The sequence below is a fragment of the Streptomyces sp. NPDC046939 genome, assembly GCF_040644575.1.
GTDB lineage: Bacteria > Actinomycetota > Actinomycetes > Streptomycetales > Streptomycetaceae > Streptomyces.
Window position 1 is genome coordinate 154,126 of sequence record NZ_JBEYWV010000011.1, and the last position, 56,320, is coordinate 210,445.

Below are 56,320 nucleotides of genomic sequence, written 5' to 3' on the forward strand. Positions count from 1 at the left end.
CGCGCAACAACCACACCCCCCACGGCGAGTGGGGCTTTTCAGGGGCGCGAGGAACGGCGCGAGCAACCACGGTCAACCGCCACCCGCAACACACCCCCACCTCCCACGGCGAGTGGGGCTCGCACCCGCACCCGCAACACACCCCCACCCCCCACGACGGAAGGCCACGCCCAGTGACCGGCACCGTCACAGCAACCCTCCTGGCCCTCTGCCCCGCCCTCCTGGTCGCAGGGTTCCTCATAGGCAGACGCTCCGCCCACCCCACAGGCCGCAGCGACGTAGGCACCCCCGTGGAACGCGCCACCTTCGAAACCCTGCACACCGCCTCCCTCGCCGCCCCGGCCCTCCGCGCGGGCCTCACGCAGGACACGGCCCGCAAATCGGCCCGCCACCTGCGGACGCTCCTCGGCACGGACGCCCTGGCCGTCACGAACCGCTCCACGGTCCTGACCTGGGACGGCACGGCAGAGCACCCGCACACCCCCCACGTCATGCCGCACGTCACCCCGGCCCTCGCCGGAGGCGGCCGCTCCGTCGCGTTCGACTGCGGCTGCGACGACCTCGACTGCCCCCTGCGCTGGGCGGTGGCGGCCCCGGTGGTCGCGGACGGCCGTGTCCTGGGCGCGGTCGTCGCCTACGCGCCCCGCGAGTCCGCCGTGCTGGCCCGCGCCACGGACGAGGTGGCCCGCTGGGTCTCGGTCCAGCTGGAACTCGCCGAACTGGACCGCTCCCGCACCCGTCTGATCGAGGCCGAGATCAAGGCGCTGCGGGCGCAGATCTCCCCGCACTTCATCTTCAACAGCCTGGCCGCGATCGCCTCGTTCGTCCGTACGGACCCGGAGCGCGCCCGCGAACTGCTCCTGGAGTTCGCGGACTTCACCCGGTACTCGTTCCGCCGCCACGGCGAGTTCACGACGCTCGCCGACGAACTGCACTCCATCGACCAGTATCTGGCCCTGGTCCGCGCCCGCTTCGGCGACCGTCTCTCCGTGACGCTGCAGATCGCCCCGGAGGTCCTCCCGGTCACGCTCCCGTTCCTGTGTCTGCAGCCCCTCGTGGAGAACGCGGTGAAGCACGGTCTGGAGGGCGCCGTGACGAACAGCCGCATCATGATCGGGGCGACGGACGCGGGCGCCGAGGCCGAGGTGGTGATCGAGGACGACGGCGTCGGCATGGACCCGGACGAGCTGCGGGCCATCCTGCGCGGCGAGGGCGGGGCCTCGCACGGCATCGGCCTGTCGAACGTCGACGAACGCCTGCGGCAGGTCTTCGGTGACGCGTACGGCCTGGTGATCGAGACGGGCGTCGGCGCGGGCACGAAGATCACGATCCGCATCCCGAAGTACCGCGCCGGAGTCCACGTCCCCTGACGGAGCCCGCCCGGCCCGCCCGGCCCGCTCAGAACAGATGGATGGCCAAGTGCCCGAGCGGCAGCCCAAGTTGCCACGCCGGGGTCCACACCTTCGGCCCGTCCTCCTCGTCCGGCACCGGTACCGCGTCGAGGTCCGGCGCGAGCAGTTCGGTCTCCTCCAGCCACCGCCACGCGGCGGCGGCCAGCTCCAGGTCGGCCGAGGGGCACGCGGCCCGCTCCGCGAACCGCTCCCGCACCCACTCCTGCCACGGCTGGTCGTAGGCGGTCAGCGACGACCACGTCTCCAGCTGGGACACCACCCGGATCCCGGACAGTTCGTCGTCCGAGTCGGACAGGAAGATCGTCAGGGCGAGCGCGTCGCGCCCGGCCCGGAACTCGAAGGACGTGGGGGGCATCAGGTCCCCGGTACGCAACAGCTCGTCCGCGATGTACTCGGCGTACAACCACGCCATGGGAACGACGAGTTCCCCGCCGTCGGCGCCCGAGGCACCGCCCTGGCTCTCGTGCAACATTCCTTCCTGCCTTCCTCCGGTCCGTGCGCTTCGCCGGCCCCCGGGCCCCACCCGTGCATCTCGTCCAACTCGCCGGGGAGGACAGCGGATTACTCAACCGAGGAACCACGGTGCCGAGCAAGGCGCTTTACCGATACTTGACCCGACCCACAGTTTCACCGCAGGTCAGGCGCGTATCCGGGAAGCACCCTGCGCAGCGCGCGCAACGCGTAGTACGCGCGGGACTTCACGGTACCCGGGGGGATGCCGAGGGCTCGCGCCGCCTCCGCCACGCTGGCGCCCTTGAAGTAGACCTCGAGCAGCACGGCCCGGTGCTCGGGGCTGAGCGTGGCCACCGCCTCGCGCACGTCGAGCGCGGCGGCGGACCGCTCGGCGTGGTCGGCGCAGACCCGCGCGCTCTCCAGGACGGCGTCGCCGACCTCGGCGGGCCGGGCGAGCCGCGCCCGGCGCGCGTCGATCGCGAGCCGCCGCCCGACCGTGAACAGCCAGGGCCGCACCGACTCGTACCGCGCGTCGAGCGCCTCGGGGTGCTGCCAGGCCCGTACGTACGTCTCCTGGACCAGGTCCTCCGCGCGCTGGCGGTCCCCGTCGCACAGCCGCAGCAGGAACGAGAACAGCGGCCCGCCGTGCTCCCGCTGGACCTGGGCGAGGTCCTCCTCAGGGGTCGTGGATGTCGTGAACGCCGTCGTCATGCGCGTATGCCAGCGCAGGGTGCCGGTCCCGCCCAGAGGGCACGCGCGGCTCTGCGGCAGGCGGTCGATGCCGTCGGTGAGCGGTGCGGTGAACGGGCCGGGTGGCGCAGCGCGACACCACCCGTTCAGGGAGGCGCCCGGTATGGAGGCTTGCGCCCGCTTCATCACTATATGCCTATACGGAGATGTGTACGGCGAAGAACTACCCCCGGGGCGCGTCCGCTGCCGCCGGGCCCGCACGTCCCGAGGAGCCCGACCGATGAGACGGATGGCACGGAGTACGCGCGGCACGGCCGGGGCGTGCCTGGCCGCGCTGCTCGCCCTGGGCGCGGCCTGCGCCGCCCCCGAGGCCCCACCGCCCCGAGCCCCGCGCCCCGCCGCCACGGCCCCGGACGGGGGCTTCACCCTGGTCGCGTCCGGCGACGTCCTCCCGCACAGCTCGATCATCAGACGGGCCCGCGCCGACGCGGGCGGCCACGGCTACGACTTCCGCCGCATGCTCGCCGGTGCCCGCTCGGTGATCGCCCCGGCCGACCTGGCGATCTGCCACATGGAGACGGTGTACGGGGCGCCGGGCGACTACAGCGGCTACCCGGTGTTCAGGTCCCCGCCGCAGGTCGCTGCGGGCCTGCGCGCCACCGGCTACGACGCCTGCTCGACGGCCTCGAACCACACCCTGGACGCCGGTGCCGCCGGGGTCGCGCGGACCCTGGAGGCCCTCGACCGCGCCGGGATCGCGCACGCGGGTTCGGGCCGTACGGCGGCCGAGGGGCGCGGCCCGGCGAGGCTGCGCGCGGGCGGCGCCGAGATCGCCCATCTCGCGTACACCTACGACACGAACGGCTACGCGCAACCGCCGGGCCGCCCCTGGACGGTCAATCTGATCGACCGTCGAAGGATCGTCGCCGACGCCCGCGCGGCACGGCGGGCGGGCGCCGACGTGGTGGTCGTCTCCCTGCACTGGGGCACGGAGTGGCAGGACGAGCCGAACGAGCAGCAACTGACCCTCGGCAGACGACTCACCGCCTCCCGCACGCGTGGCCGCCCCGACATCGATCTGATCCTCGGCACCCACGCCCATGTCCCGCAGGCGTACGAGAAGGTCAACGGGGTGTGGATCATCTACGGCATGGGTGATCAGATCGCGGGCGCGATGATCAACCACGAGGGCGCCGACGACGTCCGCGGCAACCTGGGCACGATCGGCCGCTTCACCTTCGACCGCCCCGCCCGCCCCGGCGCGCGGTGGCGGGTGACGAGGGCCGCGTTCGTCCCCATGTGGTTCGATCCCGGCACCGGCCGCGCGGTCAACCTGAACAAGGCCCTCGCCCGGGGAGCGGGCGGCGACGTGCGCGCCCTGCGCGACCGGATCCGCCGCACGGTCCTGAGCCGGGGCGCCACCGGGGACGGCCTGCTGATGGGGGAGTGACCGCCCGCGCCCCGGCCCGCTCCCCGCCTAGACCCGGTCGTCCGACGGGGTGGTGTCCCGCGCCAGCTCCGACCTCTTGTACGAGTAGCCGAAGTAGACGACGAGCCCGATCACGAACCACACGGCGAACCGCACCCAGGTCTGCCACTGCAGGAACGTGATCAGCCAGATCGAGAAGACGACGCCCACCGCGGGCACGACCGGCATGCCGGGGGTGCGGAACGTACGGGGCAGGTCCGGGCGGCGATAGCGCAGGACGATCACCGCGACGCAGACCACGACGAACGCAAGGAGGATGCCGATGTTGGTCAGCTCGGCCGCCTCGCCGATCGGCAGGAATCCGGCGATGAGGGCCGACGCGACACCGACGATCCACGTCACACGTGTGGGCACGTGTCGCGTCGGGTGCGTCTTCGCGAACCACTTCGGCAGCAGTCCGTCGCGGGACATGGAGAACCACACCCGGGTCACACCCAGCATGAAGGTGAACATGACGGTGAGGATGCCGATGATGGCGCCCACCGCGATCACGTCCGCGAGCCCGCTCAGCCCGGCCGCCTTGAACGCCGTCGAGAAGCCGCTCTCCGGGTCGATGTCCTTGTAGTTCTGCATGCCGGTCAGGACCAGGCAGGCCAGCACGTAGAGGACCATCGAGATGGCGAGCGAGTACAGGATCGCCTTCGGCATGTGGCGTTGCGCGTCCTTGGACTCCTCGGCCGCCGTCGACATGGCGTCGTAGCCGAAGACCGCGAAGAACACGGTGGCCGCGCCCGTGAACGCGCCGCTCACACCGAACGGGAAGAAGGGTGTGTAGTTGCCCGTGTCGATGTGGAAGAAGCCCACGCCGATGACGAGCAGCACCACGAGCACCTTGAGGACGACGACGACCGTCTCGAAGCGGGCCGCGTTGCGGATGCCCAGGGTGAGCAGATAGGCGATCAGCAGGCACAGCACGGCGGCGAACAGGTCGACCTTGTGGCCGTCGCCGGTGCCGGGCGCGCCCAGCATCCAGTTCGGCAGGTCCAGGCCCATCTCGCCGAGCAGGAAGCTGAAGTACCCCGAGATGCCGATGGCGACGACCGCGACGATCGCCGTGTACTCCAGGAGCAGGTCCCAGCCGATGAACCAGCCCGCGAGTTCGCCGAGGACCGCGTAGCCGTAGGTGTACGCGGACCCGGCCTTCGGGATGAGGCCCGCGAACTCGGCGTAGGAGAGGGCGGCCGCCGCGCTCGCGACGCCCGCGATGAGGAAGGAGAGGAGGACGGCCGGGCCCGCCGTGCCGTTGGCGACCGTGCCCGCGAGGGTGAAGATGCCCGCGCCGATGATCCCGCCGACGCCGATTGCGGTGAGCTGCCACAGCCCGAGCGAGCGCGTGAGCTGCGAACCGCCCGCCGCGCCCTCGGTGTCGTCGATCTGTTCGATGGGTTTGCGGCGCAGCACGCCCTGTCCCATGCGCGGGCGTGGGGGAACGGCCATGAGCTCACCTCTTCGCGGACGTGACGGCTGACGGCCGATCATGATGCACCCGCGACGGCGGAGACGGAAGACGACGCGCTCTCCCCGCACTGGCCCCTTAGGGCACGACCGTCACAGGCCAGCGGCCCGCCTTCACCAGGCGGACCGCGACCGAGCCGACGATGCGATGGCCGGCCTGTTCGGAGGCGCCGACCACGACCGCGTCGGCCTTGAGTTCGTCCGCGGCGGTGACCAGGCCGTTGAAGGGGTCGCCGCGGAAGGTGTGGAACTCCCAGCGCACGTCGTATATGTCCTTGACCCGCTCCGTGGCCTCGCGGATCTCCGCGATGAGGCTTTCGGCGATCTCGTCGGTCGTCTCCGCGACGGGGACGCCGAGCGCGGCGCCGCCCGCGAGGACGGGCTGCACGTAGACGACGGCGAGCAGCGCACGCTGGCGCCGGGCCAGCCCTCCGGCGTACGCGGCGGCGCGGAAGGAGGAGTCGGAGCCGTCGACCCCGACCACGATCACCTTGGGCCCGTCGGTGCCGCGCTCGAACTGGTGTGGCTGCTGATCGGTCACGCGCAGAGGCTAACGGAAACCGCAGGTGACGAGAGAGCCGGGGCGCCGGGCGCGCGGGGTCAGCGACCGGGGACGAGGCGGGCGAAGACGACGACGTTGCTGTCGTAGCCGTGCCGGCGCGAGTAGCCGCCGCCGCAGGTGATGACCCGCAACTCGGGTGCGCCCCGGGAGCCGTAGACCTTCCGGGCGGGGAAGTGCGCCTTGTCGAAGACCTCGACGCCGTAGACCTCGAACACGGCGGTCCCGCCGTCGGCGCGCACCACCTCGACGTGGTTGCCCTTCCTCAGGGAGCCGAGCCCGTAGAAGACGGCGGGCCCGCGGACCGTGTCGACGTGGCCGACGACGACGGCGGTGCCCCGCTCGCCGGGGGAGACCGCCCCAGTGAACCAGCCCGCCAGGTTCGGGTCCTCGGGCGGCGGCGCCTCCACCCAGCCCGCCGCGTCCCGCCCGACCTGGGTGACGGGCGCGTCCACCTGTATTGCGGGCACCCGTACGCGCTCCGGCGGCGAGAACGGCAGCGGCGCGGCGGCCCGAGCGGGGGTGTGCGCGTCCGCCGCGGCGGCCGACGCGGGCTGCGGCGGGCCGGAGTCGGTCTCGCCCGTGCCGTTGCGGATCAGCGCGACACCGGCGAGCAGCACCAGGGCGAGGACACCCCACGGCGCCCGCCCCCGCGCCGGCCCCGCCTCCTCGTCGGACCCTGTGGCGGACATCGGCTCATCCCCTTCCCGGCGCGGCGGCGCGGCGGCGAGGTCCACGCCCGGTGCGCCATCCGGCCCAGCCCCGACATGCGGGACCGCGCACGCCGTCCGATGGTGCGTCTGACAACTGTTCGCTGTTCCGTCCACGTCCCCGGCGCCCTCGCCCGGGTTCGCTCACTCGAGGAGGATTCACATGCGTTGCACCCGGACCCTGACCCTGTCCGCCGTCGCCGCCGCTGCCGCGGTCGCGCTGGCCGCCCCCGTCGCGTCGGCCGCGGCCGAGCCGCACGAGCACGTCCGGCACGGCCGCGACAGCGACGACCTCGACGGTGCGCGCCGCCCGGAGGCCACCCCCGCCGACATGGCGATCGGCGGCGCCCTCGTCGCCTCCGGGCTCATCGGCGGCGGCGCGTTGTGCCTGCGCCGCCGCTCGGAGGGCAGAGCCTGAGGGGCTACGGGGCCGGGCGCGCCGTCAGCTCTCGTCGTCGCCGGTGCGGCGGCGCGCGCGCCAGTAGGCGGTGCCGAGCGCGCCGGTGAGCAGGGCCGCGCCGAGTCCGATCTCGCGGAGGTCGAACCCGCCGACGCTGCCGCCGGCGCCCGCGTGGACGCCGTGGTCGGCGGGCTGCTGCGTGGGCTCGTCGGCCCGCCCGCCCGTGATGGTGAGGTCCACGGACCGGTCGGGGCGGCCCTCGCAGGAGAACCGCACCGCGTACATGGCTCCCTGTTTGGCGTCCCAGTCGACGGTGACCGTCTTCGTACCGCTTCCGCTGCCGAGCTGGACGGTGTCGAAGATGCCCGCGGTCACCGTCGTCCCGCCCGGACAGCCGCTCTGGCCGAGCGTCACCCGGCCGCCCGCGGGGACGGTGGTGGGCGAGACGCTGACGTCAAACGGCTGCTCGTCCGCCGCCGAGGCGGGGGACGGGGCGAGGGTGAGCGCGGTGAGGCCGAGCACGGCGGCGGAAGCGGCGCGTATCGCGTGCATGGGGTTCCTCCGGGTCCACGAGGGGCAGCCGCGGACCGTTCCGCCCGCTGGGGACAAGCACCTCGCTGACCGAAACCCTATGGATTGCCCCGAATGGGCGCGATTTTTGTCGGGCGAACGGGCGACGAGCCCCGCGTTCCCGGGCTCATCCGGCCCCGGGGAAGAGCATCAGGAACGGTTCCGCGGTGGCCGCCACACCACGGCTGTAGGGGGCGTCGAAGTCCCAGATGAGGAAGAGCAGGAACGCGATCAGGGACGAGAAGAGGCCGGCCAGGACGATCTCGCGGCGGGTGCGCCGGATCTGCAGCGCGAAGATCATGCCGATGGTCACGAGGGCGCCGACGATCAGGCCGAACCAGACGACGCCCGGCATCGTGGCCCCGGTCGAGTCCGCGCGGGCGTTGCGCGCGTCGTCCGCCGCCGTCACCTGGTCCAGGAGCGGCTGGTACGCCTGGGCCTGGAAGTCGTTGCGCGGCTCGAAGTCCGTGACGTCGTGGCGCACCTTGTCGAGCAGCCGCGCGCCCTTGTCCGTCAGCTCGCCCTTGGACCGCATCGCGTGCCACTCCGTGGTCACGACATGGCTGACATAGGTGTCGACATCCGCCCGGATCCGGTCACGGACGTCGGCGGGGTAGACCCGTACGCGCTCATGGATCTCGTGCAGCGCCTGCGCCTCGTTGCGCACATGGTCCTCGGCGGCACTGCGCGCCTCCCAGGCGCCCGCGATGGCCAGGCCGAGGACGATCGCGTAGACCACCCCGATCATCATCGTCATGTACTCGATGACGTCCGGTGTCTCGGAGGGATCGTCGTCCTCACCGATCCTCCGCTGTTGCAGGACCTGGACGACGAGGACGACCCCGCACACCGCGATCATCGCGAGGGCGAGAACAAGCCATTCCGACATGGAATCTCCACACAAATTCAGCGGGGGCGCAGCGCGGCGACCGCGAGGACCGCGGGCGCGGTGATGAGCAGGGTGAGCGTGACGATGGACGGCCCGTTGCGGGGCGGTGCGCGGTGCACCGCGGGCCGGTGGACGGGGTAGTGGACGGCCTTCGGCCCCGGTTCCGGCGGTGTCGGCTCGGGCGTGGGCCTGGGCTTCGGCGTCGGCCGGGGCTTCGGTGCGGGCGCGGGCGGCGGCGGGGGAGCGGGCTTCGCGGGCGCCGCCCGCGGGGGCGACGGCTTCGGCGCGGGTGGCGGGGGCGGTTCGGGCGCCGGGGGCGGCGGGAGAACGGGCGGCGGCGGGGCCGGTTTCGGCGGTGGTTTCGGCGTCGGCGGCGTGGGAGGCGGCGGCTTGGGCGTCGGCTTGTGCGGCGGGGGCGTGCTGGGCCCCGCGCTGCAGTCCACGTCGGAACCCGCGACCGCGACGGCGCCGCCGCCCGCCCCGCCGTCGACCGAGGCGTACGCGCAGCTGTCGGCCGGGGCGAGAGCGGCCGCTGCCCCGGCCGGCGCGCCGCACAGCCAGGCGGCGGCCACCACCGCGAGGGCTCGGGTGACCAGGGCGGACCTGGCCCGCTTCGTTCGATGCACGACGGAGATGATGAGCAACCGCGCGCTACGACGCGCCGTCCTTCCGCCGCAATGCCCCGAACGAGGGGAACGGGAGCATTCGGGGTTTGCGCCCCGGCGTGTCCCCCGTCCGGGTGGCGGGCCCGGGAGACACGCGCCGCGACAATTCTCGGCCCGCGTTGAACGCACCCACCGTCCCCGCCCGTACCTAGGGCCATGTGCGGGCCCAACCGGGTTCCCGCAACACCCCAGTTACACACGGGAGTTGACGATGAAGACCTCCTGGCGGAACGCCTCGCTCGTAGCGACAGCCGCTGCCCTGCTCGCGCTGACGACGGCGTGCGGTCAGGACAAGGGCGACACGGCCGCGAACGGCCAGAACGTCGGCAACGCCGCACCCGCGCAGGGCGGTTACGGCTCGAACGGATACGGCTCCGACGGGTACGGCTCGTCGGGCAAGGAGGGAGCGGACGCGGCCGCCGCCCCCAAGGCCAAGGCGGCCGGGCAACTGACCGTGTGGGACAGCAAGAAGCTCGGCAAGGTCGTCACGGACAGCGCCGGATTCACGCTCTACCGCTTCGACAAGGACACGGCGCAGCCGCCCAAGTCGAACTGCGACACGACCTGCCTGAAGGCATGGCCGGCCGTCCCGGCGAGCGGCGCCAAGGCCGCGCCCGGCGTCGACGACGCCCTGATCGGCGAGGTCACCGCCGCCGACGGCACCAAGCAGCTCACCATCGACGGCTGGCCGATGTACCGCTACGCCATGGACACCGCCCCCGGCGACGCGAAGGGGCAGGGCGTCGGCGGCACCTGGCACGCCGCCGCCCCCGACGGCAAGAAGGCGAGCCCGGCCGCCGCGGCGCGCCCCGCCGACCTCAAGGGCCTGTCCACGCGCAAGGACCCGAAGCTCGGCGAGATCGTCGTCGACAAGAACGGCATGACCGTCTACCGCTTCCTGAAGGACTCGGCCTGGCCGATCAAGTCGAACTGCCTCGGCGCCTGCGCGAAGAAATGGCCGGCGGTCGCGCCCGTAGCCAAGAACGACACCCAGAACATCCCCCTCAAGGGCTACATGACGTTCGACCGGCCCGACGGCACCCAGCAGCAGACCCTGAACTGCTGGCCCGTGTACACCTTCTCCGGCGACAAGAAGCCCGGTGACACCAACGGCCAGGGCGTGGGCGGCACCTGGTACGCCGCCGCGCCCGACGGCAAGCCGGTGGGCCGCCCCGCGCAGTAGCGCGCGGAGAGCCGCCTGACGATCGGTCGAGGGCCGGTCCGTTCCCCGTACGGCCATGAAAAGGTCGTGCGCCGGGAACGGGCCGGTTCTTTTCGGCTGGGTAAGGGGCGGTTTCGGAGCGGATCCGCATCTTCTCCCCTGGCACGTGCCGCAGGCAGTGACCGAGAACGGATGGTCAATTTCCGTTTTGGCTCGTACCTTTGGCGGCTGATCAGTAGCCTCTGCTCGAACACCGGCTCGCCTAGCCTTGGAGACAGTGATGGATCGTCCTGCCTGGGCCCCGCAGGGCATCGACATCTCGGTGCCCAGCGTGTCCCGGATCTACGACTACTACCTGGGCGGTTCGCACAACTTCGAGGTCGACCGGGAGGCCGCCCGCAGGGCCATGGAGTTCCTGCCGGGCCTGCCCAAGATCATGCAGGCGAACCGGGCGTTCATGCGGCGCGCCGTCCGGTACGCCGTCGACGAGGGCATCACCCAGTTCCTCGACATCGGCTCCGGCATCCCCACCTTCGGCAACGTCCACGAGGTGGCGCAGCGGGCGAGCCCCGGCGCCCGCGTGGTCTACGTCGACCACGACCCGGTCGCCGTCGCGCACAGCCGGGCCGTCCTCGACGGCAACCCGGACACCGCCGTCGTCGCCGCCGACCTGCGCAAACCGCGCGACATCCTGCGCAGCCCCGAGCTCACGGGACTGCTCGACCTGGACCGCCCCGTGGCGCTGCTCCTCGTCGCCGTCCTGCATTTCATCGAGGACGCCGACGACCCGTACGGGGCGGTCGCCGCACTCGGCGAGGCGCTCGCCCCGGGCAGCCTGCTGATCATCACGCACGCCACCTACGAGGGCATGCCGATACCCGAGGAACAGGCCGGCCAGGCGGTCGACGTCTACCGCGACGACGTCCGCAACCCGCTCGTCATGCGGGACCGCGAGCAGATCGGACGGTTCTTCGAGGGGTACGAGGTGGTCGAGCCGGGCATCGTGCCCATGCCGGTGTGGCGGCCGCAGACCGCGCCCGAGGACGAGGACCCGTTCACCTTCGCGGGCTATGTGGGAGTGGGGCGCAAGCCGTGAGCACAGAGCCGGGCGGACCGGAGGACAGACTGCGCAGGTTCGCCACGATCTGGAGCCGGGCGATCTACCCGGTGACGGCGACCTCACTGACCCGGCCCGAGTTCGAGCAGGAACTCGTGCCGCTCGCCCGCAGGCTGCGCGACGCGCTCGCCGCACGGGCCCTCGACGCCGCGCAGGGCCAGGCCGTCGGCGCCGCCCTCGTCGACGCGCACTGCACCGACCCCGAGGCGCTCAGCCGCACCCTCGACGTCGTCGACGCCTACCTCGTCCTGTACTGCGGCGAGGAAGCGCGCACCCCCGAGCGCGAGGACGACCTGCGGGCCCGCTGCGCCCGCCTCCAGCACACCGTCGCCGCGGGCTTCGCCGCCGCCCTGCGCGAGCGGACGCTCGCCGAGCAGGAGGCCATCTCGGTCGCCGCGCTCAACGCCCGCAGCGCCGTCGCCGAGGCGCTCCACGCCAGCGAGGCCCGGTTCCGCGCCGTCTTCCACGGCGCCGCCATCGGCATCAGCATCGCCTCCCTCGACGGTACCGTCCTGGAGGTCAACGACGCCCTCGTGCGGATGTTCGGCGGCGCCGAGGGGATGCTGCGCGGGCGCAACGTCGCCGAGTGGACCCACCCCGAGGACGCCCCGCAGGTCTGGCACCTCTACCACGAGCTGGTGCGCGGGGAACGCGAGCACTACCGCGTCGAGAAGGCGTTCCACCGCCCCGACGGCACGGCCCTGTGGACCAACCTCACGGTCTCCCTGCTCCGCGACGCCGACGGCGTGCCCCAGTACCAACTGGCGCTCCTGGAGGACACCACCGAGCGCCGCCTGCTCAACCTCCGCCTCCGCTACGAGGCCACCCACGACGCGCTCACCGGACTGCCCAACCGCACCCTGTTCTTCGAACGCCTGGAGAAGGTGCTCGGCGCGGGCGAGGGCATGCGCTTCGGCCTCTGCTACCTCGACCTCGACGGCTTCAAGACCATCAACGACAGCCTCGGCCACGCCGTCGGCGACCGGCTCCTCGTCGAGGTCGCCGACCGGCTCCAGGCCTGCGCCACCGCCCCCGGCGAGATGGTCGCCCGGCTCGGCGGCGACGAGTTCGTGGCGCTCACCACAGGCCGCGACACCGAGGCCGAGGTCGACGACCTCGCCGACCGCATCATGGGCGCCCTCGCCACCCCGATCCGCATCGACAACCGCGAACTCACCGTGCGCGGCTCCATCGGCATCGTCGAGGGCCCCGTCGGCGACCGCAGCCCCGCCGAAGTGCTCCGCAGCGCCGACATCACCATGTACCGCGCCAAGTCCGCGGGCGGCAACCGCTACGAACTGGCCGACCCCGAGGCCGACGCCCGCGCCATCACCCGGCACGGGCTCACCACCGCGCTGCCCGCCGCGCTCGACCGCGGCGAGTTCTTCATCGAGTACCAGCCCCTCGTCCACCTCGGCGACGGCAGCGTGCGCGGCGCCGAGGCGCTCGTACGGTGGCGCCACCCGCAGCACGGCATCCTCGGGCCCGACCGGTTCATCCCGCTCGCCGAACACACCGGGCTCATCGTGCCGCTCGGGCGCTGGGTCCTGGAGGAGTCGGTCCGCCAGGCCCGCACCTGGCAGCAGCGGCACGCCGACGCGGGGCCGCTCCGCATCAACGTGAACCTCTCCCCGATGCAGCTCACCCACCCCGGCCTCGTCTCCGACACGGTCGACATCCTCGAACGGTCCGGGCTCGCGCCCGGGGCGCTGTGCCTGGAGGTGACGGAGTCGGCGCTGATCGGGGCGGACGACGACCTGCTGAAGCCGCTCCGGCGCCTGTCCGAGATGGGCGTCGACATAGCCCTGGACGACTTCGGTACGGGCTATTCGAACCTGGCGAACCTGCGCCGCCTGCCGGTGAACGTCCTGAAGCTCGACCGGTCCTTCACCCAGGGCATGCAGCAGTTCCCGGCGGATCCGGTGGACCTGAAGATCGTCGAGGGGATCGTGTCGCTGGCCCACTCCCTGGACCTGGCCGTCACGGTCGAGGGGGTCGAGACGGGGGCGCAGGCCGAGCAGTTGCGGGAGCTGGGCTGCGACACGGCCCAGGGCTGGTACTACGCCCGCCCGGGCCCGCCGGACCGCCTCCACGAACTGGCCCTCGCCGACGCGACCGGCTAGCCGCCGCGGACCCGTTTTGCGGTGCGGGGTCGGGTGAGCGTCTGCCATGCGCGGCCGTGTGCCGGGTGCGGCTTCCGTCGTGGCTGGTCGCGCAGTTCCCCACGCCCCTGAGCGTCTGCCCCCTCGCGCCGCCTTCCACGCGCGGCTTGCGTCGTGGTCGCTCGCGCAGTTCCCCGCGCCCCTGAAGGCATGCGGCTTCGCCGCGCCTTCATCGGGCAATGGCGCACGAAGTGCGCATTGCAGGGGCGCGGGGAACTGCGCGACCAGCCACCGCGCGACCCGCACCCGGTGACGAGACCGCACCCCCTACGGCGCGCCCCCTTCCCGCTCCAGAAGCATCCGCTGCAACTCCCGCGCCGCCCGAGGCGGAGCCACGTCACTGCGATGCGCCAGCGCGATGGTCCGATGCAGACCGGGCCGCGCCAGAGGCGTGACGTGGAGGCCGAGCCCCGCTCGCAGCGCGACCATGCGCGGGACGACCGCGACCCCGAGCCCGGCCCGGACAAAACCCAGGACCGCGTCCATCTCGCCCCCCTCGACCGCGAAGTCCGGCTCGAACCCCTCCGCCCGGCACGCCGCGACGGTGAGTTCCCGCAGGTCGTACCCGTGCCGGAACATGACGAGCCGCTCGCCCTCCAGGTCGGAGATCCGGACGGACCTCCGTCCCCGCCCGGGCCGCGGCGCGCTCGGCGACGAGACCACGACCAGCTCCTCCCGCAACAGCTCCACTGTCGTCAGCGCGGGCGCCGGCGCCGGAAGAGGCAGGACGACCAGCGCCAGATCGACCGCCCCGCGCGCAAGCTCCCGTACGAGGTCGTGCGAACCGCCTTCCTCGATGAGCAGCTGGATCCCGGGGTAGCGGTCGTGGAAGGCGCGGAGCACGTCCGGCAGCAGACCGGTGCACAGGGACGGCGTCGCCCCGAGACGGACCCGCCCGCGCCGGAGCTGCGCCAGCTCCTGGACCTCGTACCGCGCCGTGTCCGCGTCCGCGAGGATCCGCCGGGCGAGCGGAAGCAGCGCCTCGCCGGCGTCCGTGAGCGTGATGTTGCCCCGGGCGCGGTGGAACAGGTCCGCCCCCAGCTCCCGCTCCAGGGCGCGGATCTGCTGGGAGAGCGACGGCTGGGCCACATGGACCACTTCGGCGGCGTGGGTGAAGTGCCGGGTCTCGGCCACCGCGACGAAGTACTGGAGCTGCTGGAACTGCATGAACGCCACGATAGTTCCCCGCATAGGCAATGCCTATGGAAATGAGCTGCTCCATGTCTTGGACCGATCGGGGCTCTCGGCCCTACCGTCTGATGCCATGGCTCTGGCAACGCGGACGGACCGACGACCGTCCATGGCGCGCACGCTCTGGGACAGCTCCCTCGGCAAGAAGACCGTGATGGCGGTCAGCGGCATCGTGATGCTGCTGTACCTGGTCGCGCACATGATCGGAAACCTCAAGATCTTCTTCGGTCCCGGGGAGATGAACCACTACGCCCACTGGCTGCGCACCATGGGCGAGCCGGTCCTCCACCACGAGTGGGGCCTGTGGCTCGTGCGCGTCGTGCTCGTCGTCGCCGTCGTGGCGCACGCGACCTCCGCGTACCAGCTCAGCCGTCGCGACATCAAGGCGCGCCCGAGCAAGTACGTGCACAAGAGGGCCGGCGCGAGCTACGCCACCCGCACGATGCGCTGGGGCGGGATCATCCTCGGCCTGTTCATCGTCTGGCACATCCTGGACCTGACGACGGGCACCGTGCACCCGGACGGGTACGAGCACCTGCACCCGTACCAGAACGTCGTCGACACGTTCTCGACGTGGTACGGCAACGTCATCTACATCGTCGCGATGCTCGCCCTTGGCCTGCACATCCAGCACGGGTTCTGGAGCGCCGCGCAGACCCTCGGCGTCGGCAGCCGGACCCGTGACCGCGTCCTGAAGACGATCGGCAACGTACTCGCCGTGCTGCTCACCCTCGGCTTCATCGCCGTGCCCGTGGGCGTCATGACCGGATTGGTGAGTTGAGGAACGACATGAGCACCTACGCGGATTACACCACCGGCGAACCAGTGGTCGACGGCAAGGCCCCCGCCGGACCCGTCCACGAGCGCTGGGACACCCGCCGCTTCGAGGCCAAGCTGGTCAACCCCGCCAACCGGCGCAAGCACACCGTCATCGTCGTCGGCACCGGCCTGGCGGGCGGCAGCGCCGGGGCCACGCTCGCCGAGCAGGGCTACCACGTCGTCCAGTTCTGCTACCAGGACTCGCCGCGCCGCGCGCACTCCATCGCCGCGCAGGGCGGCATCAACGCCGCGAAGAACTACCGCAACGACGGCGACTCCGTGCACCGCCTCTTCTACGACACGGTGAAGGGCGGTGACTTCCGCGCCCGCGAGTCGAACGTGCACCGGCTCGCGCAGATCTCCGTCGAGATCATCGACCAGTGCGTCGCCCAGGGCGTGCCGTTCGCGCGCGAGTACGGCGGGCTTCTCGACACCCGGTCCTTCGGCGGTGTCCAGGTGTCCCGTACGTTCTACGCCCGTGGTCAGACGGGGCAGCAGCTCCTGCTCGGCGCCTACCAGGCGCTCAGCCGCCAGGTCGCCGCCGGAAACATCGAGCTGCACCCCCGTACCGAGATGCTCGACCTGATCGTCGTCGACGGGAAGGCGCGCGGCATCGTCGCCCGCGATCTGATCACCGGCAGGATCGACACGTACTTCGCGGACGCCGTCGTCCTCGCCTCCGGCGGCTACGGCAACGTCTTCTACCTGTCCACCAACGCCATGAACTCCAACGCGACCGCCATCTGGCGGGCGCACCGGCGCGGCGCGTACTTCGCCAACCCCTGCTTCACGCAGATCCACCCCACCTGCATCCCGCGCACCGGCGACCACCAGTCGAAGCTCACGCTGATGAGCGAGTCGCTGCGCAACGACGGGCGGATCTGGGTGCCGAAGGCCAAGGGCGACGACCGGCCCCCGAACGAGATCCCCGAGGACGAGCGCGACTACTACCTGGAGCGCATCTACCCGTCCTTCGGCAACCTCGTGCCCCGCGACATCGCCTCCCGCGCCGCGAAGAACGTGTGCGACGAGGGGCGAGGTGTCGGGCCCGGCGGGCAGGGTGTGTACCTCGACTTCGCCGACGCCATCGAGCGCATGGGGCGCAAGGCCGTCGCGGCGAAGTACGGCAACCTCTTCGACATGTACCAGCGGATCACCGACGAGGATCCGTACGAGGTGCCCATGCGGATCTACCCGGCGGTGCACTACACGATGGGCGGCCTGTGGGTCGACTACGACCTCCAGACCACCATTCCCGGGCTCTTCGCGATCGGCGAGGCCAACTTCTCCGACCACGGCGCCAACCGCCTCGGCGCCTCCGCGCTGATGCAGGGCCTCGCCGACGGCTACTTCGTCCTGCCCGCCACCATCAACGACTACCTCGCGCGCAACCCGCACACCGACGACGTGGACGCCACGCACCCGGCGACCGTCGCCGTCGTCCGCGAGACGGAGGAGCGGCTCGCGAAGCTGCTCGCCGTCGACGGGGACCGCACCCCGGACTCCTTCCACCGTGAACTCGGCGAGCTGATGTGGGAGTTCTGCGGCATGGCCCGCACCGACAGCGGTCTGCGCAAGGCCCTGGAGCGCATCCCGCAGATCCGCGAGGAGTTCTGGCGCCGGATCAAGGTCCCGGGAACGGGGGAGGAGTTCAACCAGTCCCTGGAGAAGGCGAACCGCATCGTCGACTACCTGGAGCTGGCCGAGCTGATGTGCCTCGACGCGCTGCACCGCGCCGAGTCCTGCGGCGGCCACTTCCGCGAGGAGTCGCAGACCCCGGACGGCGAGGCCGAGCGCCGCGACGAGGAGTTCTCCTACGCCGCCGCCTGGGAGTTCACCGGCACCGGCACGGCCCCCGCCCTGCACAAGGAAGACCTCGTCTTCGAGTACGTCCACCCCACTCAGCGGAGCTACGCATGAAGCTCACCCTGCGCGTCTGGCGCCAGAAGAACGCCGACGCCGAAGGCGCCATGTCCACGTACGAGGTGGACGGGATCTCGAAGGACATGTCGTTCCTGGAGATGCTCGACACCCTCAACGAGGAACTCATCGTCAAGGGCGAGGACCCCGTCGCCTTCGACCACGACTGCCGCGAGGGCATCTGCGGCGCGTGCTCGCTCGTCATCAACGGCGACGCGCACGGCCCGGAGCGCACCACCACCTGCCAGCTCCACATGCGGTCCTTCGAGGACGGCGACACGATCGACATCGAGCCGTGGCGCGCCTCCGCGTTCCCCGTCATCAAGGACCTCGTCGTCGACCGCTCGGCCTTCGACCGGATCATCCAGTCCGGCGGCTACATCACCGCCCCGACCGGCGCCGCCCCCGAGGCGCACTCCACGCCGGTGCCCAAGCCGGACGCGGACTTCGCCTTCGAGCACGCCGAGTGCATCGGCTGCGGCGCCTGCGTCGCCGCCTGCCCCAACGGCGCGGCGATGCTCTTCACCTCCGCCAAGATCAACCACCTGAACGTCCTGCCGCAGGGCGCGCCCGAGCGGGAGACCCGCGTCCTGGACATGGTGGCGCAGATGGACGAGGAGGGCTTCGGCGGCTGCACGCTCACCGGCGAGTGCGCGACGGCCTGCCCGAAGGGCATCCCGCTGTTCTCCATCACGAGCATGAACAAGGAGTGGCTGCGCGCGAACCGCAAGGTCAGCCGCTGAGACTCCCTCCACGGGAGAAGACGTCCCGCGAAGAGTGCGGGGTGGGCGGGGCCGGGAGTTGGTGCTCTCCCGGCCCCGTCATCGTCCCAGCAGACGCTGAAGGTAGGGGGCGGTGCGGCTCACGGGGTCGGCGGCCACCACCGCGGGCGGCCCGGCGACGACCACCTGCCCGCCCGCATCGCCCCCGCCAGGGCCCATGTCGATCACCCAGTCCGCCCCCGCGACCACCGCCATGTCGTGCTCGACGACGACCACGGAGTGCCCCGCGTCGACGAGGCCGTGCAGCTGGCGCAGCAGTACCTCCACGTCGGCCGGGTGCAGTCCGGTGGTCGGCTCGTCGAGGAGGTAGAGGGTGTGGCCGCGCCGCGCCCGCTGCAACTCGCTGGCCAGCTTGATGCGCTGGGCCTCGCCGCCGGAGAGTTCGGTGGCGGGCTGGCCGAGGCGCAGATAGCCGAGGCCCACGTCCAGCAGGGTGCGCAGGCTGCGCAGGATCGTCCTGGCCGCGTCGTCGTCGGCGAAGAAGTCGGCGGCGGACTCCACGGTCAGGTCGAGCACCTCGGCGATGTTCCGCCCCCGGTAGGTCACGTCGAGCGTCGGCTGGTTGTAGCGCGCGCCGCCGCACTCCGGGCAGGGCGCGTACGTGCTCGGCAGGAAGAGGAGTTCGACACTGATGAACCCCTCGCCCTGGCAGGTCTCGCAGCGCCCGCCCGCGACGTTGAAGGAGAAGCGGCCGACGCCGTAGCCCCGCTCCTTCGCCTCCTCCGTGTTCGCGAAGACCTTGCGCACGACGTCGAAGAGGCCGGTGTACGTGGCCAGGTTGGAGCGCGGCGTGCGGCCGATCGGCTTCTGGTCGACGACCACGAGCCGCCCGACGCCGGGCAGGTCCTCGGTGATCGCGCCGATCAGCGTGGACTTGCCGGACCCCGAGACCCCGGTGACGGCGGTGAACGCGCCCAGCGGCAGCTCCGCCGTCACGTCGTGGAGGTTGTGCCGGGTCACGGGCCCGACCTTCAGCCGGCCGCGCGGCTCGCGCACTCGGCGTTCGACGCGCGGCTCGTCGAAGAGGAAGCGTGCCGTCGCCGAGCCCTCGACCCCGCGCAGCTCCGCCACCGGGCCGCTGTGGAGCACCTGCCCGCCGTGCTCCCCGGCGAGCGGGCCGACGTCGACGAGCCAGTCCGCGTGGCGCATGACGTCCAGCTGGTGCTCGACGACGAACACCGAGTTGCCCGCCTCCTTGAGCCGGTCCAGGACGGTCAGCAGCGACTCGGTGTCGGCCGGGTGCAGTCCGGCGGACGGCTCGTCGAGGACGTACACGACGCCGAACAGGCCCGAGCGCAACTGCGTGGCGAGGCGCAGGCGTTGCAGCTCGCCCGAGGAGAGGGTCGGCGTCGGGCGGTCGGGGCTCAGATAGCCGAGGCCGAGATCGGTGATGGTCGCGATGCGGGCCCGCAGGTCGTCCGTGAGCACCCGTGCCGTCTCGGAGTCGCCCTCGTGCGCGGCGAGGATCTCCGCCAGCTCGGTCAGCGGCAGGCGCGCCGTCTCGGCGATGGTGCGGCCCCCGAACGTCACCGCGAGCGCCTCCGGCCGCAGCCGCGCGCCCCCGCACACCGGGCAGGGCTCGCTGCGCAGGAACTTCTCGGCCTTCGCGCGCAGCGTCTGGCTCTTGGAGTCGGCGAACGTCTTCAGCACGTACCGGTTCGCGCTCATGTACGTGCCCTGGTACGGGCGCTGGATGCGGTCCGCGTCCCGTACGGGGTGCACGGTGACGACCGGCTGCTCGTCGGTGAACAGGATCCAGTCGCGGTCCTCCTGGGCCAGCTCGCGCCAGGGGCGGTCCACGTCGTACCCGAGGGCGTCGAGGACGTCGCGGAGGTTCTTGCCCTGCCAGCCGCCCGGCCAGGCGGCGATCGCGCCCTCGCGGATGGAGAGGGAGGGGTCGGGGACCAGCAGCTCCTCCGTCGTGCGGTGCACCTGGCCGAGGCCGTGGCAGTGCGGGCACGCGCCTGCGGCCGTGTTGGGGGAGAAGGAGTCGGAGTCGAGCCGCTCGGCGCCCGGCGGGTAGTCACCGGCCCGGGAGTACAGCATGCGCAGGGAGTTGGAGAGCGTGGTGACCGTGCCGACCGAGGAGCGGGACGTGGGCGCCGAGCGGCTCTGCTGGAGCGAGACCGCCGGGGGCAGCCCGCTGATCGAGCCGACCTTCGGGGCGCCCGCCTGGTGGATGAGGCGGCGCGCGTACGGGGCGACGGACTCGAAGTAGCGGCGCTGCGCCTCCGCGTAGATGGTGCCGAACGCGAGGGACGACTTGCCCGAGCCGGAGACGCCCGTGAAGACCGCGAGGACGTCCCGGGGGACGTCCACGTCGACGCCCTTCAGGTTGTGCTCACGGGCGCCCCGGACCCGGACGAAGCCGTCGTGGCGGGGGTCGGGCGAGGACGGCGGCAGCGACATGGACGCGGCTCCTGAGGTGAGGTGCGTGGGGCTGGTCGGTTGCGGGGGAGGCGGGCAAATCACACGATTCTAGGCCGCCGTGCACCGGACTCCGGACAGGGTGTCCTCGAAGACGGATTCCAGTACCCGTATTGATACTGCGGTGCTATTCTCCGTATCATCGAGTTGAGGGAGAGGCCATGCCCGCTGACCGTGCGCTGCCCGGCCCCGACGCCGTCGAGCTCATCGGCCGCGTCCGGGCGCTCGCCACCGACGTGCTCGCCCCGCAGGCGGCCGAGGCGGAGGCCGCGAGCTCCTTTCCCCGCGACGCCTTCCGCACCCTGGGCCGCGCCGGACTGCTCGGCCTGTCCTACGGCACGGAGTACGGGGGCGGCGGCCGGAGCTACGAGGTGTACCTCCAGGCGCTCGAAGAGGTGGCGTCCGCCTGGGCGAGCGTCGGCGTCGGCGTCTCCGTGCACGCCATGTCCTGCTTCCCGCTCGCCGTCTTCGGCACCGAGCAGCAGCGCCGCCGCTGGCTGCCCGACATGCTCGGCGGCGACCTGCTCGGCGCCTACTGCCTCTCCGAGCCGGAGGCGGGCTCCGACCCCGCGTCCATGCGCACCCGCGCCGTCCTCGACGGCGACCACTATGTGCTGAACGGCGTGAAGGCATGGACGACGCACGGCGGCCACGCCGACTTCTACACCGTCATGGCCCGCACCTCCGACGACCGCTCGCACGGCATCTCCTGCTTCCTCGTCCCCGCCGACACGCCCGGTCTGAGCGCCGACCCGCCCGAGCGGAAGATGGGCCTCACCGGCTCCGCCACGGCGGCCATGCGGTTCGAGGACGTACGCCTGCCCGTCGAGCGGCGCATCGGCCGCGAGGGGCAGGGGCTGCAGATCGCGCTCGCCGCCCTCGACTGCGGGCGCATGGGCATCGCCGCCGTCGCCACCGGGCTCGCACAGGCCGCCCTCGACGAGGCCGTCGCCTACGCCCGCACCCACGAGGTCGCCGGACAGCCGCTCATCGCCCAGCAGGGCCCGGCCTTCGCCCTCGCCGACATGGCCGCATCGGTCGCCGCCGCCCGCGCCACCACGCTCGCCGCCGCCCGCCGCAAGGACCAGGGCCTCACCTTCGGGCAGGAGGCGTCCATCGCCAAGCTGGTCGCCACCGACCAGGCCATGAAGGTCACCGGGGACGCCGTCCAGCTCCTCGGCGACGACGGGTACTCCAGCCGGTACCCCGTGGAGCGGTATCTGCGCGAGGCCAAGGTCATGCAGATCTTCGAGGGCACCAACCAGATCCAGCGGCTCGTCATCAGCCGCGCCCTCGCCAGGCTCGCGCCGGGCGCGCTGAGCGCCGCGTCCGTCCGTCCGGCGCCGCGTCAGGACGCGACGGCGTGGACGATGAGCGAGGCCAGCTCGGCGTAGGCCTCCGAGTCGCTGAGCCCGGTGCGGTGGCTGACCTCGCCGCGCTGGATCGCCTGCATGGTGGCGGCGGCGACCTCGCCCACGAACGCCGCGTGCACCTCGCGGAAGGCGCCCGCCGTGACGCCTTCCGTGATGAGCTGCCGGATGCGGTCGGCGGCGAGTCGCGTGTTCGCCTCGTAGACCTCGCGGGTGGCGTCGAACTCGGCCATGTCGTCGAGGAACTGCCGGGACAGCGGCCGCAGTTGCTCCGCTACCGCCGTGAGGTAGACGACGACCCGCTCGGCCGGGGCGGAGGTGTCGGCGACCTGCTTCTCGACCGCGGCCGTCGCGTTCTTGAAGTAGTGCTTCACCGCCTCGCGCACCAGGCCCTGCTTGCTCCGCGCGAGCTGGTACAGCGTCGTCTTCGAGCAGCGCAGCCGCTCCGCGAGGTCGTCCAGGGTGAAGGAGGCGAACCCCTCCGCGACGAGGAGCGTCACCAGCCGTTCGAGCAGGTCGGTCTGGCGGGCGGTGCGTCGGGCGGCGGGCGGCATGGCCCCAGGGTATCCGGACCGCGCAGGCCCCCGATCACGGCCCGGACGCCGACTGCACCGGGCTGAGCCGCGCCACCCGCGCGAGGCGCCGGTAGGACTCCAGGAGGTCCTCGCGGTCGTACGTACTGGTCGTGACAAGCACCTCCTGCGCGCCGCTCTCCTTGATGACGCGCTCAAGCTCGTCCGCGACCTGCTGCTCGGTGCCCGCGATGTGGCCGCGCAGACCGGACTCGTACAGCTCGCGCTCCTTGGCGGTCATCTCCAGGCCCGCGATCCGCTCGGCGGGCGGCAGCGGCGGGAAGGTGCCGTGGGTGCGCGAGTACGCCATGGACCACGCCTCGGGGATCAGCAGGCGGCGGGCCTCCGGTTCGCTGCCGGCCACGGCGACCGTCCCGGAGATCACGACGTACGGTTCCTCGGCCCAGGGGGAGGGGCGGAATTCGGCGCGGTAGCGGTCGACGCCGCGCAGCATCCTCTCCCGGTCGCGGAAGTCGCCGATGACCATGGGCAGGCCCGCGCGGGCCGCGATCGAGGCGCCCTCACCCATCGCGAGCACGAACGGCGGCACGGTCAGGCCCTCGCTCGGGCGGGCGTGGGCGTGGGTCGGGGAGGTGCCGGTGAAGAAGGCGAGCAGTTCGTCGAGCTGCCCGGCGAAGCCGTCGGCGTCGGCGGCGTCCTTCTCGCGGCCCAGCGCCTTGCGCACCCCGTCCGTGAACCCGACGGAGCGGCCGATTCCCATGTCGATCCGGCCCGGGAACAGCGACTCCAGGACCCCGAACTGCTCCGCCACGACGAGCGGCCGGTGGTTGGGCAGCATGACGCCGCCGGTGCCGACGCGGATCGTACGGGTCGCCGCCGCGACGGCCGCCGCGAGAACCGTCGGGGCGGACCCCGCGACCCCGGGCACGCCGTGGTGCTCGGCCACCCAGAACCGGTGGTAGCCGAGGCGCTCCAGGTCCTGGGCGAGCGCGACGGTGTCCCGCAGCGCTTGCGGGGCGGTCGAGCCCTCCCGGACGCGCGAACGGTCAAGGACGGAGAAGCGGGTCGTCTCGATCGGGGTGGTCACGTTGGTTCCAACACGGTGGCTCCGCAGGGATTCCCGGCCGCGCGCCGTAGGGTGCCGACATGACCCGGGACGCACGGCCGCTGGCCGTATTCGATCTGGACGGCACGCTCGCCGACACCGCCCACCGGCAGAAGTTCCTGGAGCGCAGGCCGCGGGACTGGGACGCCTTCTTCGCGGCGGCCCCCGCCGACCCGCCGCTCGCCGAGGGCGTCGCCCTGGTCCTCGACAGCGCGCGCGAGTGCGAGATCGTCTACCTCACCGGGCGCCCCGAGCGGTGCCGCGCCGACACCGAGGCGTGGCTCGCCGCACAGGGCCTGCCGGCGGCGACGCTGAAGATGCGGCGCGACGACGACCGCAGGCCCGCCCGGCGCACGAAGCTCGACGTGCTGCGCCGCCTGGCACGCGGCCGCACCGTCCGGATGCTCGTCGACGACGACGAACTGGTCTGCGACGAGGCGGAGCACGCGGGCTTCCCCGTCGTACGGGCCCGCTGGGCGAGCACGTCGGCGGCGCTGAAGGACGCCCAGGAGCGCGAGGGGCGGACCTGAGGACCTGACGCGGGGCCTCAGTCGTCGCCCTCAAGCCGGAAGCCCACCTTGAGGCCCACCTGGTAGTGCTCGACGTCCCCGTCGACGATCTGGCCCCGGACCTGCGTGACCTCGAACCAGTCGAGGTTGCGCAGCGTCTGCGAGGCGCGCGCGATCCCGTTGCGGATCGCCTGGTCGACACCCTCGTGGGAGGTGCCGACGATCTCCGTGACGCGATAGGTGTGATTCGACATGTCTCCACCGTGCCCCAGGGTGCCCGCGCGCGCGAGGGGGCGGACGCCGCGCGGGCCGGACGCACGGCTTGCCCGCTCGCGCGACTTACTTCTGGGTAACCCTTGACCGCCCCATTGGTACATACCAAAATCCAGCCACATACCCGTACGAGCTGACTGCTCCTCCCCCCACGTCGGGCGATCCGACCTGTTCGCAGGCAGAAAGTGACCCCCCGTGAGATCCCGCCGTGGCGTGCTGTCCCTCTGTTCCCTCGTCGTCGTGACCGGCGTCCTCACCACCGCGTGCGGCGCCCTGCCGGGCGGCGGCCCCGAGCGGCACACGGTCACCGTGTGGCTGATGCGCAACAGCGCGTCGGACGCGTTCATCAAGCGCTTCACCAAGGCGTTCGAGGCCGAGCACACCGACGTCCGCCTCGACGTCCGCGTCCAGGAGTGGACCGGGATCGGCGAGAAGGTCTCCGCCGCCCTCAAGGCCGACAAGGGCGGCGACGGCGCCCCCGACGTCATCGAGGTCGGCAACACCCAGGTCCCGCAGTACATCGACCAGGGCGGGCTGCTCGACCTGTCCCTGGAGTCCGCCCGCGACCTCGGCATGCAGGACTGGCTGCCCGGCCTCGCCGAGCCCGGCGTCGACAACTCCCGCCAGTACGGCATCCCCTGGTACGCCGCCAACCGCGTCGTCATCTACAACAAGGACCTCTTCGAGCGGGCCGGAGTGACGAAGCCGCCGAGGACCCGTGACGAGTGGCTCGACCAGACCAGCCGCCTCGACACCGGCTCCACGCAGGGCATCTACCTCGCCGGACAGGACTGGTACACACTCTCCGGGTTCATCTGGGACGAGGGCGGCGAACTGGCCCGCGAGTCCGGCGGCATCTGGAGCGGCGCCCTCGACTCCCCGGCCGCCCTGCGCGCCATGGACTTCTACGAGCGGCTCCAGGCGCTCGGGGACGGACCCAAGGACGCCGACGAGGAACACCCCTCGCAGGCCGACCGGTTCGCCAAGGGCGACATCGCGCAGATCATCTCGGTCCCCGGCGCGACCCAGCAGATCGTGGGCAAGAACCCGGCCCTCAAGGGCAGACTCGGCTACTTCCCGATCCCCGGCAAGACGGCCTCACGGGCGGGCTCCGTCTTCACCGGCGGCTCGGACCTCGTCGTCCCGGCCAACACCGACGACCGGCCGGGCGCGCTCGCCGTCGTGAAGGCGCTGGCCGGCGAGAAGTGGAACACCGAACTCGCCAGGACCATGAACTACGTGCCGAACAAGACGACGCTGGCCGACGCCGTCAGCGGCGAGCCCGGCGTCGCCGCGATGGCGGTCGGCGCCGCGCACGGCAAGGCGACCCCCGCGTCCCCGCTCTGGGCGAACGTGGAGGCCGCCGACAACCCCATCAAGTCCTACATGTCCCAGGTCCTGTCCGGCGCGGACCCGGCCACCGAGGCGAAGAGGGCCGCCCGGGAGATCACCCGCCGCCTGGACGACAAGGCCGAGTGACCCCCGGGTCCGGGTCCTAGGGGGCGGGGACGGAGCTGAGGGACAGGGCGAACCGTCCCTCCGCGTCCGTCCACCACTGGGTCAACTCGAGCCCCGCGGCGCCGAGTTCCCTGCGCACCCCCTCGCGCCGGAACTTTGCCGACACCTCCGTGCGCAGCTCCTCGCCCGCCGCGAAGGTCACCGCGAGGTCAAGCGCCGGGATCTTCACGGTCTGCGCGGCCGTCGAGCGCAGCCGCATCTCGATCCACTCGTGCCCGGCGTCCCACACGGCCACGTGCTGGAAGGCGTCGGGGTCGAAGTCGGCGCCGAGCTCCCGGTTGACCACGCTCAGGACGTTCTTGTCGAACGCGGCGGTGACACCCGCGGCGTCGTCGTAGGCGGCGACCAGCGTCGCCTCGTCCTTCACCAGGTCGGTGCCGAGCAGGAAGAAGTCGCCGGGCGCGAGCAGCCCTCGTACGGACGTCAGGAACTCCGCGCGCTCCCCGGGCAGCAGGTTGCCGATCGTGCCGCCGAGGAACGCCACCAGACGCGGGCCGGGCGTCCCGGGCAGGGCCAGGGCGCGGGTGAAGTCCGCGACGAGGGCGTGGATGTCGAGCCCCGGGTGCTCGGCGAGCAGCAGGTCCGCAGCGCCCCGCAGCGCGCTCTCGCTCACGTCCACCGGCACGTAGTGCGTCAGCTGCGTGAACGAGTCGAGGAGGTGGCGGGTCTTGTCGGAGGAGCCCGAACCCAGCTCGACCAGGGTCCGCGCCCCGGTCGCCGCCGCGATCTCCGGGGCGCGCGCCAGGAGGATCTCGCGCTCGGCGCGGGTCGGGTAGTACTCGGGCAGGGTGGTGATCTCGTCGAAGAGTTCGCTGCCGCGCGCGTCGTAGAACCACTTCGGCGGCAGCGTCTTGGGCGTGGCGGTCAGGCCGTGCAGGACGTCGGCGCGCAGGGCGGCGCCGGTGGCGTCCTCGGGCAGCGTGCGGGTCAGTGCGTACGGGCTCACGCGGGTGGCTCCTTGAGCGGGGTGAGGAGGACGTCGGTGCGGCTCGCCGCGAGCAGCGTGCGGTCGGGCACCTCGGTCCAGCGCGGGTCGTCGTCGTACGGCTCCGAGGCGACGACCGTGCGCCGGCCCGGTTCGGAGAGGTACCAGAGGGTGTCGCCCCAGGCGGTCGCCGTGATCGTCTCGCCGTTGGTCAGCAGGAGGTTGAGGCGGGCGCCGGGCGTGACCTCGGCGACCTCGAGCACGGTGTCGGCGAGGGCCTGCGCCTCGTCGTCGCCGGCGCGCAGCCGCCGCAGGAGCAGCGCCCAGAGAAACGCCGCGTCGCAGCGGGCCTCCATGGACAGCAGGTCGGCGGCGGGCAGCGTGGACACCAGCGGCGTCAGCGAGCGCGGCCAGCCGGGCACCGCGCCGTTGTGGCTGAACAGCCACGTCCCGGACGCGTACGGCGCCGCCGCGGCCTCGCCGTCGGCACTGGCGACCGTGGCGTCCCGGACGGCGGCGAGCACCGCGCCCGAGCGGACCACGCGGGCCAGGTCCTGGTAGGACGGGTCGGCCCAGATCGGTCCCGTCCTGCGGTAGCGGGCGGGCACGGGGTCGCCGTCCGCGTACCAGCCGACGCCGAACCCGTCGGCGTTGACGGTGCCGTGGCGCTGGCGGCGCGGCGCCCAGGACTGCTGGAACAGGCTGTGCGGCGGCGCGTCGAGCACCTCCCCGAGCGGGACGGCCGGCCCGAGGTAGGCCAGGTGGCGGCACATCAGACGGCCTCCCGGGGGTCGGCGTCGCGGGCCGTGCGGAACCCGGCGAAGATCTGCCGCCGGATGGGGTAGTCCCAGTTGCGGAACGTGCCCCGGCACGCCACCGCGTCGACCGCGAACGATCCGCCGCGCAGCACCTTGTGGTCGGGGCCGAAGAACACCTCCGAGTACTCGCGGTACGGGTAGGCGACGAATCCGGGGTAGGGCAGGAAGTCGCTCGCCGTCCACTCCCACACGTCGCCGATCAACTGCCGTACGCCGAGGGGCGAGGCGCCGAGCGGGTAGCTGCCCGCGGGGGCCGGACGCAGATGGCGCTGGCCGAGGTTGGCCCGCTCCGGCGTCGGGTCGGCGTCGCCCCACGGGTAGCGCAGCGAGCGGCCCGTCGCGGGGTCGAAGCGGGCGGCCTTCTCCCACTCCGCCTCGGTGGGCAGGCGGCGCCCGGCCCAGCGGGCGTAGGCGTCGGCCTCGTACCAGGACACGTGCAGGACCGGCTCGTCCGGCGGGACGACCTCCGTGACCCCGAAGCGGCGGCGCAGCCACTGGCCCGCCTCGCGCCGCCAGAACCGGGGCGCCTCGAAGCCGCCCTCCTGGACCATGGCCCAGCCGGCCGGCGCCCACCAGCGGGGGTCGCGGTAGCCGCCGTCGGCGATGAACTCCAGGTACTTGCCGTTCGTCACCGGCACCGTGTCGATGTGGAACGCCGGGACGAACCGGGCGTGCGCGGGCCGTTCGTTGTCCAGCGCCCACGGCTCGGCGGTCGTCCCCATGGTGAACGGGCCGCCGGGGACGAGCACCTCGGCCGGACCGTCGAGCGGCTCCACCAGAGGCTCGGGGTCCGGCGCGGTGAGCGCGGCGGCGCCGGTCCGCAGCTGGTGCGTGATCAGCATCGTCTCGTCGTGCTGCTGCTCGTGCTGGGCGATCATCCCGAAGGCGAACCCGGACCGGGTCAGCCGCTCCGCGCCGTCCGCCTCGAACGACGCCCCCTCCAGGACGTCGAGCGCCCGGCCGCGCACCTCGGCCGCGTAGCCGCGCGCCTCCTGCGGGGCGAGCAGCGGCAGCCGCGGACGCTCGGCGCGCGGATGCTCGAACGCGTCGTACAGCGGATCGATCTCGGGCCGCATCGCCTCACGGCCCGCGACGGCCCGCAACAGCCACTGCTCCTCCTGGTTGCCTATGTGCGCGAGGTCCCACACCAGCGGCGACATCAGCGGCGAATGCTGCGCCGTCAGATCGGGCTCCTCCACGCAACTGGTCAGGAGCGTGGTGCGGCGGCGTGCGGTCAGGAGCGCGTCCGCCGCGCGACGGCGCAACGCCTCCGGATCCGTGCTGACGTTCTCCTCGATGGTCATGAGCGGACGGACCTCCCCTGAGCGGGTTCGGACAGCGGATCGAGCACGTCGTCGGCGGGACATCGGCCACGCAGGACATGGCGGCGCGTGAACGACGCGACCGCCTCCCGTACGCCGGTGTCCGCGCCGATCCTGTCCAGCGCGTCCAGCGCCGCCGTGAAGCAGACCGTCGCCGCCTCGCGCAGCTCGGGGTCGGTGAGACCGAGCCGGGCCGCGTCCCGCCACAGCGGGTTGTGCGGAGCGGGCGAGTGCCCCGCCCGCTCCGCGAGGGGCTTCACGGTCCGGTACGCGGTCTCGGCGGCCTGCGGATCGTCGAACAGGGCCGTCGTCACGGCGAGCGGCACGAGCCACCCGTCGTCGCCGGGCTGCGCGTCGATCATCCGCAGTTCGAGGTGGCCGCGCGGCCGGATCGGCGGGAACAGCGTGGTCAGGTGGTAGTCGAGGTCGGAGCGGGTCGGCGGGCGCGGCCCGCCGCCGCGGATCCACTCCCGCAGCGACAGGTCCTCGGGGACGTGCCACGGGCCGTCGTCCGTGCGCACGCACATCACGGGCGCGTCCAGGACGTGCCGTGCCCAGGCCCGGCGCGGATCGCCTTCCAGGGGCGGCGCCCCCGAACGGCCCACCGCGATGCGGTCCCACAGCGCCTGCCGGGAGGAGCGCCAGCCCGTCGGACGCCCGGACAGCAGCGGCGAGTTGGCGAACGCGGCGACCAGGACGGGACCGAGCAGATGCGCCAGGTGCCAGCGGCGGCCGAAGCCCAGCGGGCCCGGCTCCTCGTACCCCGCGTCCAGGCACACCTGCACGGAGGCGGAGGAGCACATCATGGACCGCCCGGCGGGGCCCGCGCGGTCGAGCGACGCCTCCAAGGCGTCGTAGCGGGGCTGCCGCAGCACACGGTGGGGCGGGCGCCACGGGTCGGTGCCGTGGCCGGACAGGACGAGTCCGTGGCCGCGGAGCGCGGCGCGGACGGCGGTCAGATCGGCCCGTACGGCCGAGACGCATTCCGTCAGCGTGGCGGCGGGCCGCGAGCTGAGCTCCAGTTGGCCGCCGGGTTCCACGGTGAGCGCCGAGCTCAGGGGCAGGGCGCGCAGTGCGGCGTACGCCGCGTCGAGTCGTTCGAAGGGTAGCGGGAGCCGCGGCCGGCGCGGCTCGTGGACGATCCACTCCAGCTCCACACCCACGGTGCGGGGCGGACCCGTCTTGAAGCAGATGCCCTGTACCAGGGCCTCCGTCCCGGCCTCGGTGATGCGCTCACCGAGCCCCGTACAGTCTCCCTCGCCCATGCCGGGCCTCCTCGTCTCCGTGCCTCGCACGGCCCGGGGTGCGGACCGTGCCGTCGCCGCGGGGCCGTCCCGGGCGACGCTCGTACCACCCAAGACGCTCGCGGCGGTTCACACAAGAGTGCCCCGCAACGGCCCGGTGGCGGAGGCGGCGGGGATCAATTCCAGCCGTAGCGCTCACGCAGCCGGAGAACAACCAGGTCGAAGCGGTCCCGGTCCAGGGCGCACGCCTCGCGCCGCATCCCGCGCTCGTGCACGCGCAGCACCCGGTCCACGTCGACCCACGAGTCACGGCCGCCACGGTCCCAGGGCCCCGCGCCGATCGCCACCCACTCACGGTCGTCGTCGTGGCGCTTGCTGGACAACTGCACGGCGAGCAGCGTCCCCGCCGCCTCGCGCGCGAAGATGAGCACCGGCCGGTCCTTGCCGCGCCCGTCGTTCTCCTCGTACGGCACCCACGTCCACACGATCTCGCCCGGGTCCGGGTCGCCGTCGCGCTCCGGCGCGTACGCGGTCCGCACCCGCCCCACCTCGCACGGGTCGGCCTCCACCGTGGCCGTGGCGCCGTGGCGGCCGGGGTTCTCCTCGATGGCATTGTCATCCGTGAAGGCAGTCACCCGGGTCACGTTAGAGCCTGGACGGCGCAATCCGCGCGGCGGGGGCGCCCGGCGGCCCACAGGCTCGCTCCATGGCACGACGACACATACACCGAGGCGTCCTCACCGTCCTGGCCACCCTGCTCACCCTGAGCGCGGCGGCCCCCGTCCGGTCGGCGCCGCCCCCGCGCACCGTCTCCGCCTGGCTGCCCTACTGGGACCAGGACGCCGCCTACAAGGACGCCCTCGCCCACGCCGGGCAGCTCCGCACCGTCAGCCCCTTCTGGTACGAGACGAAGTCCGCGACCCGCGTCGACGGCGCCCCGGGCGCAGGGGAGCAGCGGATCATCGACGGCCTGCGCGCCAAGGGCATCCAGGTCGTCCCCACCGTCAACGACCAGGTGAAGCCGGGCGCCCTCGCGGCCGTCCTCACCGACCCCGAACAGCGCGCGGCGCACGTCGAGGCCCTGCTCGCCGTCGTCCGCACCCGCGCCTACGACGGCCTCGACCTCGACTACGAGACCATCGCGCCGACCCCGGACGCCACCTACGAGGCCGTGCGCGACGGCTACGCCGCCTTCGTCACCGACCTGTGCGCCAAACTCCACGCCCAGCGCAAGCAGTGCTTCGTCACCGTCACCCCCAAGACCCGTATCAGCGGCCGCGTCTGGGACTACAAGAAGCTCGGCGCCGCCGCCGACCGGCTGCGCATCATGGCGTACAACCTCCACAACGCCCAGGGGACACCCGGCCCGCTGACCTCACCCGCCTGGTACGACGAGATCCTCACCCGCGCCACCGCCGAAGTCCCCGTCGAAAAACTGGAGTTGGGGCTCCCGGCGTACGGCTGGGACTGGGCCGTCGGCAGCAAGGAGCGGGCGAGAGCCGTGACGACCAAGGAGGCCGAGGCGCTGCGCCGCAAGGTCAAGGCGCCCTACGCCCTCGACCCGGACTCCCGCACCCCGCACTTCACGTACAAGGATGGCGAGACGGAGCGCGTCGTCTGGTACCAGGACGCGCGTGGCACCGCCGCCCACCTGCCCGTCCTGCGCAAGCACAAAGTGGCCAACACCGTGCTGTGGGCTCTCGGTTTCGAACAGCCCGAGCTGTGGGAGACGCTGGCGACGAGGTGACTCCGAGGCGGCCGGGGCGACTGGCGACCAGGTAGCTCGGAGGACGTCGGGGCCGTCTGGAAAGATGCCGGGGGTCATGGTGCAGATACCGAAGCAGCAATCCGTCCCGCCGTCCCGACCCCCGGCCCCCGCCGGCCCGGCCGCCTCCGCGCGGGGCACCGTGCCGACCAGCGCCGACGTCGCGCGCCTCGCCGGGGTCTCGCGCGCCACGGTCAGCTACGTCCTCAACAACACCAGCGCCGTCCGCATCAGCGAACCCACCCGCCGCCGCGTCCACGAGGCCGCGAAGGAGCTCGGCTACGTCCCGCACGCCGCAGCCCGCAGCCTGCGCGCCGGGCACACCCGCATCGTCCTGATGCCGACCCCCGACGTGCCCGTCGGCCCGCTCTACAGCGGCTTCCTCAACGCGCTCCAGTGGGCGCTCAGCCGCCTCGACTACACCGTCGTGCAGTACGGGAGCGTCGGCCTCGGCGGCGAGGAGGCGGCCCGCGCCTGGGCCGAACTGCGCCCCGTCGCCGTGCTCGCCCCGGCCGGCATGGGCGCGGGCGGCGTCGACCTCCTGCGCAGGTCAGGGGCGAGAGCCGTCATCACGCTCGGCCCCGAACCCGTCGAGGGCGCCCACGCGCTGATCATGGACCACCGCGAGGTCGGCCGCGCCGCCGGCGCCCATCTCCTGGAGCGCGGCCACTCCCGGATCGGCGTGGTCATGCCCCGCGAACCGGGCCTCGGCACGTTCGCCCTGCCCCGCCTCGCGGGCGTCCAGGAGACCGGCGCGGACGTCGTGCCCCTGCCCCTCGCCTACGAGGAGGAGGACGCGGCCCGCGTCGCCGCACACCTGCGCGACCTCGGCCTGCGCGCCGTGTTCGCCTACAACGACGAGTACGCGATGCTCCTGATGCGGGCGCTCCAGGACGCGGGCGCCACCATCCCCGGCGACGTCGCCGTCATCGGCGCCGACGACCTGATGCTCGGCCGCCTGCTCCGCCCGCGCCTCAGCACCGTACGGATCGACCTGCCGTCGGGCGAGGAACTGGCCGGACTCGTCGACGGGCTCGTACGCGACCCGGCGGCACGGCCGGACGTGCGGGACATGCTCGGGGCGGCGGTGGTGGTCCGCGACTCGACGTAGGCGGCGGCCGCCCCTTCCTCGCCGACTGCCTCAGCCCTGCTCGGGCTGCTGGCCCTCCTGCGCCGCCTTCGCCTGCTGCTCGGCGACGGACTTGCGGACCTCGTCCATGTCCAGCCGCCGGGCCTGGCCGATCACGTCGTCCAGGGCCTCCTGCGGCAGGGCGCCGGGCTGCGCGAACACGGCCACCTGGTCACGCACGATCATCAGCGTCGGGATCGACTGGATGCCGAACGCGGCGGCCAGCTCCGGCTGCGCCTCCGTGTCGACCTTGCCGAAGACCAGGTCGGGATTGGCCTCGGCGGACTTCTCGTAGACCGGGGCGAACTGCTTGCACGGCCCGCACCAGGACGCCCAGAAATCGATCAGCACGAACTCGTTCTCCGTGACCATCTGATCGAAGTTTTCCTTGGTCAGCTCCACGGTGGTGCTCATGGTGTTCCCTCTTCCTGCTTCCTGGGGATGTCGGGGCGAAGCCGCGAGGGGCAAAGCCGCTGGACACAACGGTCCGGATGACGGACGTATTCCGCGCGCGTACCCATGTGGCTCACGGGCACACCTACCGTCACACTGACGGTATGACGGAAGTTATCGAGTACGACGTTGTTGTGGTGGGAGCGGGACCGGTCGGCGAGAACGTCGCGGACCGGGCGCGGGCGGGTGGCCTCAGCGCCGCGATCGTGGAGAGTGAACTGGTCGGCGGGGAGTGCTCGTACTGGGCGTGCATGCCCAGCAAGGCCCTTCTGCGCCCCGTGATCGCCCGCGCGGACGCCCGCCGCGTGCCGGGTCTGCGCCAGTCGGTGCAGGGCCCCCTCGACGCCGCCGCCGTGCTCGCCCACCGCGACTACTACACCTCCCACTGGAAGGACGACGGCCAGGTCGGCTGGATCGAGTCCATCGGCGCCGACCTCTACCGCGGCCACGGCCGCCTCGCCGGACCGCGCCGCGTCACGGTCACCGCGGACGACGGCACGGTCACCACCCTCGCCGCGCGCCACGCCGTGGCCGTGTGCACCGGCACCCGCGCTGCCCTGCCCGACCTGCCGGGCCTTGCCGATGCGGGGCCCTGGACCAGCCGCGAGGCCACCAGCGCCGACCATGTGCCCGGCCGCCTCGTCGTGGTCGGCGGCGGCGTCGTCGCCACCGAGATGGCGACGGCCTGGCAGGCGCTCGGCTCCCAGGTCACGATGCTCGTACGCGGCGACAGCCTGCTGAACCGGATGGAGCCGTTCGCCGGGGAACTGGTCGCGGACGCGCTGCGCGAGACGGGCGCGGACGTCCGTACCGGCGTCTCGGTGAAGGCCGTGCACCGCCAGGGTCCGACGGTCACCGTCACCCTCGGCGACGACTCGACCCTGGAGGCCGACGAGATCCTGTTCGCGACCGGCCGCGCCCCGCGCACCGACGACATCGGCCTGGACACGGTCGGCCTGAAGCCCGGCTCGTGGCTGACCGTCGACGACACCCTGCGCGTCGAGGGCCACGACTGGCTCTACGCGGTCGGCGACGCCAACCACCGCGCCCTCCTCACCCACCAGGGCAAGTACCAGGCCCGCATCGCGGGCGCCGCGATCACCGCGCGGGCCACCGGCGTCCCGATCCTGGAGACCGACCGCTGGGGCGCCCACGTCGCCACCGCCGACACCGCCGCCGTCCCCCAGGTCGTCTTCACCGACCCGGAGGCGGCGAGCGCGGGCCTCACCCTCGCCGAGGCCGAACGGGCGGGCCACCGGGTCCGCGCTGTCGACTACGACATGGCGGGCGTCGCCGGAGCGGGCCTCTACGCCGACGGCTACACCGGCCGCGCCCGCATGATCGTCGACCTCGACCGCGAGATCCTCCTCGGCGTCACCTTCGTCGGCCCCGGCGTCGGCGAACTCATCCACTCCGCGACGATCGCCATCGCCGGCGAGGTCCCGATCGACCGCCTGTGGCACGCGGTGCCGTCGTACCCGACGGTCAGCGAGATCTGGCTGCGCCTGCTGGAGACGTACCGGGACCAGACCGAGTAGCCGGACGCAGGACTTTTCCCGCGCATCCCTCGGTGGGTGCGCGGGAACAGGCCCACGACGGCGCCCCGGGCCGGACCGGCGCGCCCTGTGGGTCCTCGACCCGCGCCTCAGTTCTGCTGCGGCTTGTGCGCCGTGGTCTCGCTCGGGCGGACCACCACGAAGCCCTCGCCCTCCAGCATCAGTTGGACCGCCTCGCCGGAGCCGCCCCGCAGCATGGAGCCGACGGACTGCGAGCGGTGCAGGGAGGTGCGGAGGCTGGCGCTCCAGCCGACCACCGCGTCCGTGTCGACGTAGACCGGGTGCTGCGGGGAGACCGGCAGGACGAGGGGGTTGCCCTCGCAGACCAGGCCCAGCTTGCCGTGGCCGGTGAAGACGCTGTTGAAGAGGCCGCCGCCGGTGATGCCGGCGCCCTTCACCGTCTTGATCTCGTACGACAGCGTGGAGTCGAAGCACAGGACGTTGCGGCCGTTGACGGTGAACACGTCGCCGGGTTCGAGGTCGACCACGAAGACGTTCTGCGCCTCCTGCGCGAACCACGCCTCGCCCTGGCCCTTCACCTTCATCAGGGCCAGGCCCTCGCCGGTGACGGCCCGCTTCAGCATGCCGCCGACGCCCTGGCCCTTCCGTTCGAACTGGAGGTTCCCCCGGTAGGCGATCATCGACCCCTGGCGGGCCAGCATCTCGCCGTTGACCACGTAACGGATCGACTTGGCGTTCTGGACGGTCATGCCGGGCGCGACAGCGGCCTGCACCATGTACTCACTCGCGAAAAGATCACCCTTCATGGGGGCATCGTCGCCCGGAGGGATCCGTTCCCACAAGCCGGACGTGGCGTCGGCACGTCGGGTCAGCCGCGGCGGGCTCCACGCGCGCGTGCGCCCTCGCGCCGCACCGCCCTCAGGACGACGAACTTCGGGTCGCTCGCGACGAGTTCGCTGTTGCCGAAGAGGCGGCGCAGCTTCAGGTGGTAGCCGAGGTGGCGGTTGCCGACGACCCACAGTTCGCCGCCGGGGCGCAGCGCCGCGTGGGCCTGGCGGAACATGCGCCACGCCGTCGCGTCCGTCGTCGCCTGGTGCGAGTGGAACGGCGGGTTGTTCAGGACCAGGTCCACGCTCGCGCCGGGCACGCCCGCTAGTCCGTCGCCGACGCGGAAGACGGCCTTGCCGGGGCGGTCGGCGCAGTTGCGCGCGTACGTCGCCGCGGCCGACGCCACCGCCTGGTGCGACTCGTCCGTGAACAGGATCTCCGCGTCCGGGGCGGTGAGCGCGGCGCTCGTGCCGACGACGCCGTTGCCGCAGCCGAGGTCGACGACGCGGGCGTCGCCGGTGGGGGAGGGCAGGTGCTGGAGGAGGAAGCGCGTACCGATGTCGAGGCGCTCGGCGCAGAACACCCCGGCGTGGTTGACGACCTCGCGGCCGGACATCGGGCCGATGTCGTCGGGGAGCGCGTAGGAGTGCGGCCAGGGGTTGCGGCCGGGGGAGAGCGACGGGTCCGGCGTCGTGAAGATGAGCCGCGCCTTCTTCTCGGCGAGCGAGGTGCGGGTCGGGCCGATGATCTGCTCGAACAGGTTCAGCGTCGAGGTGTGGATCTCCTTGACCATGCCCGCGCCGACGACCACGGTGCCCTCGTGCAGGGCGGGCCGCAGCCGGTGCAGCTGATCCTCCAGCAGGGCGAGGCTCTTCGGCACGCGGACCAGGAGGACGTCCACGCGGTCCGGCGGGGTGTCCTGGGTGGTGAGCAGCCGCGCCCCGGTGTCACCGGCGCCCGCGCGCGCCAGGTTCTCCTCGGTCGCCCGCTGCCCCACGTACGAGTCCGAGATCAGCGTCGGCGCGCAGCCGGCCACCCGGGTGAGGGCCGTGCCGACGGCGCCCCAGCGGTCACCGGTCACCACGACCGCGCCGGACAGGTCCGTGCCGGTCTCGGCGAGGTGCTTCAGCAGGTAGGTGTCGGCGGCGTCCCAGGCGCGCAGCGGGTCGCGCGGGTCCGCGGGGAAGCGGGTGAGGGCGAGGTCCCCCCACGGGGTGGTCAGGTGCGGGGCGGGCTGATCGGTGCGGTTCATCGTCGGACCAGGCTAACCGAGCGGCCCGACGGCAGGAGCCGCAGCTCACAGCGGTGTGGTGCGCTGTGTGCCGCGGCTCCGGCGGGTCCGGTCCCGGTTCAGTCCTGCGGGAAGTCACCGGCGAGGGCCGCCGCCATCCGCAGGTGCGGCGCCGCCTCCTCGTCCCGGCCCTGGCGCTCCAGGGTCCGGCCGAGCATCAGCCGGGCGTAGTGCTCGACCGGGTCGCGCTCGACGACGATCCGCAACTGGTCCTCGGCGCGCCGCAGTTGCGCCGAGTGGTAGTAGGAACGTGCGAGCAGCAGCCGCGGGCCGACCTGCTCCGGGACCTCGTCGACGAGGCCGTCCAGGATGTCGGCGGCCTTGCTGAACTCCTTCGCGTCGAAGAACATCCGCGCCCGCTCCCACCGCTCGGCGGCCGTCCCGTGCGTGTAGTACTTCTGCTCCACGATTGCCTCCTCGTCGTTCGCGGGCGTCAACCAGGGGTGCGTCCGGCATATTCCCCGGGCCTCGCGGGCCCGCGTCCGTGCCCGGCCGGGCCCCGCGCCGCCCCCGCGACGGCAAAATCCGGCCGTCCCCGCGCGGGGCGGTCCCTTCCGCGCATCCGACCCGTATGTTGCTGTCGGCCCCCGCCGCTCAGCGCACCCCCCGGTCCCGTACCTCATCCTGCGCCTTGGGAGTCCCATGGACACGCCCCGCCTCCCCGGTCCCGACGTCTCGCGGCGTCGCTTCTTGCAGGCCACCGGTGTCACGGCCGGTGCCGTCGCCGCCGGTGCCGGGCTGGCACCGCCGTCGGTCGCGGCGGCCGGTGCGCGGACCGCCGTGCTGTCGTTCACCGCGGCCACGAACGGCGCCGCCACCCTGGACCCCGCCGGGGACCGGATCGTGGCGGAGATCCAGAACGTCCTGTGGTCGATCCCGCGCGACGGCGGCCCCGCCACCGCGCTCACGACGCCCGACCTTGAGCCGACGCGCCCGCAGTTCAGCCCGGACGGGAAGCGGATCGTCGTCTGCGCCTACCAAGGCGGCGGCTTCCATCTGTGGCTCCTCGACGCTGCCGGAGGCGCACCGCGGCGCCTCACCGACGGGCCGTGGGACGACCGCGGCCCCGCCTGGTCACCGGACGGCACCCGCATCGCGTTCGCCTCCGAGCGCAGGGGCGACCCGGTCGCCGGGAGCCCGTACCGGATCTGGGTCGTCGACGTACGGGACGGGAGGCTGACCCGGTTGACCGGCCTGCCCGGTCAGTCCGGGCCGGGGCAGGGCGGCGCCTGGGAGGACTTCGATCCCACCTGGTCACCGGACGGGGCCCGGGTCCTCTTCGTCCGGGGTGTCGTGCCCGCCACCGGATCCGCCTTGCAGGCCACGACCATCGCCTCCGTCGCCGCGGACGGCACCGGGCCCGTCACCGTCGAGCGCGCCGACACCTCCGGGGCGCAGGTCATGACCCCGGCGCTCTCGCCGCGCGGCCGCCTCGCCCACCTCCGTACGACCCCGGCGCCCGCCGCGAGCTGCACCCTCGTGGTCGACGGCGCACCGGTCGAGGTCGGCGGCGACCTGGCGCCCGTACCGCCGCGCTGGACCGGCGACGACACGCTGCTCCTCACGGTCGACGGCACGTTCCGCGTCCTGCGTCCCGACGCGCCCGGCGACGCCGAACGCATCCCCTTCCTCGCCCGCCACCCCGTCGACCGGCCGCGCTACCGCGTCAAGCGCTACGACTTCGCGGCCGGGGGAGTGCACCCGGTGCGCGCCCCGCACCTGCCCGCCCTCTCGCCCGACGGCCGCTCGGTCGCCTTCGCCGCCCTCAACTCCCTGTACGTGGGCGCCACGTCGGGCGGGCACGCGCCCCGCCGCGTCGTCCGCGCCCCCGCGACGCGCTACCTCCTCGCCCCGGCCTGGACCCCCGACGGCAGGGCGCTCGTCTACGCGGACGACCGCGCGGGCCTCTTCGCCGTGCGCCGCCACGACCTCGCCACCGGCGCGGAGACCGTCCTCGCGGAGGGCGGACGCGTCTTCCCCGTACTCTCCCCGGACGGCACCCGGCTCGCCTGCCTCGACATGTCCGGCGGCCTCGTCGTCCGCGACCTCGCCGCCGGCACCGAGCGCGTCCTGGCCAGGCCGCTCGGCGGCGGCGGCCTCCCCGGACGCCCCTCCTGGTCGCCCGACGGCCGGTACGTCGCCCTGTGCGACCGCAACCGCCTCAACCAGCGCTTCCGCGAGGGCTACAACCTCATCCGCGTCGTGGACACCGCCACCGGCGCGGCGGCACTGCACGCGGTCGCCCCGCACGTGTCGATCGCCGACCGGTACGACTCCGGGCCCGTCTGGTCGCCCGACGGCCGTTACATGGCCGTCGTCGTGGAGTCCGCGCTGTGGCTGCTGCCCGTCCGCCCCGACGGCGCCCCGGACGGACCGCCCCGCCAAGTCACCGACGAGGCCGCGGACCATCCGAGCTGGGCCGCCGACAGCCGCCGCCTGCTCTACCTGTCGGCGGGGCGGCTCCGCCTCCTGGACGTGGAGCGCGGCACCTCCCGCACCGTCCGCACCGTCCGCGTACCCCTCGACCAGCGCCGCCCGCGCCCCGCCGACACCGTCGTCCACGCGGGCCGCCTCTGGGACGGGACGGGGACCGCCGTCCGCGACGACGTCGACCTCACCGTCGAGCGCGGACGGATCGTCGGCGTCGCCCCGCACCGCGCCGGGGCCCGCCGCCCCGCCACGCACCGCGTCGACGCCTCCGACCGGACCGTCCTGCCCGGCCTGTGGGACGCCCACACCCACCCCTGGCAGTCCACCTACGGCGGCCGTCAGACCGTCCTGCAACTCGCCTACGGCATCACCACCGCCGTCTCCCTCGGCGGCTTCGCCTACGAACAGGCACGCATCAGGGAGGCCGTGAACGCCGGGGCGCTCGCCGGGCCCCGCCTCCTCGCCACCGGCGAACTCCTGGACGGGGCCCGCGTCGCGTACAGCATGGGCCGCGCCCACCGCACCCGCGCGGGCCTGCGCCGCTCCCTCGACCGGGCCGCCGCGCTCGACTGGGACTTCGTGAAGACGTACGTACGGGCGCCGGGCTGGGTGATGAGGGAGGCGGCGCGCTTCGCGCACGAACGGCTCGGAGTACGCAGCGGAAGCCATCTCTGCACACCCGGGGTCCAGGTCGGCCAGGACCTGACGACCCATCTGCAAGCCACCCAGCGCCTGGAGTTCGGGCACGCCACGACGGCGGGCGGTCGCTCGTACGAGGACGTGCTGGCGATCTACACGCGGGCCGGGTTCCACCTCGTCGCGACCCCCTTCACCGCCGCGCCGCTGATCGGCGCCGACCCCGCGCTCGCGGACGATCCGCGGGTCACCGCGCTGATGCCGCCGTGGGACACGGCCGTCGTGGACCAACTGGCGGCGGCCCCGCCCACGCAGGCGCAACTCGCCACCCTGCGCCGCGAGACCGACGTCTACCGGCGCATCCTGGCCGACGGGGGACTGGTCGCCCTGGGCACCGACCAGCCCCTCGTGCCGGTCGGCCTCCACCTCCACCTCGCCCTGCGCGCCCTGCACCGCGGCGGCCTCACCCCGGCCGAGGCGCTGCGCACGGCGACCGTCCTGCCCGCGCGCGTCTTCGGCGCGGACGCCGACCTCGGCACGGTCGAGGAGGGCAAGCTCGCCGACCTCACGTTCGTCGACGGCGACCCGTTCACCGACTTCGACGACCTGGTCCGTACGGTGTCGGTCCTGCGCGGCGGCTTCCTGTTCCACCAGGCCGACCTCGTCGCCGCGTTCGAACCGGTCACGGCGGGCGCCCGCGCCGACTGGCTGGCGGTGAGCCGCCACATGCGCAAGGACGGGTGCTGCGACCCCGGCTTCTAGCGAGGCCCGGGGGACGGGGGAGAGCGGGGGCGGGGGAGAGTAGGGACATGGACAGTCCCGCCCACCGGCTCCTGCCCGGTGACCCCGCCTCGCCCGTCCTCCTTCACGTCCCGCACGGCTCCCGCACCGTCCCCGCCGACGTACGGGCCGGTCTGCTGCTGGACGACGCCGCCCTGGAGCGCGAGCTCGACCTCATCACCGACGCCCGCACCCAGGAGATCGCGGAGCACGCCGCGCGCGCCGCCGAAGTTACCCCCTGGCGGTTCGTCAACGAACGGTCCCGCCTCGTCGTGGACCCCGAGCGGTTCCCCGACGAACGGGAGGAGATGCGGGCGGTCGGCATGGGCGCCGTCTACACCCGCACCACCCAGCGCGCGCCCCTGCGCCCCGAGCCGCCCGCCGACGAGGCCCGGCTCCTCGCCACCTACTTCGAGCCGTACGCGCAGGCCATGACCCGGGCCGTCGAGGACCGCCTCGCGGCGACGGGCCGGGCCGTGATCATCGACGTGCACTCCTACCCGAGCGAGGCCCTGCCCTACGAACTGCACGGCACCGACCCGCGCCCGCCCGTCTGCCTGGGCACGGACCCCTTCCACACCCCGGACTCCCTGCTCGCCCTGGCCCGCGAGGCGTTCGCACCGCTCGGCGCGGTCGGCCTCGACACCCCCTTCGCCGGGACCTACGTCCCCCTCCGCCACTACGGCAAGGACCCCCGCGTCCACGCCCTCATGCTGGAGCTGCGCCGCGACGTCTACCTCGACGAACCCGTCACCCCGGACGACGGCGCTCTGCACAAGGCCGCGCAGTGCCTCGCGGCGCTGATCGACGAGGCGGTGCGCCGTGGCTGAGCCGTTCCTCTACGTGATCGTCAGCGCGGCCGGGGTCGCCGACGGCGTCGGCGGGCTGATCGGCGACGCGCGGGCCGCGGGCTGGGAGGTCGGCGTGATCGCGACACCGACCGCGCTCGGCGGCTTCTTCGACCGGGCGGCGGTCGAGGAGTCGACGGGGCGCCCGGTGCGGTCCGCCTGGCGCTCGCCCGCGACGCCCCGGCCGTTCCCGCCGGCGGACGCGATCCTGGCCGCGCCCGCCACGTTCAACACCGTCAACAAGTGGGCGGCCGGGATCGCCGACACCCTGGCCGTGGCGACGCTCTGCGAGGCGTACGGCGCGGGCACCCCCGTCGCGGCGGCGCCTTGCGTCAACGAGCAACTGGCCGCGCACCCGGCCTACCAGGACAGCGTGCGCCGCCTGCGGGGGATGGGCGTCCGCTTCACCACGGGCGCGTTCGGCTGGGCCGCGGCGACGGAACTGCTCGCGGGACTGCGACCGGACCGGTGAACCCCAAGCCGCTCCCGCCATTCCCTCAGGTCCCCTCCACCCTGACCAGCGTCTCGGGCGTCAGGTCCGCCAGGGTCGGATACCCGTCGACCGCCATCAGCAGATCCGCCTCCGCGAGCAGCGACCGCAGGACGTGGACCAGGCCGTCCTCCCCGCCGACGGCCAGCCCGTACGCGTACGGACGCCCGATGCCGACCGCCGTCGCGCCGAGCGCCAGCGCCTTGACGACGTCCGTGCCGGAGCGGACGCCGGAGTCGAAGAGGACGGGGAGGCCGTCCGCGGCCTCGACGACGCCGGGCAGCGCGTCGAGCGCGGGCAGGCCGCCGTTGGCCTGGCGGCCGCCGTGGTTGGAGCAGTAGACGCCGTCGACGCCGCCGTCGCGGGCCCGGCGCACGTCCTCGGGCCGGCAGAGGCCCTTGAGGATCAGCGGCAGGTCGGTGAGGGAGCGCAGCCACGGCAGGTCGTCCCAGGTGAGCGGGTTGCCGAAGAGACCGGCCCAGCCGGAGACGACGTCCGTCGGATCGGTGCTCGGGACCAGCTCGCGAAAGCGCGGGTCCGAGGTGTAGTTGGCGAGGCAGTGGCCGCGCAGCTGGGGGAAGTTGGCCGTCGACAGGTCGCGCGGGCGCCAGCCGGTGACGAAGGTGTCGAGGGTGACGACGATGCCCTTGTACCCGGCCGCCTCGGCCCGCTTCACGAGGCTCTCCGCGAGCCCCCGGTCGGTCGGCGTGTAGAGCTGGAAGAAGCCGGGCGTCCCGCCGAACTCGGCCGCCACGTCCTCCAGCGGGTCCACCGACAGCGTCGAGGCGACCATCGGCACCCCGGTGCGCGCGGCGGCCCGCGCGGTCGCCAGGTCCCCGTGCCCGTCCTGCGCGCACAGCCCGATCACCCCGACCGGCGCCATGAACAGCGGGGAGGGCAGACGCAGGCCGAACAGGTCGACGGAGAGGTCCCGTTGCGCCGCGCCGACCATCATGCGCGGCATGAGCCCGTAGCGCCGGAACGCCTCGACGTTCGCCCGCTGCGTGTGTTCGTCGCCCGCGCCCCCGGCCACGTACGACCACACGGACTCCGGGAGCGCCGCCCGCGCCCGTGACTCCAGGGCGCCGAACTCCATCGGCATGGTGGGGGCGACGCCCCGCAGCCCGTCGAGGTAGATCTCGTACTGGTAGTCACCGAACTGCGGACTCATGCGCACACCTCGTCATCGGGGCCTGTGGTGGAGCACCCCAATCTGCCAGCACTTTCGTGCGCGGTACAGGGACGAGGATCATGCGGTCCGGGGCGGCCGGGGGCGTCTCGCGCTCTAGTCGTCGATCGCGGACGTGACCTCGCCCAGGTCCACGAACTTGAAGTCGGTGGACGGGCGGTCCGGGTCGCCCGGCGCGTCGTGGCCGTCCTGGACGACGAGGAGGCCGTGCGGGTAGCGGCGGCCGAGCGGCGCGTTCAGCGCGGCGGCGCCGTCGCACTCCTCCGAGCCGTCGAGCGTCGCGGAGGCCGGGGTGATCCGGAAGCCGCCCTCGTACTCGTTGGCGTCCGACACCTCCCGGTCGTACGCGGCGAAGGTGTTGTCGCCCTGGCTGGAGGCGAGCAGCAGCCCGTCGCCGTCCTTCTCGGTGACGAGGGTCAGGCCCTCGACGTCGGCGGTGAGGTGCGTGCCGCCGAAGCCGGGGTCGGCGCCCGCGACGCACTCCTCGGTGGCCTCGTCGTAGGTGCCGGGGACGCCGTACTCGCGCACCTTGTCGATCAGCTTCGGCGTGCCGGTGAGGTCGGCGCGCAGGCGCCAGATGCCGACGTCCTCCTGGCCCGCGTACAGGGTGCCGTCGTCCGGGTCCACCACCATGCCCTCGACCTGCGGGAGTTCACCGGGCTCCGCGCACGGTGACCACGACGCCCCGTTCGGGAGGCGGAAGGAGGAGGGCAGGTCCAGGGTGCGGACGGGGCGGTAGCCGACGGTGCCGTCGGCCCGCGCGGTCAGTTCCAGGAGCGCGAGCCGCGTCCGCTCCCGCCGGCTGACCAGCGCGTACGAGCGGCCCGTCGCCTTGTCCGTCCAGGTGGCGAGGCCGTACGCGGTGCGCTGCTCGTCGACCTCCTCCTGGGAGGCGGAGAAGATCAGCGGGGCCTTCGGGTCGGTGACGTCCTTCAGCGGGCCGCCGCTGCGGTCGCGGTCGATGCGGTAGATCCGGAGGCGGTCACCGCCCCGGTCCGTGGTGACGGCGAGGTCGGCGAGGCGGGAGCTGTGCACCAGGTCGACGTTGTTGAAGCGGCCGGGCGCGTGGTCCGGACCCGGCGCGGCGGGCGCGGGTATCGACTGCACCTCGCGGGCGTCCAGGTCGTACACGCGCAGGCCGCCCTTCTTGGCGGTGGCGATGACGAGGCTGCGGTCCGGGTCGGCGGCGTTGCGCCAGATCGCGGGGTCGTCGGCGTCCGCGTCACCGCCCGCCGAGTCGTCGTGCAGGGCCGCCGTCTCCGCGCGCGGCGTCACGGCGGGCAGCGGGCCGGCCGCCTGGACCGGGGCGGCGGCGGTCACGGCGAGCGTGGCGACGGCGGTGGCGAGGACGGCCAGGGGCGTCCGGGTGAGGACCACGAAAGAGCTCCTTCATGTCGGGAACGAGCCGGAACATGCCGGGAACATGACGACAGCATCCTGTGATCTTGGTGTGAGGCGAAAGGGGGCGTCGCCTGAACCGGACATGTCCATGGCGTGAACCGCCGGAGACTCCGGTGCCGCGCACCCGCGCGATGTGCACGGCCCAGGCCCTGCGAGCACAGCCGTCGACCGTTCTGGTGGTCACGTCCCGGGCCAGGGAGCGGGCGGTGGCCGCCGCGTAGGCTGTTGATCATGACTCGCGCCTGGATCCTGCCGTCGCTCATGGTGCTGTGCGGCGTCGTCGCCGCGACCGGGCCGGTCCTGCGGGGAGAGGCCGGACTGGCCGTGGCGTACGCGCTGGTGTTCCTCGTGCTGGCGGGCGTGTGCTCGCCGTTGGTCTTCCCGAGGTCGGTCGGTGAGGAGGAGGCGCGACGCCGCAGCGCGGCCGACGGGCGGCCCGTCGTCTACTGGCGGCCCGGCTGCACCTACTGCCTGCGGCTCCGCCTCCGACTCGGCCGCCGCGCCCACCGGTTGCACTGGGTGAACATCTGGCGCGACCCGGCGGGCGCGGCGGCCGTGCGGGCGGTCAACGACGGCGACGAGACGGTGCCGACCGTCTTCGTCGCAGGCCGCCCGCACACCAACCCCGACCCGCGCTGGGTGCGGGAACTGCTCTGAGCCCCGGTCAGTGGCGCGCGGCGCCCTGACCCCGGAGCACCGCCGCCGACGCCACCGCGCCGAGCGCGCACAGCACACCCATCACCAGGACCGCCACGTGCACGCCGGACATGAACGCCGCGTGGCTGCCCTCGACCACCGCCGCCTTGAGCTGCGCGGGCATCGACTCCGAGACCGGCGCCGCGCCCATCGCCACCGCGTCCTTCGCCTCCGCGAGCTGCCCGGCGGCCCGCTCGGGAACGCCCGCCGACGTCAGCTCGGTGCCGAGCGTCGAGCCGACCCGGCTGCTGATCAGCGACACGAGCACGGACGTGCCGAGCGCGCCGCCCACCTGGAGCGCGGTCGCCTGGAGGCCACCGGCGACGCCCGCGTCCTCGACCGGCGCGTTGCCCACGATGGCGGCGGACGACGCCGACATGACCATGCCGACGCCGAGCCCGAGCGCGACGAACGGCGGCCACAGCGCCCCGTACCCGGACTCCGCCGACCACGTCAGCATCAGGAACGACGCGGCGCCCTGGAGCACCATGCCGAGCGGCATCGTCAGGCGCGGCCCGAACCGGTCGGTGAGCGCCGCGCCCAGCGGTGAGGCGACGACGGAGGCGAGGCTGAGCGGCAGGGTGCGGACACCGGCCTCGACGGGCGAGAACCCGCGCACGTTCTGCAGGTACAGCATCACGAAGAAGATGCCGCCGAGCAGGACGAAGAAGTTCAGCGCGGTGACGATCGTGCCGACGGTCACCGCCGAGCTGCGGAAGAGCCGCATCGGAAGCAGCGGGTGCGCGACCCGGGACTCGTACCGGCCGAAGAGGACGAGGAGCACCGCTCCGGCGACGATCGCGCCGAGCGTGCCCGCCGAACTCCACCCCCACGTCTCGCCCTTGACCACGCCGAACACCACGACCAGCATGCCGAGAGCGAGCAGCACGACACCGACGGCGTCGAACTTCTCCCCGGCCGCCGCCGCGTTCCTGCTCTGCGGCAGCACGAGCGCGCTGACGACGAGGGCCAGGATGCCGACGGGCGCGTTGATGTAGAAGACGGACTCCCAGTTGACGTGCTCGACGAGCAGTCCGCCCACGATCGGGCCGAGCGCCGTGGACACCGAGGAGACCATGGCCCAGATGCCGACCGCCATGCCGAACTTGCGGGGCGGGAACACCGCCCGCAGCAGGCCGAGCGTGTTCGGCATGAGGAGCGCGCCGAAGAAGCCCTGCGCGGCGCGGAAGGTGATGACCAGCTCGATCGAGCCGGACAGGCCGATGGCGACCGACGCGAGCGTGAAGCCCGCGACGCCGACCAGATATATCGTGCGCCGGCCGAACCGGTCACCGAGCTTGCCGCCGAGGATCAGCGCGGCGGCGAGCGCGAGGAGATAGGCGTTGGTGACCCATTGCAGGCCCGCGGTGGAGGCGTTCAGGTCGCGGCCGATCGCCGGGTTCGCGATGGAGACGACCGAACCGTCGAGCCCGACCATGAACAGGCCGAAGGCGACGGCGATCAGCGTCAGCCAGGGGTTGGCCCGACGCCCGGTGGGCGCCGCGTCCGGTGGCGCGGCCATCTGGGCGGGGGAGGGGGCGACAGAGGGGGAGGACATACGTGTGCCTTGTCTGGGACGAGGGTGTGAGGAAGAGAGGGCACGGAAAGCGCCCCGCCCCACATGTGTGCGGGAGCAGGGCGCGTGCGCGGCGGACCGGCGGGTGTCAGCCCGTGGTCGGCCGCAGCGACGTGTCGAGTGAGTTCAGCGCACCGAGGGCCGAGCCGAGCGCGTCCAGCTCGCCGCCGGTCAGCCGGCGCAGCGCCGCGGCGAGGTGGCGCCGGGCGATCCCCTCGACCTCGGCGATCCGCTCGCGGGCCACGGCGGTGGTGTGCAGATGGGCCACGCGCCGGTCGGCGGCGTCGCCGCGGCGCTCCAGGAGTCCGGCGCGGGTGAGCTGGGAGACCAGCGCGCTGACGTTGTTCGGCTGCATCAGCAGCTCGTGCGCCGCCTCGCGCACGGTGACGCCGTCCCGCTCCGCCACCAGACGGAGCAGCGCGATCTGCGCCTCGGGCAGCCGGTCGTGCGGGAAGTCCTGGAGGATGCGGCGGTCCAGGCTCCGGTGCAGCGTCGGCAGGGACGCCGCGAGGGCGGAGGCCACGCGGTCGACGTCCTTGCGGGCGGCACGGGAGGAGGACATGGGAACCAAGGTAGGTATGAGGTCATAGGTATGTCAAAGCAGATAGCTTCTGGCGTCCGACTGACTCGTGGTGTCCGACTGCCGCGTGCTGACACGTGTCCCGCCTGCGCTTCCGGGTTGTCGGGTGTACCCCCATCTGCTCCCGGGGTTCTACACGCATCACACCTCACTCCTCCCCGGGGATGACACACGCGGTTCGCCACTACCGCGAACGTGGGCCCGTACTCCGGCTCAGAGGCTTACCCGGCGGCCCGGGACGGCGGAGACGATGGAAGCCGATCCTGCCGACCACCCTGACGTGCGACGACGCACCGCCGGGCGGTCGCTCCTGCCTCACGACCCCGACGGGAGCCCTCTTCGCCGTGGCTACGTTCTTGTACAAACTCGGGCGGCTGTCCTTCCGGCGCCGCCGCTATGTGGCGCTGTTGTGGGTGCTGCTGCTCGGCGGAATCGGCTTCGCGTCGTCGGCCGCCCCCGCCCCGCCCGCCGACTCCTTCTCGATGCCCGGCACGGAGGCGCAGAAGGCCTTCGACCTGCTCGACGAGAAGTTCCCCGCGGCCGGCGCCGAGGGCGCGACCGCCCGCGTCGTCGTCCGCGCCCCGCAGGGCGAGAAGCTCACCGACCCGGCGCCCAAGGCCGACGTCGGGCGACTGGTGGCCGCGCTCGGCAAGGGCCCGGAGGTCTCCTCCGTCGCCGACCCGTACAAGGCGAACGCCGTCAGCAAGGACGGCACCACCGCCTACGCCTCCGTGGCGTACAAGGTCCCCGCGACCGAGCTGCCCGACACGTCGCACGAGGCGCTGGCCAAGGCCATCGACGACGCCCGCGCCGACGGCTTCACCGTCGAGGCCGGCGGTGACGCCGTCGAGGCGGAGCAGGAGATGGGCGGCAGCGCCGAACTCATCGGCATCGCGATCTCCGCGGTCGTCCTGCTCATCACCTTCGGCTCGCTGGTCGCCGCGGGCATGCCGCTGCTCACCGCCATCATCGGCGTCGGCATCGGCATCTCCGGCATCACGGCGCTCGGCAGCGCCCTGGAGCTGTCCAGCACGACGTCCACCCTCGCGACGATGATCGGCCTCGCGGTCGGCATCGACTACGCCCTGTTCATCGTGAGCCGCTACCGCGCCGAGATAGCCGACGGCCGCGAACGCGAGGACGCGGCGGGCCGCGCGGTCGGCACGGCAGGCTCCGCGGTCGTCTTCGCCGGCCTCACCGTGATCGTCGCCCTCGCCGGCCTGTCCGTCGTCAACATCCCGATCCTGACGAAGATGGGCCTGGCCGCCGCGGCGACCGTCGCCATCGCCGTCGTCATCGCGCTCACCATGATCCCCGCGCTGCTCGGCTTCGCGGGCAAGAAGGTCCTGCGCCGCAAGGACCGCACGGGCCGGGCGCACAGCGCGGGGGCGGGCAAGCCCAATCTGGGCACCCGCTGGTCCCGCTTCGTGCTGCGCCGCCCGCTGACCGTCCTCCTGATCGCCGTCGTCGGCCTCGGCACCGTCGCCGTCCCGGCCACGAGCCTCGAACTGGGCCTGCCCGACGAGGGCACCTCCGCGCCGGACAGCACGCAGCGCAAGGCGTACGACATGCTGTCCGAGTCCTTCGGCGCCGGGTTCAACGGCCCGCTGATGGTGACCGTCGACGGCAAGGGCGCGGCCGCCGCCGCCAAGTCGGTCGGCGCCTCGCTCGCCAAGGTCGACGGGGTCGCCGCCGTCGCCCCCGCCCAGGTCAACGAGGCGGGCGACACCGCCATCATGTCCGTCGTCCCCTCGACGGGGCCGAGCGACCACAAGACCGAGGAGCTGGTCAAGGAGATCCGCTCCGAGGCCGGGGGCTGGGGCGCGGAGACCGGCTCGGACGTCCTGGTCACCGGCCAGACGGCCATGACGATCGACTTCTCGCAGACCCTCAACGACGCGCTCGTGCCGTACCTGCTGCTCGTCGTCGGCCTCGCCTTCCTGCTCCTGATGCTGGTGTTCCGCTCGATCCTGGTCCCGCTCAAGGCGGCGCTGGGCTTCCTCCTGTCGGTGGCGGCGGCGCTCGGCGCCGTGGTCGCGGTCTTCCAGTGGGGCTGGCTCGCGGACCTGGTCGGCGTGGACCAGCCGGGCCCGATCATGTCGATGATGCCGATCTTCATGATCGGTGTGGTCTTCGGTCTCGCCATGGACTACGAGGTCTTCCTCGTGACCCGGATGCGCGAGGCGTACGTCCACGGGGCGCGGCCCGGCGAGGCCGTCGTGACCGGCTTCCGCCACGGCGGCCGGGTCGTCGGCGCCGCCGCGATCATCATGATCAGCGTCTTCTCCGGCTTCATCATGGAGAACAACGACATGATCAAGATGATGGGCTTCGGCCTCGCCGTCGCCGTCCTCTTCGACGCGTTCGTGGTCCGCATGGCGATCGTGCCCGCGGTCATGGCGCTGCTCGGCAAGGCCGCCTGGTGGCTGCCGCGCTGGCTGGACAAGGCGCTGCCGAACGTCGACGTCGAGGGCGAGAAGCTGCAGAAGTCCCTGGACCGGGCCCCGCGGGCCGGGGACGAGGACCGGGAGCTGGAGCCCGTACGCGGCTGAGCACCACGGCTCCTTGAAGGCGGCGGCCACGTCGAACACACCCGCACAGTGCCGTGGCCGCCGCCCAGGGACGCACCCGCCCGACGCTCGCCGGGGCGCATCCACGGACCTCAACTGCCGTGCCGTGCTTGGGGTGACGGGGTGGCGGCGCATCCCCTCAAACGGTTGTCCGCTCGCTCGGGTGTCCGAGCGAGCGGACTTGTGCGGAGGGACGCTCAGTCCGTATAGACCTCGGCCCGGTCCACGCTCACGAACGCGGCCCCGGACGACCCGTTCCGCTCACCCGTCACCCGCACCTTCAGCGTGTGCGTGCCCTTGGCGAGGCGCGGGCTCAGGTATTGCAGCGTCTCGCCGGTGCGGATCGCGCCGTAGAAGTCGACCCGCTGCTCGGGGCCGCCGTCGACGCTGATCGCCGCGATCCCGTTCCCGGTGTCGCGGACGGAGAGCAGCGCGATCCGCGTGCCGGTGAAGGTGAACGTGGCGGTGTTGCCCGCCCGGTCGCTCCAGTGGTCGTCGCCCCAGAAGCACTGGGCGGCGCAGCCGGTCCCGGAGTTCCAGGTGCCGGTGTACGCGACGGAACCGGCGCCGCTCGCCCGCCCGTCGTCGTTGATCCAGTAGTTGCCGGAGCCGGGGTCGCCGGAGGGCAGGTCCTGGGTGGCGCCCATGGCGAGCGGCACCCCGAGGTTCGGGCTGCCGTCCGCGTTCCAGGTGATCTTCTGGGCGCGGGTCGTGCGGTTGGAGTAGGTGTTCACCGACGTCGTCTTGGCGTGGTAGATCAGCCAGTCCTGGGTGCCGTCGGGCGACGTGAAGAAGGCGTGGTGGCCGGGGCCGAAGACGCCGCGGTCGTCGGCGCGCGAGAACACCGGGCCCGAGCGCTGGACCCAGTTGCCGGGCACGAGCGGGTCCGCGCCGTTGGCCAGGGACATCATCCAGACCTGGTAGTCGGGCTTGCCGGTGTCGCAGGTCGAGTACGTCATCCACGTATGCCCGTTGCGGTTGAGGAACTCGGGGCCCTCGCGGACCTCGGGGCAGCCCCCGGCGGCGTTGATCGCGACCGCGTCGCCGGAGACGGTGTACGGGTTCGACATCGGCGCGATGTTCAGGCCGTTGTGCTGGTACGGGTTGATGCCGCTGTACGCGAGGTAGAGGCGGCCGTTGTGCTGGAGGATACCTGGGTCGATGGCGAAGTCGTTCGCGTGGTTGGGCGGGGCGAGCTTCGCCTTGAAGTGGTACGGGCCCGCCGGGTCGTCGCGCTCCGACTCCAGGACGTACAGGCGGTGGTGGTCGTCGGTGCCGTCGTCGGCGGTGTAGTAGAGGTACCAGCGGTTGCCGAAGCGGTAGAACTCGGGCGCCCAGATGTGCTGGTTCCGCGAGGCGTTCGTGTCCGTCCACACGGTGATCGGGTCGGCGTCGAGGAGTGTGGCGAGGGACGGCGAGCGCCACATCCTGATGCTGTCGCCCTGGGTGGTGGTGAGGTGGTAGGCCCCGTTCGCGTAGGCCAGGAACGGGTCGGGTCCGGTGTTCAGCGGATTGCGGAAGGTGCCCGAGGCCGCTGCCGCGGGCGCCTGCCCCGCCGCGCCGGCCTGCGGAGCGCAGACCAGTCCGACGAGCAGCGCCAGAAGTGCGGCGACCAGGGCGGTACGGGGCCGGGTGCGCATGAGCGGCTCCTTACATCGATGTAAGTCTCACGGCTTTCAGGACGGTAGGGAAGGGACGTGGGGCTGTCAATGGGGCGCAGCTGCCCCGGAGTTGAGGGTCACTGGCCGCCGAGGCCGGTGGTCGCCACCGACTTGACGATGTGCCGCTGGAAGAAGAGGAAGACCAGGACGAGCGGCAGCGCGGCGAGCACGGCCGACGCCATCGACTGCGCGTACTGGACGCCGTACGCGTCCTTCACCGTGGTGATGCCGACGGGCAGCGTCATCAGGGAGGGGTCGGAAGTCGACACGAACGGCCACAGGAAGTTGTTCCACGCGCCGATGAACACGAAGATCGCGACGGCGGCGAGCATCGGCCGGGACAGCGGAAGCAGCACCGACCAGAAGATCCGCCAGTGTCCGGCACCGTCGATGCGGGCGGCCTCCTCCAGCTCCTTCGGCAGCGAGTCGAAGTGCTTCTTCAGGATGAACACCATCACCGGCGCCACCGTCTGCGGCAGGATCACCGCCGCGTACGTGTCGAGCAGGTGCAGCGTCAGCATCTGCTGGAACCACGGCACGATGAGGATCTGCGGCGGCACCAGGACGGCCGCGACGGTGAGCACGAACAGCCGGCGGCGACCGGCGAACACCGTCCGCGAGAACGCGTAGCCGGCCATCGCGGAGACGAGCACCGTGATCACGGTGACGGCGGCCGAGATGATGAGGCTGTTCAGCATCCACAGCGGCAGGTCACCGCGGTCCCACACGGCGCTGAACCCGTCGAACGTGAACCCGTGCCTCGGCCAGAACCAGTGCAGCGGATCGCTCGCGTCCTGCTCGGACTTGAACGCCGTGAGCAGCGCCCACGCCATCGGGAGCAGCCAGATCAGCGCGCCGATCGTGAGCACGGCGAGCGCGAGCACGCGGGCGACGCGGCTCTCGCCGAGCGTCAGGTTCGTGCGCGAGTGCTCGGCGCGCCGAGGGGGTCTCGGCGGCGTGAGGGGCCTGCGCCCGCGCGGCTCGGTGGCCGTACGGGCCGGTGCGTCGGTTGCGGTCATGTCACTTCTCCCGGCGGCGGCGTGCGAAGAACTGGGCGGCGGAGGCGAGGACGACGAGGGCGAAGAAGATGTAGCTGATCGCCGAGGCGTAACCCAGCCGGTAGCCGGTGAAGCCGACGTCGTAGACGTACTCCACGATGGGCCGCGTCGAGTTGTTCGGGCCGCCCTTGGTGAGCAGGTAGACCTGGTCGAAGACCTTCAGGGACGCCAGGAGCTGGAGCACGGTGATCACGACGGTGATCCGGCTGAGCTGCGGCAGCGTGATCGAGAAGAGGCGGCGCCACGCGCCCGCGCCGTCGATCGCCGCGGCCTCGTACAGGTGGTCGGGGATCGACTGGAGCGCGGCCAGGTACAGCAGGAAGTTGAAGCCGACCGTCCACCACAGGGTGGTCAGCGCGATGGCCCAGATGGCCACCGACTCGTCGCTCAGCCAGGCCACTTGGCCGAGGCCGAGCTTGTCGAGGAGATGGTTGTAGAGGCCGAGGTCGGGCTGGTACAGCCAGAGCCACAGCAGGCCGACGACGCCGACGGGCAGCAGGTACGGGGCGAAGAACGCGAGCCGCCACACCCACTGGCCCGGCACCCCGGTGTGGACGAGCAGCGCCATCGCGAGCGCCACCACGACCAGCGGGACCGTCGAGATCAGCGTGAACAGGACCGTGTGCCAGAGCGCCTTCCACATCTCGGCGTCCCTGAACGCCTCGGTGAAGTTGTCGACGCCGATGAACGACGGGGTGTGCGCGGACAGGGCCCGGTCGGTGAGGCTCATCCAGAGCCCCTGGCCGAGCGGCCAGACCATGAACACCGCGAACAGGACGAGGAAGGGCAGCGCGAAGAGCAGGCCGGGCGGGAGCAGCCGGCGCACCGCGGACACCCCTGGCCGGGGCGAGGCGTGGGGAGAAGAGGACATCGTCGTGCCTCCTAGGGGGCGGCCGGTCAGGCCGGGCTGGGCTTGGCGAGGAAGGTGTTCAGGCGCCGCACCATCGCGCGCGCCGCACGGTCGGGGGAGAGTCCGTCGAGCAGGGCCTGCTGGAGCACCTGCGACATGGCGTTCTGGAAGTCGGACCCGGCTCCGGCGAACCAGGCCGCCGGGTCGAGGACGACGTGGTCCGCCGCCGTCTTGTAGTGCGCCTGCGGCAGCAGTTCCGCGTACGCCTTCGTCCTGGTGACCGGCGTGTAGGCCGGGATGTGGCCCGCGGTCGCCCAGATCTGTCCGGCCTTCAGGAGCGCGGCCACCGCGCGGTGCGTACGACGGCGGTGCGCGGCGTCCGGGTCCGGGTGGTGCGGGAGCACGAACGAGTGCGAGTCGGCGTAGACGGCCGGGGTGCCGAAGACCGTCGGGAACGGGGCCGCGCCCACGTTCTCGTCCGCGCCCCGGAACGTGCCCAGCTCCCACTCGCCGGAGAGGATCATCGCGGTCTGCCGGTTGTTGAAGGCCGCCATGCCCGCGAAGTAGTCGAGTCGCCTGGGGTTGACGCGGCCGTCGACCAGTTTGGCCATGAACGCGATGACCTCGGCCATCCGGTCCACGTCCACCTTCGCGGGGCCGCCCTGCGGCACCTCGAAGACGCCGCCGGTCTGCTTGTACAGGCCGTAGAACAGCCGCCAGCCCTGCGCGGTGTCGTTGACGTACCCGAAGGCGACGCCCTGCTTGCCCGAAGCCTTCGCCAGCTCCCTGCTCGCGGCGAGGAACTTGTCCGGCGACGAGAACGCCTCCGCGTCCAGCGTGCCGTCCTTGGCCAGCAGCCCCGCCTTCCGCACCGGCTCCGGGTGGAAGAACACGATGAACGGGTGGGTGTCGAGCGGGATCGCGTACGTCTTCCCCCGGTACCGCGTACGGGACCACACCGCGTCGGTGAAGTCCTCGCGCCGCACGCCGTACTCGGCGAGGAGGTCCAGGTCCCACGGGTCGACGAGCCCGGTCGGCGCGTACCCCGCGAGCCGGGACATGTGGGAGACCGCGACGTCGGGGCCGCGGCCGCCCGCCGAGGCCATGGCGAGCTTCGTGTAGTACGGGGTGCCCCACTCCAGGACGGTGCGCTCGATGCGCGTCCCCGGCATGCCGGGCCGCGCCTTCTTCACCATGTCGTTGAGCAGGCCGCCGTCTGCCCCGCTGAACAGGTCCCACAGGCGGACGGTCGACTCGTCGGCCGCCAGCGCGCTGCCGCAGCCACTGAGCGCCCCGGCGCCGAGGACCGTGGCCCCGGCGGCGAGCGCGGCCGTCAGCGCGCGTCGTCTGGTGAGCGCGGGGCGACCGACGGGTGCGGGTGTGCCGGTCATCTGGCTCCTTCCCCGGGCGACGGCGGCGGCGTCCTCGGCCGCCGCCGTCACCTCGGAACGTACATCGATGTAAACAAGGGGTACGAAGAACTAGCGCGGGCCTTCGAAGGCCGCCGGCCGGAGCTGGGCGTCGCGCAGCAGCTTGGTGTCGACCTTCTCGGTGCGGTCGAAGCCGTAGACGCCGTTGCGCTCCTGGAAGACGTCCGTGAGCTGCGTGTAGCAGTAGCCGAACATGTCGGGGTCGGCGAGCAGCACGCCCGTCAGGCCGATGAACCGCTCCACGAACTCCTCGGCGCTGCGCGGCCGTTCGCCGTAGCCCCACGACTCGTCGCGCTCCTCGCCCGACGCCTCCGCGGCGGCCTGCGCGTCCCACCAGATGCCGCCGAACTCGCTGCAGAAGTACGGCTGCCCGGCGTACGGCACCGACCAGGGGCGTCCGTCGGGAGCGGCGTTGACGTACGGCTTGTCCTCGGCGAGCCCGGCCATGATCTTCGCGAACTCGGCCGGGTCCTGCTCGTAGCAGTGCGAGTCGTAGACGTCGGTGTGCGGGACGCGGTGGGCGTAGCCGGAGGCGTCGATGACCGGGCGGGTTCCGTCGGCCTGCTTGGTGGCCAGGAACATCGCGTGCGTCACGTCGTCGAGCTGGGTGATGCGGTCGTGCAGGTGCTGGTACGTCTCGTTGAGCGGGCACC

51 protein-coding genes (1 of these 51 cut by a window edge) are annotated in these 56,320 nt (G+C 72.8%); 20 read left to right on the top strand and 31 right to left on the bottom strand.

Translation table 11 applies throughout. The annotated features are described in order from the left end of the window. Nucleotides 1-173: 173 nt before the first annotated feature. Nucleotides 174-1,370, top strand: a complete 1,197-nt coding sequence (locus tag ABZ877_RS14755) for a histidine kinase (RefSeq protein WP_361069845.1) — start codon at nt 174-176, stop codon at nt 1,368-1,370. Nucleotides 1,371-1,398: 28 nt separating this feature from the next. Here the strand turns inward: ABZ877_RS14755 and ABZ877_RS14760 are convergent, their stop codons facing one another. Both ABZ877_RS14760 and ABZ877_RS14765 read right to left on the bottom strand, forming a co-directional pair. After that, the gene (locus ABZ877_RS14760) at nt 1,399-1,884 is read right to left on the bottom strand and encodes a hypothetical protein (protein WP_361069848.1); all 486 of its coding nucleotides are present in this window, start codon (nt 1,882-1,884) and stop codon (nt 1,399-1,401) included. 155 nt (nt 1,885-2,039) lie between these two features. Further along, entirely contained in the window at nt 2,040-2,576 is a 537-nt protein-coding gene (locus ABZ877_RS14765; protein ID WP_361069851.1) for a sigma-70 family RNA polymerase sigma factor, read from the bottom strand. 268 nt (nt 2,577-2,844) lie between these two features. Here ABZ877_RS14765 and ABZ877_RS14770 point away from each other — a divergent pair, with 268 nt between their 5' ends. Beyond that, nucleotides 2,845-4,005 (top strand): CapA family protein, encoded by a 1,161-nt coding sequence (locus ABZ877_RS14770; RefSeq protein WP_361070008.1) that lies wholly within the window; start codon nt 2,845-2,847, stop codon nt 4,003-4,005. 27 nt (nt 4,006-4,032) lie between these two features. Here the strand turns inward: ABZ877_RS14770 and ABZ877_RS14775 are convergent, their stop codons facing one another. The 3 genes from ABZ877_RS14775 to ABZ877_RS14785 form a co-directional block, all read right to left on the bottom strand. Next, a complete protein-coding gene (locus ABZ877_RS14775) occupies nt 4,033-5,481 on the bottom strand; it encodes an amino acid permease (RefSeq protein WP_361069854.1) in 1,449 nt (482 codons plus the stop codon). A 97-nt stretch (nt 5,482-5,578) separates the two neighbouring features. Further along, nucleotides 5,579-6,040, bottom strand: a complete 462-nt coding sequence (locus ABZ877_RS14780; protein ID WP_361069857.1) for a universal stress protein — start codon at nt 6,038-6,040, stop codon at nt 5,579-5,581. A 59-nt stretch (nt 6,041-6,099) separates the two neighbouring features. Beyond that, complete coding sequence (locus ABZ877_RS14785) at nt 6,100-6,750, bottom strand: class F sortase (RefSeq protein ID WP_361069860.1); 651 nt, start codon at nt 6,748-6,750, stop codon at nt 6,100-6,102. Between the two features lie 181 nt (nt 6,751-6,931). Here ABZ877_RS14785 and ABZ877_RS14790 point away from each other — a divergent pair, with 181 nt between their 5' ends. Further along, nucleotides 6,932-7,186 (top strand): hypothetical protein, encoded by a 255-nt coding sequence (locus tag ABZ877_RS14790; protein WP_361069862.1) that lies wholly within the window; start codon nt 6,932-6,934, stop codon nt 7,184-7,186. A gap of 24 nt (nt 7,187-7,210) precedes the next feature. Here ABZ877_RS14790 and ABZ877_RS14795 read toward each other — a convergent pair whose 3' ends face one another. The 3 genes from ABZ877_RS14795 to ABZ877_RS14805 all read right to left on the bottom strand — a co-directional run bounded on the left by ABZ877_RS14795 (nt 7,211) and on the right by ABZ877_RS14805 (nt 9,253). Next, entirely contained in the window at nt 7,211-7,720 is a 510-nt protein-coding gene (locus ABZ877_RS14795; protein ID WP_361069865.1) for a hypothetical protein, read from the bottom strand. Nucleotides 7,721-7,865: 145 nt separating this feature from the next. Next, entirely contained in the window at nt 7,866-8,627 is a 762-nt protein-coding gene (locus ABZ877_RS14800) for a hypothetical protein (protein ID WP_361069867.1), read from the bottom strand. A gap of 17 nt (nt 8,628-8,644) precedes the next feature. Further along, entirely contained in the window at nt 8,645-9,253 is a 609-nt protein-coding gene (locus ABZ877_RS14805) for a hypothetical protein (RefSeq protein WP_361069870.1), read from the bottom strand. Between the two features lie 250 nt (nt 9,254-9,503). Here ABZ877_RS14805 and ABZ877_RS14810 point away from each other — a divergent pair, with 250 nt between their 5' ends. The 3 genes from ABZ877_RS14810 (at nt 9,504) to ABZ877_RS14820 (ending at nt 13,694) form a co-directional block, all read left to right on the top strand. Further along, nucleotides 9,504-10,475 (top strand): SCO0930 family lipoprotein, encoded by a 972-nt coding sequence (locus ABZ877_RS14810; RefSeq protein WP_361070011.1) that lies wholly within the window; start codon nt 9,504-9,506, stop codon nt 10,473-10,475. A 259-nt stretch (nt 10,476-10,734) separates the two neighbouring features. Next, nucleotides 10,735-11,550, top strand: coding sequence for an SAM-dependent methyltransferase (locus ABZ877_RS14815; RefSeq protein WP_361069873.1), 816 nt, complete (start codon nt 10,735-10,737; stop codon nt 11,548-11,550). After that, nucleotides 11,547-13,694 (top strand): EAL domain-containing protein, encoded by a 2,148-nt coding sequence (locus ABZ877_RS14820; RefSeq protein WP_361069876.1) that lies wholly within the window; start codon nt 11,547-11,549, stop codon nt 13,692-13,694. Before ABZ877_RS14815 ends, ABZ877_RS14820 begins: the two co-directional genes overlap by 4 nt. Nucleotides 13,695-14,000: 306 nt before the next feature. On the opposite strand, the gene ABZ877_RS14825 is transcribed toward ABZ877_RS14820, so the two are convergent. After that, a complete protein-coding gene (locus tag ABZ877_RS14825) occupies nt 14,001-14,900 on the bottom strand; it encodes a LysR substrate-binding domain-containing protein (protein WP_361069879.1) in 900 nt (299 codons plus the stop codon). Between the two features lie 133 nt (nt 14,901-15,033). Between ABZ877_RS14825 and ABZ877_RS14830 the strand changes: the two genes are divergently transcribed. Genes ABZ877_RS14830 through ABZ877_RS14840 form a run of 3 tightly spaced genes read left to right on the top strand, consistent with a single transcriptional unit; the run spans nt 15,034 to nt 18,406 of the window. After that, a complete protein-coding gene (locus ABZ877_RS14830; protein ID WP_361070014.1) occupies nt 15,034-15,705 on the top strand; it encodes a succinate dehydrogenase in 672 nt (223 codons plus the stop codon). Between the two features lie 8 nt (nt 15,706-15,713). Beyond that, a complete protein-coding gene (locus tag ABZ877_RS14835) occupies nt 15,714-17,663 on the top strand; it encodes a fumarate reductase/succinate dehydrogenase flavoprotein subunit (RefSeq protein WP_361069882.1) in 1,950 nt (649 codons plus the stop codon). Further along, nucleotides 17,660-18,406 (top strand): succinate dehydrogenase/fumarate reductase iron-sulfur subunit, encoded by a 747-nt coding sequence (locus tag ABZ877_RS14840; protein ID WP_361069885.1) that lies wholly within the window; start codon nt 17,660-17,662, stop codon nt 18,404-18,406. The genes ABZ877_RS14835 and ABZ877_RS14840 overlap by 4 nt, the downstream gene beginning before the upstream one ends. Nucleotides 18,407-18,484: 78 nt before the next feature. Here ABZ877_RS14840 and ABZ877_RS14845 read toward each other — a convergent pair whose 3' ends face one another. Continuing rightward, nucleotides 18,485-20,854 (bottom strand): excinuclease ABC subunit UvrA, encoded by a 2,370-nt coding sequence (locus ABZ877_RS14845; protein WP_361069887.1) that lies wholly within the window; start codon nt 20,852-20,854, stop codon nt 18,485-18,487. Between the two features lie 179 nt (nt 20,855-21,033). Between ABZ877_RS14845 and ABZ877_RS14850 the strand changes: the two genes are divergently transcribed. Next, nucleotides 21,034-22,266 carry an acyl-CoA dehydrogenase family protein gene (locus ABZ877_RS14850; RefSeq protein ID WP_361069890.1) on the top strand — a complete coding sequence of 411 codons (1,233 nt, stop codon included), beginning with the start codon at nt 21,034-21,036 and terminating at the stop codon, nt 22,264-22,266. On the opposite strand, the gene ABZ877_RS14855 is transcribed toward ABZ877_RS14850, so the two are convergent. Beyond that, nucleotides 22,221-22,796 (bottom strand): TetR/AcrR family transcriptional regulator, encoded by a 576-nt coding sequence (locus ABZ877_RS14855; RefSeq protein WP_361069893.1) that lies wholly within the window; start codon nt 22,794-22,796, stop codon nt 22,221-22,223. The two genes, ABZ877_RS14850 and ABZ877_RS14855, sit on opposite strands and share 46 nt — an antisense overlap. Nucleotides 22,797-22,830: 34 nt before the next feature. After that, entirely contained in the window at nt 22,831-23,862 is a 1,032-nt protein-coding gene (locus ABZ877_RS14860) for an LLM class flavin-dependent oxidoreductase (protein ID WP_361069896.1), read from the bottom strand. 59 nt (nt 23,863-23,921) lie between these two features. Here ABZ877_RS14860 and ABZ877_RS14865 point away from each other — a divergent pair, with 59 nt between their 5' ends. Next, nucleotides 23,922-24,410 carry a hypothetical protein gene (locus ABZ877_RS14865; protein ID WP_361069898.1) on the top strand — a complete coding sequence of 163 codons (489 nt, stop codon included), beginning with the start codon at nt 23,922-23,924 and terminating at the stop codon, nt 24,408-24,410. A gap of 17 nt (nt 24,411-24,427) precedes the next feature. On the opposite strand, the gene ABZ877_RS14870 is transcribed toward ABZ877_RS14865, so the two are convergent. Then, entirely contained in the window at nt 24,428-24,643 is a 216-nt protein-coding gene (locus tag ABZ877_RS14870) for a dodecin (RefSeq protein ID WP_361069901.1), read from the bottom strand. 214 nt (nt 24,644-24,857) lie between these two features. On the opposite strand from ABZ877_RS14870, the gene ABZ877_RS14875 reads away from it, so the two are divergent. Next, nucleotides 24,858-26,141 carry an extracellular solute-binding protein gene (locus ABZ877_RS14875; RefSeq protein ID WP_361069904.1) on the top strand — a complete coding sequence of 428 codons (1,284 nt, stop codon included), beginning with the start codon at nt 24,858-24,860 and terminating at the stop codon, nt 26,139-26,141. Between the two features lie 16 nt (nt 26,142-26,157). Here the strand turns inward: ABZ877_RS14875 and egtD are convergent, their stop codons facing one another. The 5 genes from egtD to ABZ877_RS14900 form a co-directional block, all read right to left on the bottom strand. After that, on the bottom strand, nt 26,158-27,126 hold the full coding sequence (gene egtD, locus ABZ877_RS14880; protein ID WP_361069907.1) for an L-histidine N(alpha)-methyltransferase: 969 nt from the start codon (nt 27,124-27,126) through the stop codon (nt 26,158-26,160). Continuing rightward, nucleotides 27,123-27,878, bottom strand: a complete 756-nt coding sequence (gene egtC, locus ABZ877_RS14885) for an ergothioneine biosynthesis protein EgtC (RefSeq protein ID WP_361069909.1) — start codon at nt 27,876-27,878, stop codon at nt 27,123-27,125. Before egtC ends, egtD begins: the two co-directional genes overlap by 4 nt. Further along, nucleotides 27,878-29,227: an ergothioneine biosynthesis protein EgtB gene (egtB, locus tag ABZ877_RS14890; RefSeq protein ID WP_361069912.1), complete on the bottom strand. Its 1,350-nt coding sequence runs from the start codon at nt 29,225-29,227 to the stop codon at nt 27,878-27,880. The genes egtC and egtB overlap by 1 nt, the downstream gene beginning before the upstream one ends. After that, nucleotides 29,224-30,510, bottom strand: coding sequence for an ergothioneine biosynthesis glutamate--cysteine ligase EgtA (gene egtA / locus ABZ877_RS14895; RefSeq protein ID WP_361069915.1), 1,287 nt, complete (start codon nt 30,508-30,510; stop codon nt 29,224-29,226). Before egtA ends, egtB begins: the two co-directional genes overlap by 4 nt. Nucleotides 30,511-30,665: 155 nt before the next feature. After that, entirely contained in the window at nt 30,666-31,124 is a 459-nt protein-coding gene (locus tag ABZ877_RS14900; RefSeq protein ID WP_361069917.1) for a type II toxin-antitoxin system PemK/MazF family toxin, read from the bottom strand. 71 nt (nt 31,125-31,195) lie between these two features. Here ABZ877_RS14900 and ABZ877_RS14905 point away from each other — a divergent pair, with 71 nt between their 5' ends. Both ABZ877_RS14905 and ABZ877_RS14910 read left to right on the top strand, forming a co-directional pair. Further along, nucleotides 31,196-32,236 carry a glycosyl hydrolase family 18 protein gene (locus tag ABZ877_RS14905; protein ID WP_361069920.1) on the top strand — a complete coding sequence of 347 codons (1,041 nt, stop codon included), beginning with the start codon at nt 31,196-31,198 and terminating at the stop codon, nt 32,234-32,236. Between the two features lie 76 nt (nt 32,237-32,312). After that, a complete protein-coding gene (locus tag ABZ877_RS14910; protein ID WP_361069923.1) occupies nt 32,313-33,365 on the top strand; it encodes a LacI family DNA-binding transcriptional regulator in 1,053 nt (350 codons plus the stop codon). Between the two features lie 30 nt (nt 33,366-33,395). On the opposite strand, the gene trxA is transcribed toward ABZ877_RS14910, so the two are convergent. Then, nucleotides 33,396-33,797, bottom strand: a complete 402-nt coding sequence (gene trxA / locus ABZ877_RS14915) for a thioredoxin (protein WP_361069926.1) — start codon at nt 33,795-33,797, stop codon at nt 33,396-33,398. Between the two features lie 143 nt (nt 33,798-33,940). On the opposite strand from trxA, the gene ABZ877_RS14920 reads away from it, so the two are divergent. Beyond that, nucleotides 33,941-35,374: an NAD(P)/FAD-dependent oxidoreductase gene (locus ABZ877_RS14920; protein WP_361069929.1), complete on the top strand. Its 1,434-nt coding sequence runs from the start codon at nt 33,941-33,943 to the stop codon at nt 35,372-35,374. Between the two features lie 107 nt (nt 35,375-35,481). Here the strand turns inward: ABZ877_RS14920 and ABZ877_RS14925 are convergent, their stop codons facing one another. The 3 genes from ABZ877_RS14925 to ABZ877_RS14935 all read right to left on the bottom strand — a co-directional run bounded on the left by ABZ877_RS14925 (nt 35,482) and on the right by ABZ877_RS14935 (nt 37,879). Further along, the gene (locus ABZ877_RS14925) at nt 35,482-36,159 is read right to left on the bottom strand and encodes an AIM24 family protein (RefSeq protein WP_361069931.1); all 678 of its coding nucleotides are present in this window, start codon (nt 36,157-36,159) and stop codon (nt 35,482-35,484) included. Between the two features lie 62 nt (nt 36,160-36,221). Further along, complete coding sequence (locus tag ABZ877_RS14930; protein WP_361069934.1) at nt 36,222-37,433, bottom strand: methyltransferase; 1,212 nt, start codon at nt 37,431-37,433, stop codon at nt 36,222-36,224. Nucleotides 37,434-37,531: 98 nt separating this feature from the next. Then, entirely contained in the window at nt 37,532-37,879 is a 348-nt protein-coding gene (locus ABZ877_RS14935; protein ID WP_361069936.1) for a tetratricopeptide repeat protein, read from the bottom strand. 235 nt (nt 37,880-38,114) lie between these two features. On the opposite strand from ABZ877_RS14935, the gene ABZ877_RS14940 reads away from it, so the two are divergent. From ABZ877_RS14940 to ABZ877_RS14950, 3 genes are read left to right on the top strand one after another with little or no spacing between them, the layout of a single operon-like run. Continuing rightward, on the top strand, nt 38,115-41,300 hold the full coding sequence (locus ABZ877_RS14940; RefSeq protein WP_361069939.1) for an amidohydrolase family protein: 3,186 nt from the start codon (nt 38,115-38,117) through the stop codon (nt 41,298-41,300). A gap of 47 nt (nt 41,301-41,347) precedes the next feature. Continuing rightward, complete coding sequence (locus tag ABZ877_RS14945) at nt 41,348-42,148, top strand: N-formylglutamate amidohydrolase (protein WP_361069942.1); 801 nt, start codon at nt 41,348-41,350, stop codon at nt 42,146-42,148. Continuing rightward, nucleotides 42,141-42,638, top strand: coding sequence for a flavoprotein (locus ABZ877_RS14950; RefSeq protein WP_361069945.1), 498 nt, complete (start codon nt 42,141-42,143; stop codon nt 42,636-42,638). The genes ABZ877_RS14945 and ABZ877_RS14950 overlap by 8 nt, the downstream gene beginning before the upstream one ends. 25 nt (nt 42,639-42,663) lie before the next feature. Here the strand turns inward: ABZ877_RS14950 and ABZ877_RS14955 are convergent, their stop codons facing one another. Both ABZ877_RS14955 and ABZ877_RS14960 read right to left on the bottom strand, forming a co-directional pair. After that, entirely contained in the window at nt 42,664-43,827 is a 1,164-nt protein-coding gene (locus tag ABZ877_RS14955) for an alpha-hydroxy-acid oxidizing protein (RefSeq protein WP_361069948.1), read from the bottom strand. A 114-nt stretch (nt 43,828-43,941) separates the two neighbouring features. After that, complete coding sequence (locus ABZ877_RS14960) at nt 43,942-45,222, bottom strand: phytase (protein ID WP_361069951.1); 1,281 nt, start codon at nt 45,220-45,222, stop codon at nt 43,942-43,944. A 255-nt stretch (nt 45,223-45,477) separates the two neighbouring features. On the opposite strand from ABZ877_RS14960, the gene ABZ877_RS14965 reads away from it, so the two are divergent. Then, complete coding sequence (locus ABZ877_RS14965) at nt 45,478-45,903, top strand: glutaredoxin domain-containing protein (protein ID WP_361069954.1); 426 nt, start codon at nt 45,478-45,480, stop codon at nt 45,901-45,903. Between the two features lie 7 nt (nt 45,904-45,910). On the opposite strand, the gene ABZ877_RS14970 is transcribed toward ABZ877_RS14965, so the two are convergent. Next, the gene (locus ABZ877_RS14970) at nt 45,911-47,464 is read right to left on the bottom strand and encodes a DHA2 family efflux MFS transporter permease subunit (protein ID WP_361070017.1); all 1,554 of its coding nucleotides are present in this window, start codon (nt 47,462-47,464) and stop codon (nt 45,911-45,913) included. A gap of 142 nt (nt 47,465-47,606) precedes the next feature. Beyond that, nucleotides 47,607-48,080, bottom strand: a complete 474-nt coding sequence (locus tag ABZ877_RS14975; RefSeq protein ID WP_361069957.1) for a MarR family winged helix-turn-helix transcriptional regulator — start codon at nt 48,078-48,080, stop codon at nt 47,607-47,609. A gap of 362 nt (nt 48,081-48,442) precedes the next feature. Between ABZ877_RS14975 and ABZ877_RS14980 the strand changes: the two genes are divergently transcribed. Then, nucleotides 48,443-50,650, top strand: coding sequence for an MMPL family transporter (locus tag ABZ877_RS14980; RefSeq protein WP_361069960.1), 2,208 nt, complete (start codon nt 48,443-48,445; stop codon nt 50,648-50,650). A 215-nt stretch (nt 50,651-50,865) separates the two neighbouring features. Here ABZ877_RS14980 and ABZ877_RS14985 read toward each other — a convergent pair whose 3' ends face one another. The 5 genes from ABZ877_RS14985 to ABZ877_RS15005 form a co-directional block, all read right to left on the bottom strand. Beyond that, nucleotides 50,866-52,308 carry a glycoside hydrolase family 43 protein gene (locus tag ABZ877_RS14985; protein WP_361069962.1) on the bottom strand — a complete coding sequence of 481 codons (1,443 nt, stop codon included), beginning with the start codon at nt 52,306-52,308 and terminating at the stop codon, nt 50,866-50,868. 98 nt (nt 52,309-52,406) lie between these two features. Further along, a complete protein-coding gene (locus tag ABZ877_RS14990) occupies nt 52,407-53,348 on the bottom strand; it encodes a carbohydrate ABC transporter permease (RefSeq protein WP_361069965.1) in 942 nt (313 codons plus the stop codon). Between the two features lies 1 nt (nt 53,349). Further along, nucleotides 53,350-54,258, bottom strand: a complete 909-nt coding sequence (locus ABZ877_RS14995; protein WP_361069968.1) for a sugar ABC transporter permease — start codon at nt 54,256-54,258, stop codon at nt 53,350-53,352. Between the two features lie 26 nt (nt 54,259-54,284). Continuing rightward, nucleotides 54,285-55,628 carry an extracellular solute-binding protein gene (locus tag ABZ877_RS15000; RefSeq protein WP_361069971.1) on the bottom strand — a complete coding sequence of 448 codons (1,344 nt, stop codon included), beginning with the start codon at nt 55,626-55,628 and terminating at the stop codon, nt 54,285-54,287. A 90-nt stretch (nt 55,629-55,718) separates the two neighbouring features. Beyond that, nucleotides 55,719-56,320 carry the final stretch of a sugar-binding domain-containing protein gene (locus ABZ877_RS15005; RefSeq protein WP_361069974.1) on the bottom strand. 1,225 nt of this gene lie beyond the right edge of the window, so only the last 602 of its 1,827 coding nucleotides appear in the window; its start codon lies off the right edge, out of view; its stop codon occupies nt 55,719-55,721.

Coding starts and splice junctions, on each gene's coding strand:
- ABZ877_RS14785 (WP_361069860.1), bottom strand. CDS start 6,750: ATGTCCGCCACAGGGTCCGACGAGGAGGCGGGGCCGGCGCGGGGGCGG.
- ABZ877_RS14925 (WP_361069931.1), bottom strand. CDS start 36,159: ATGAAGGGTGATCTTTTCGCGAGTGAGTACATGGTGCAGGCCGCTGTC.
- ABZ877_RS14835 (WP_361069882.1), top strand. CDS start 15,714: ATGAGCACCTACGCGGATTACACCACCGGCGAACCAGTGGTCGACGGC.
- ABZ877_RS14810 (WP_361070011.1), top strand. CDS start 9,504: ATGAAGACCTCCTGGCGGAACGCCTCGCTCGTAGCGACAGCCGCTGCC.
- ABZ877_RS14905 (WP_361069920.1), top strand. CDS start 31,196: ATGGCACGACGACACATACACCGAGGCGTCCTCACCGTCCTGGCCACC.
- trxA (WP_361069926.1), bottom strand. CDS start 33,797: ATGAGCACCACCGTGGAGCTGACCAAGGAAAACTTCGATCAGATGGTC.
- ABZ877_RS14865 (WP_361069898.1), top strand. CDS start 23,922: ATGACCCGGGACGCACGGCCGCTGGCCGTATTCGATCTGGACGGCACG.
- ABZ877_RS14840 (WP_361069885.1), top strand. CDS start 17,660: ATGAAGCTCACCCTGCGCGTCTGGCGCCAGAAGAACGCCGACGCCGAA.
- ABZ877_RS14995 (WP_361069968.1), bottom strand. CDS start 54,258: ATGTCCTCTTCTCCCCACGCCTCGCCCCGGCCAGGGGTGTCCGCGGTG.
- ABZ877_RS14940 (WP_361069939.1), top strand. CDS start 38,115: ATGGACACGCCCCGCCTCCCCGGTCCCGACGTCTCGCGGCGTCGCTTC.
- ABZ877_RS14990 (WP_361069965.1), bottom strand. CDS start 53,348: ATGACCGCAACCGACGCACCGGCCCGTACGGCCACCGAGCCGCGCGGG.
- ABZ877_RS14870 (WP_361069901.1), bottom strand. CDS start 24,643: ATGTCGAATCACACCTATCGCGTCACGGAGATCGTCGGCACCTCCCAC.
- ABZ877_RS14825 (WP_361069879.1), bottom strand. CDS start 14,900: ATGCAGTTCCAGCAGCTCCAGTACTTCGTCGCGGTGGCCGAGACCCGG.
- ABZ877_RS14930 (WP_361069934.1), bottom strand. CDS start 37,433: ATGAACCGCACCGATCAGCCCGCCCCGCACCTGACCACCCCGTGGGGG.
- ABZ877_RS14975 (WP_361069957.1), bottom strand. CDS start 48,080: ATGTCCTCCTCCCGTGCCGCCCGCAAGGACGTCGACCGCGTGGCCTCC.
- ABZ877_RS14800 (WP_361069867.1), bottom strand. CDS start 8,627: ATGTCGGAATGGCTTGTTCTCGCCCTCGCGATGATCGCGGTGTGCGGG.
- ABZ877_RS15000 (WP_361069971.1), bottom strand. CDS start 55,628: ATGACCGGCACACCCGCACCCGTCGGTCGCCCCGCGCTCACCAGACGA.
- egtB (WP_361069912.1), bottom strand. CDS start 29,227: ATGACCATCGAGGAGAACGTCAGCACGGATCCGGAGGCGTTGCGCCGT.
- ABZ877_RS14985 (WP_361069962.1), bottom strand. CDS start 52,308: ATGCGCACCCGGCCCCGTACCGCCCTGGTCGCCGCACTTCTGGCGCTG.
- ABZ877_RS14775 (WP_361069854.1), bottom strand. CDS start 5,481: ATGGCCGTTCCCCCACGCCCGCGCATGGGACAGGGCGTGCTGCGCCGC.
- ABZ877_RS14815 (WP_361069873.1), top strand. CDS start 10,735: ATGGATCGTCCTGCCTGGGCCCCGCAGGGCATCGACATCTCGGTGCCC.
- ABZ877_RS14855 (WP_361069893.1), bottom strand. CDS start 22,796: ATGCCGCCCGCCGCCCGACGCACCGCCCGCCAGACCGACCTGCTCGAA.
- ABZ877_RS14795 (WP_361069865.1), bottom strand. CDS start 7,720: ATGCACGCGATACGCGCCGCTTCCGCCGCCGTGCTCGGCCTCACCGCG.
- ABZ877_RS14845 (WP_361069887.1), bottom strand. CDS start 20,854: ATGTCGCTGCCGCCGTCCTCGCCCGACCCCCGCCACGACGGCTTCGTC.
- ABZ877_RS14955 (WP_361069948.1), bottom strand. CDS start 43,827: ATGAGTCCGCAGTTCGGTGACTACCAGTACGAGATCTACCTCGACGGG.
- ABZ877_RS14910 (WP_361069923.1), top strand. CDS start 32,313: ATGGTGCAGATACCGAAGCAGCAATCCGTCCCGCCGTCCCGACCCCCG.
- ABZ877_RS14920 (WP_361069929.1), top strand. CDS start 33,941: ATGACGGAAGTTATCGAGTACGACGTTGTTGTGGTGGGAGCGGGACCG.
- ABZ877_RS14770 (WP_361070008.1), top strand. CDS start 2,845: ATGGCACGGAGTACGCGCGGCACGGCCGGGGCGTGCCTGGCCGCGCTG.
- egtC (WP_361069909.1), bottom strand. CDS start 27,878: ATGTGCCGCCACCTGGCCTACCTCGGGCCGGCCGTCCCGCTCGGGGAG.
- ABZ877_RS14965 (WP_361069954.1), top strand. CDS start 45,478: ATGACTCGCGCCTGGATCCTGCCGTCGCTCATGGTGCTGTGCGGCGTC.
- ABZ877_RS14765 (WP_361069851.1), bottom strand. CDS start 2,576: ATGACGACGGCGTTCACGACATCCACGACCCCTGAGGAGGACCTCGCC.
- ABZ877_RS14760 (WP_361069848.1), bottom strand. CDS start 1,884: ATGTTGCACGAGAGCCAGGGCGGTGCCTCGGGCGCCGACGGCGGGGAA.
- ABZ877_RS14830 (WP_361070014.1), top strand. CDS start 15,034: ATGGCGCGCACGCTCTGGGACAGCTCCCTCGGCAAGAAGACCGTGATG.
- egtA (WP_361069915.1), bottom strand. CDS start 30,510: ATGGGCGAGGGAGACTGTACGGGGCTCGGTGAGCGCATCACCGAGGCC.
- ABZ877_RS14850 (WP_361069890.1), top strand. CDS start 21,034: ATGCCCGCTGACCGTGCGCTGCCCGGCCCCGACGCCGTCGAGCTCATC.
- ABZ877_RS14945 (WP_361069942.1), top strand. CDS start 41,348: ATGGACAGTCCCGCCCACCGGCTCCTGCCCGGTGACCCCGCCTCGCCC.
- ABZ877_RS14970 (WP_361070017.1), bottom strand. CDS start 47,464: ATGGCCGCGCCACCGGACGCGGCGCCCACCGGGCGTCGGGCCAACCCC.
- ABZ877_RS14790 (WP_361069862.1), top strand. CDS start 6,932: ATGCGTTGCACCCGGACCCTGACCCTGTCCGCCGTCGCCGCCGCTGCC.